Consider the following 56,497-nt stretch of genomic DNA (forward strand, 5'->3'; position numbering starts at 1 on the left):
ACCCAGTGATCTTCGACGCGGCCCTGCCCGTCGAGGTTGAGATTCTGCGTCACCGTGCCGTCCGGCAGATCGCTGACGTGCTGGCTGGAGACGGTGTGCAGCCAGGTCTTGCGCTCCGCACCGGTGAGCGCCAGCACCGCGCGATGAGAACGGTCGACCACGATCGCGCCGTGGCCGGCCGCTCGCTGCTCGCCCAGCGGATCGCCGTAATGCCAGACCGCGCCGGCGTCGGGCCCGTTCTCGGGCGCAGGGACCGCGGAGGAGTGCACAGACATGGCTCAATGCTACGAGCCGGCCTGATCCGGGCGCGGCTACGCTGATGCCCCATGGCCGGACTCAGCGTGGTGGTCTCCCTCGACAGCGGCGTCTGCGATCCGGCTGCGCCGCTGCTGTACGCCGACGACCTCGCCGCCGTGCGCGGCGACGGGATCTTCGAGACGCTGCTGATCCGTGACGGCAGACCCTGCCTGCTCGAGGCGCACCTGGCGCGGCTGGCGCATTCGGCGCAGCTGATGGACCTGCCCGCGCCCGACCTGCAGGCGTGGCGATCCGCGATCGACCAGGCCGTCGCCCGGTGGCTGGCCGACGGTGGCGACGAGGGCGTGCTGCGGCTGGTGTACAGCCGAGGCCGGGAAAGCGATCCGAGCGGCACCGCCTACGCGACCATCGGCCCGATGGCCGCCCGTGTCGCCGAGGCGCGCCGCGCCGGGGTTGCCGCGCTGACGCTCGACCGCGGCCTCGCCTCGAGCGCCGACGAGAACATGCCGTGGCTGGTGGCGGGCGCCAAGACACTGTCCTACGCCGTCAACATGGCCGCCCTGCGTCACGCCGAGCGGAACGGCGCCGGCGACGTCATCTTCGTCAGCACCGACGGCCACATCCTCGAAGGCCCCCGCTCCACCGTCGTCATCGCCACCACCTCCGACGACGGACGGCCGTGCCTGCTGACGCCGCCGCCCTGGTATCCGATCCTGCGGGGCACGACCCAGCGGGCGCTCTTCGAGGTGGCGCGCACCGCCGGTTACGACTGCGACTACCAGGCGCTGCGGCCCGCCGACCTGCTGAGCGCGCAGGGGGTGTGGCTGGTGTCGAGCATCACGCTGGCGGCGCGGGTGCACACTCTCGACGGCACCACGCTGGCGCCGGCACCGATCGCCGCCGACATCGCCGCGCTTGTCGACACCGCCATCCTCAGTGATCGCTGAGAGATTAATTCCCTTGTCGCCCAGCCGGAGCGCGAGTACCTTCGCCTGTACACAGGGAAGGAGGTGGTCCGACAAATTGAGTGACTTATGGACATGTGAGGTGGCTGCGAGCTAGCAGCGCCGGGGAGCGCTTGACGCCTACTGCGCGCGCTGGCGAATTCCCCGCAGCCACCCGGCCCCCGAGCCCCTTGGTTGAGTCCGACCGAGGATCACGGCTCGGGGGCTGCTCCGCATCTAGGGCTGAGCAGTATCTAGGGCTGTGCCGGCGCGTCCGGGCCGGGCGCCAGCGACGAACACTCGTGCATCGCGGCCTCCCACGCGGCCGGATCGACGCCCGCGGGTGGGCCCGTCATCGGCCCGGGCGGGCTCGGCATTCCATGCTGACCCAGGCAATAGGCGAGCGAGCCATGGCCGACACTGGGAGACACCGTGCTCGACGGTGCGGGGGCCTGAGGTGGGGGCGAGGAACACGCCGCCGAGGACGCCATGGCCATGCTCGCCGCACACACCGCCGCGGCCGCTGCGCGCCGCACTAACCGACGAACCTGGCCAGGCGCGCGGACAGGTGCGGAACCAGACCACCGTCGGCGTCGACCCGCTCTTCGACATAGGCGAGATCGCCGCCGTCGACGATCCCGTAGAGCCGCTTCGCGCCCCCGACGAGGACCCCGGACTTGCTCCGCGCCAACGCGTCGGTGACCAGCTCCCACGACGCCTGGTTCAACGGCCGCCCGTAGAACAACTCCACGTAGCCGGCCGAATGCGCCAACAACAACTCGATGGCCTGGGATTCACCGGGATCGCCGGGATCGTTGACGAAGCGCCAGAAACCCGTCTCACGCAACGTCTGGCCGTCGTAGCCGCCGTCGTCGGTCAGCCGCCAGGAGCGCGCTTCCCAATTGAGATAGTCGGCCCCGTCATGCGAGACCACGATCTGCTGGCCGAACCGGTAGTCACCGTGGGAGCCACGCCCCTCGCCCTCGCCGCGCCACACCCCGACCAGCGGCAACAGGGCCAGCAGTCGATCGTCGAGATCGGCGCCTTCACGCAGATTGGCCGTGTCGGCGGGCACGGGGAGATCCCCGAATGCCGGGATGTTGCGCGCGGCGGTCTGCCGGGCGCGTTCGGCAGCAGCGGCGACCGCCTCGTCGCCAGAGGTCACGACTCGTCGGTGATCAGCCGGTACAGCGCATAGAGCGCGAACCACGTGATGACCACGACGGCCGCGACGAGCAGGAGTTCGTAGAACAGCACCACGAGGAAGAGTCTAACTCCCGCTCAGCGGGGAGTTGAGATCAGCTGACCTTGCTCTCGTACTCGGGGCAGAAGGCGCCGGTGGCCGCGCCGACGAAGTACCCGGCCTGATAGTCCGACCAGTCGGTGACACTGGTCAGATCGGCGACCTCCTGCTCGAAGCTGGCGCCGTTCTCCCAGTCCTGGCAGACCGCACGGCCGGTGTCGAGCACCTGCTGGGTCTTGTCCGAGGGCCAGGTGATGCCGCCTTTGCCGATCACCGTGAGGAAATCGCCCTCGGGATCCGCGAGAGCAGCGGGTGCGCTGACCAAACCGACCGCGGCGAACGCCGCGGCTGCAGCAAAGGCGAAGGTGATCTTCATAGTCGGGTCCTCGACAGGTGTGGCCCACGCGGGTGCGCGGGCAGTGCACTCATCGTCGCCGACGACAGCGCAACGCGCAGCATTTTCACAGCAAGATCGAAGCGGTCAAGCGAGGAGCCGCGCCCAGTGGCGCGACTCCTCGGCTTCGTCACCCGCTACCTGATGGCGCGACTCCTCGGCGGCTCGGCCCTCGCCGCCTTCGTCGTCACGCGCTACTTGATGGCGCGACTCCTCGGCGGCTCGTCCCTCGCCGCCTTCGTCGTCACGCGACCTTGACGTCGACCTCGTGGATCCCTGCGCCCGACGGCGCCACGCTGGCATCGCCGTTGCCGGCCGGCGACAGCGCCCGCAGCTTCCAGCTGCCCGGCGCGGCGAAGAACCGGAAGTCACCGGTGGCCGACGCGACGACCTCGGCGGTGAACTCGTCAGAGCTGTCGAGCAGGCGCACGAACGCCCCACCGACGGCCTGACCCGAGCCGTCCACGACACGGCCGGTGATGACCGTTTCCTTCTCCAGGTCGACGCTCGCGGGCAACGTCAGTCCTTGCTTCGGTGCAGAGCACATATCAACTTCCCAACTCGATCGGGGCGCCCACCAGGGAGCCGTATTCCGTCCAACTGCCGTCGTAGTTCTTGACGTTCTCGTGTCCCAGCAGCTCCTGCAGCACGAACCAGGTGTGCGACGAGCGCTCCCCGATGCGGCAGTAGGCGATGGTCTCCTTCTCGCCGTCCAGCCCGGCGTCGGCGTAGAGCTTGGCCAGGTCCTCGTCGGACTTGAAGGTGCCGTCCTCGTTGGCCGCCTTGCTCCACGGCACGTTGATGGCCGACGGGATGTGACCGGCGCGCTGGCTCTGCTCCTGCGGCAGGTGCGCCGGGGCCAGGATCTTGCCGGAGAACTCGTCGGGGGAGCGCACGTCGACCAGGTTCTTCGTGCCGATGGCCGCGATGACTTCGTCGCGGAACGCGCGGATGCTGGTGTCGGGCGACTTGGCGCTGTAGCTGGTCTCGGGACGCGTCACCGCGTCCTTGGACAGGGGCCGCGCGTCGAGTTCCCACTTCTTGCGGCCGCCGTCGAGCAGCTTGACGTCCTCGTGGCCGTACAGCTTGAAGTACCAGTAGGCGTATGCGGCGAACCAGTTGTTGTTGCCGCCGTAGAGCACCACGGTGTCGTCGTTGGCGATGCCCTTGTCCGACAGCAGCTTCGAGAACTGCTGCTGGTCGACGAAGTCGCGCTTCACCGGATCCTGCAGATCGGTCTTCCAGTCGAGCCGGATCGCACCGGGGATGTGCCCGGTGTCGTATGCGCTGGTGTCTTCGTCGACCTCGACGAAGACGGTGTTCGGCGCATCGAGATTGCTCTCGGCCCAGTCTGCTGTGACCAGGACGTCGGAGCGTGCCATGGAGGAGATCCTTTCGACTACGAGTGAGTGGGTTTGAGGCGGAGGAACAACGGATAGAGCTGGCAGCCCAGGCAGATGCCGAAGGCTGCGTTCAGAAATGCGGCTGCCAGCGCGAAGCCGGTGGCCACCAGCCCGAGCGTCGGCACCCCTGCGACGAAGGCTGCGACGCCCACGACGGCGAACACCAGGCCGACCGCTTGGGCGAACTTCAGGGGAGCGATCGGCTCGCGTTCGGTGGCCGGGCCCAGCCGCGGAGCGACGAGAGCTGCGAACAGCACGCCGTAGGGGTGGCGGCGCGGGCCGAGCGTGGCGCCGACGGCGAACACGACCGCCTGGGCCGCGAGAAGTGCGGCGGCGTAGGCGCTGCTGACCGTCGACACCAGCACGGTGGCGACCAGTACAGCGGTGGTGACCCAGGCGACGAACCGCGGCCCGCGGACGTCGACCTCGGCCGATGAGCGATTCTGCGTGGTGTGCGACACCTGCGACATGGACATGCTCCTGTTGTTTCGGGACTGGCTGATGCGGCTCGCGACGAGACCGCCGGAGAGCGCGGCGCCGATGGCGCGGCTACTCAGCAGCTACAACAACAACAGCAACAACCCGCGACGCGGCACAGATCCACTGCGCGGCGCTTGGTGAGCCTGAGCTCGACACGGGTTGGCACGGCGACAGCTTACCCAACGACAGGGTGATCAAGCCAACAGCGGCCGCAGTGCGGACCGCAGGTCAGCGGCTGTCGGCACGCCGGACGCCCGATACTGCTGCCGTCCCTCGGCGTCGAAGATGAAGGTCGTCGGCAGCGACAGCACGGAAAGGCGCCGGGCGGCATCGGGATTGGCATCCATGTCGATTTCCACGTGGGCCACGGCGGGCAGCTCGGCACACACCTGGTCGACGACGCGGCGGACGCCCGCACACGGCCCGCACCACACCGCCCCGAAATGCACGACGGTCGGCCCCGTACCGGATAGACCCAGCTCACTGGTGTCGACGGCGGGCGAGTTCGACACATCGCCGGCCGGCGTCAACCGGCCCGCACGCGCGGTCAACACTCGGCCGACGACGAAGGCGAGGCCGAATGCGGCGATCAGCACCGCGATCACGACGATCCACGACGAGCTCATGACAATCTGAACCCGTCCAGGGGCACGGTTACTCCCTCGGCGATGCCCTCGATGATCAGGTCGGAGCCGCGGGCGCCCTCGCTGGTGGGGGCGATCCCGAACGGGAGCTTCTGACCTGGCATTTCGGTGGAGAAGGCGGCGAGCACTGCGGGCAGCTTGTCGGCGGGCACGTCCTGATCGGCTGTGCCGGGACCTGTCAACACCCCGGTCGCGGTCATCTTCAGCGTGGTCTGGGCCGGGCCGGTCACCGAGAGGTCGACCGCGATGCTGACACGCTCGTCGACCCCGGCCTGGCGCGGTGTGCCGGTGAACACCACGCCTTTGTTGCTGGAAATGCCCGATTCGGTCGTGCCGCCGGTGGAATCGTTGGTCTCGCGGGTGGGTGCCTCCACCAGCAGGTCGGGAATGCCCATGAAGCGGCCGACGTGCGTCGAGTCGATGATGATGCGGCTCTCCAGCTTGCCGACGGTCAGCGTGGCGTCCGGGGCGATCAGCCACGAATCACCCGTATCCACCGAATGAAGGGTCGCTTCCAACGAGGCCTTGCCGACCACGGCGTGATCAACGCCACTGGCCTTGATCTCCACTTCCCGGTAGTGGTGCTCGGCGGCCTGCGTCAGAAACGGGAAGCCGAGGATTCCCACGGACGGGTCCCATTGCAGGTCCGCGGCTGCGCGCACGCTCCTGGCCAGGCGATATTCGGCATAGATCGCTGAGCCGAAGTCGACCCCGAGCGCGCCGAGGAGGACTACGACCACCGTCGCGATGGCACCGATGACGAACCTGCGCACGCGGACATTGTTGCCCACTGCGTCGGCATCGTTCGTTCGGCGCGGCTTAAGGGCAGGTGGCACGCTATCGTTAGGAAGCCATCGGCTGAGTAACGGCCGTATGTCATGCATGAATCTGGGAAGTCACCGCGCGACAAAGACGTACCGGCGAGGTCTCGGATGACTCCACGGCTGCTGGAGGGGACAGTTGGACCTACTGCTACTGACTGTTGACCCGCACCCCGAATCCGTCCTGCCTTCGTTGTCGCTGCTGGCGCACAACGTGCGGACCGCGCCGACCGAAGTGTCGTCTTTGCTGGAAGCCGGATCTGCGGATGTGGCGATCGTCGACGCCCGCACCGACCTGGCCGCCGCGCGCGGCCTGTGTCGCCTCCTCGGCACCACCGGAACCGCAGTTCCCGTCGTCGCCGTCGTCAACGAGGGCGGTCTCGTCGCCGTCAACACGGAATGGGGCTTGGACGAGATCCTGCTGCCCAGCACCGGCCCGGCCGAGATCGACGCCCGGCTGCGACTGCTCGTCGGCCGCCGCGGCGGGATGGCCAACCAGGAGAACGTGGGCAAGATCAGCCTCGGCGAACTGGTCATCGACGAGGGCACCTACACGGCTCGTTTACGCGGACGGCCGCTCGACCTCACCTACAAGGAATTCGAGCTGCTCAAGTACCTGGCGCAGCACGCGGGCAGGGTGTTCACTCGCGCGCAGCTGCTGCAGGAAGTGTGGGGCTACGACTTCTTCGGCGGCACCCGCACCGTCGACGTTCACGTCCGACGGCTGCGCGCCAAGCTCGGCACCGAATACGAATCGTTGATCGGCACCGTGCGCAACGTCGGCTACAAGGCAGTGCGCCCCGCCCGGGGACGGCCACCGGCCGCCGATGCCGATCTGGGCGAGGACATGGACGACGACCCCTACGACGACGACGTCACCGAGATGTTGGATGACGACGTGGCCGGGGCGCCTGCCGACGCTCTGCGCAGAACGTGACGGCGATCGGCTGGCACGAACGGCTGACCGAGCACCAGCAGCACCTCGTTCGGGAGCTGATCGCCGCGGCGACGCAGTCCGACGGCATCGCGCCGGTGGGTGACCAGGTCCTGCGTGAACTCGCCCATGACCGCACCCGGCATCTGCTCGCCGAAGACGGTGACAGCGTGCTCGGTTACCTCAATCTCGCGCCCGAGGGTGACGACGCCCCGGCGATGGCCGAACTCGTCGTCCACCCCGAGGCGCGCCGGCGCGGGATCGGCGCGTCGATGATCGGCACCGGCCTCCCCGCCGGTGGGCCGGACACCCGCGTCTGGGCGCACGGCAACCTCGCGCCTGCCCGAGCCACTGCTGAGGCGCTGGACCTCGCGGTGGTGCGCGAGCTGTGGCAGATGCGGCGGAGCCTCACCGACTTGCCGGCCACCCCGGCACCGGGCGAGGTGCGCATCACCACCTACTCCGGCCCCACCGACGACGCGGAGCTGCTGCGGGTGAACAACGCCGCGTTCGCCTGGCATCCCGAGCAGGGCGGCTGGACCGCGGCCGACATCGCAGAACGACGCGCCGAATCGTGGTTCGACCCGGCGGGATTGTTCCTCGCCCGCGACGAGACCACGGGCGATCTCCTCGGATTCCACTGGACCAAGACACATTCGGACACCCTCGGCGAGGTGTACGTGGTGGGGGTCGATCCGTCCGCGCAGGGCCGCGGTCTGGGCGCCGCGCTGACGCTCACCGGACTGCACCACCTCGCGGACCGGTTGAGCGTCGATGGGCGCGACGCCGAGGTGATGCTGTACGTCGAATCGGACAACACCGCCGCGGTGAAGACCTACCGCCGATTGGGTTTCGAGGTCGCGACCGTCGACGCCGCCTACAGCCGCCGCACCGGCGATCACCTGTGAGATCGCTGGACCTGTTCACCTGCCGTTCACTCGTCATCCGCAGTGCGTCAATTACCGCCGCATAGCTTGCCGGGTGAGCTCGGAGCCGCACCGGCAGCCGACACACGTGGATGACGAAAGTGGGAGCAGTGAAGCGCAAGAGCATCGGCAAGACGTTCGGCACGACGGTCTCGGTTGCGGCGGTCGCCGCGATCACCCTCGCCGGCTGCGGCAGCGACAACAACACGGCGTCCAGCGGCAGCAGCAGCTCCGCCGCGTCGGGCAGCAGCTCCGCCCCCGCCGATTGCGGTGGCAAGAACGCGCTGACCGCCGAGGGCTCGACCGCCCAGCAGAACGCCGTCGCCCTGTTCAACCAGGTCTGGGGCCAGAAGTGCCAGGGCAAGAACCTGTCCTACAACCCGACCGGATCCGGTGCGGGCCGTGAGCAGTTCATCGCCAAGACCGTCGATTTCGCCGGCTCGGACTCCGCGCTCTCGGGCGATCAGGTGGCCGCCGCCGCGCAGCGCTGCGGTGGCAACCCGGCCTGGAACCTCCCGCTGGTGTTCGGGCCCATCACCATGGCCTACAACCTCGACGGCGTCGACAAGCTGGTGCTCAACGGCGACACCCTGGCCAAGATCTTCCAGGGGCAGATCACCAAGTGGAACGACCCGGCGATCGCTGCGCTGAACAGCGGCACCACCCTGCCGGACACCGCGATCACCCCGATCTACCGCTCCGACTCCTCGGGCACCACCGACAACTTCCAGAAGTACCTGAAGGCCGCCGCGCCGCAGACGTGGACCAAGGACGCCGGCAGCGAGTTCAACGGCGGCGCCGGTGAAGGCGCGTCGAAGTCGGCCGGCGTCACGCAGGCCGTGCAGGCCACCCCGGGCTCGATCGGCTACGTCGAGAAGGGCTTCGCTCAGCAGGCCGGTCTCAAGTACGCCCAGATCGACACCGGCGCCGGCGCGGTGGAGCTGACCGACGAGACCGCGGGCAAGGCGATCGACGCCGCGAAGTTCGCCGCCGAGGGCAACGACCTGACCCTCGACCTGAACTCGCTGTACGGGACCAAGGAAGCCGGCGCCTACCCGCTGGTGCTGGCCACCTACGAGATCGTCTGCTCGGCCGGCTATGACGCCGACACCTCCGCTGCCGTCAAGTCGTTCCTGACGGTGGCGGCCAACGACGGTCAGGGTGGACTGTCGAGCGCCGGCTACGTGCCGCTGCCCGACACGTTCAAGGAGCGTCTGCTGACCTCCATCGACGCGATCAAGTAACCGGACTGATCGCTGGCGCGGTAGCAGGTTCGAGGCGAGGATGGGTGCCAGACACCGATGACGTTCAACAGTATCGAGAAGGGTTCTGACGGAACTTCTGTGACTATCCCCGATCCGACGGGCGCGGGGTCGGGTGAGGCCTTGGCCGCACCCCACCCCGAGCCGACGCCGCTGTCCACGGACCCCTCGCGTCACGGCGTCGTGCGCGTGGGCGACCGCATCTTCCGCGGATTGGCCGAGAGCTCAGGCGTTTTCATCGTCGCGCTCATCGCCGCGATCGGGATCTTCCTGCTCTGGCGGGCGATCCCCGCCTTGGCGCGCAACGAGCAGAATTTCTTCCTCTACGGCGGGAACTGGATCACCACCGACACCTCGGCGATGCAGTTCGGCATTTTGGATCTGCTGCAGGTCACGGTGTTCGTGTCGGTGTTCGCGCTGCTGCTCGCCATGCCGATCGCGCTGGGAATCGCGATCTACCTCACCAACTACGCACCCAAGCGGGTGGTCGGTCCGCTGGCCTACATGGTGGATCTTCTCGCCGCGGTGCCGTCGATCATCTACGGCGTGTGGGGCCTCTACGTGCTCGCACCGGTGATCAGACCGGTGGCGTTGTGGCTCAACGAAACTCTCGGAAGCTGGTTCTTCCTGTTCGGAACCGGCAACGCATCGGTCGCGGGCGGCGGCACGATCTTCACCGCCGGCATCGTGTTGGCGGTGATGATCCTTCCGATCATCACCGCGGTCACCCGCGAGGTGTTCGTGCAGACCCCGCGCGGCCAGATCGAAGCCGCACTGGCGCTCGGCGCGACGCGCTGGGAAGTGGTCCGCACGACGGTGCTGCCGTTCGGGATGTCCGGCTACATCAGCGGCGCGATGCTCGGCCTCGGCCGCGCGCTGGGTGAGACGATCGCCCTGCTGATCATCCTGCGCGGCACCCAGACCGCGTTCGGCTGGACGCTGTTCGATGCCGGCTACACGTTCGCGAGCAAGATCGCCGCGGCCGCATCGGAATTCAACGATCAGTACAAGGCGGGCGCCTACATCGCGGCCGGGCTGGTGCTGTTCATCCTGACCTTCGTGGTGAACTCGCTGGCCCGCGCCGCGGTCTCCGGAAAGGACCGGTCTGCATCATGAGTTCTCCGACACTGGACCGCCCCGTCAAGGCTCCGACATTCCAAGGCGTCAGCACACGCCGGAAGATCACGAACAATGCGGCGACCGTCCTGGTGACCACGTCGGTGATCATCGCGTTGGTGCCGCTGCTGTGGGTGCTCTACACCGTGGTGTCCAAGGGGATCGGCGTGATCACGTCGAGCACCTGGTGGCTGAACTCCCAGGCGGGTATGACAGCGTTCGCCGCCGGTGGCGGCGCCTACCACGCGATCGTCGGCAGCCTCCTGCAGGCCGCGGTGTGCGCGGTGATCTCCATTCCGATCGGCGTCTTCGTCGGCATCTACCTGGTCGAGTACGGCGGCGGCACACGGTTGGGCAAGCTGACCACGTTCATGGTCGACATCCTCACGGGTGTGCCGTCGATCGTCGCGGCGCTGTTCATCTACGCGCTCTGGGTGGCGACGTTCGGGTTCGAGAGGTCGGGCATCGCCGTGTCCCTGGCGTTGGTGCTGCTGATGATCCCGGTGATCGTCCGGTCCACCGAGGAGATGCTGCGCATCGTCCCGATGGACCTGCGGGAGGCGAGTTACGCACTGGGCGTGCCGAAGTGGAAGACCATCGCGGCGATCGTCATCCCGACCGCGCTGTCGGGAATCGTCACCGGCATCCTGCTGTCCCTGGCCCGCGTGATGGGGGAGACGGCACCGCTGCTGATCCTGGTGGGCTACTCGCAGGCCATCAACTTCGACATGTTCAGCGGGTTCATGGGCTCGCTGCCGGGCATGATGTACGACCAGACGTCCGCCGGGGCCGGTGCCAATCCGGTGCCCACCGACCGGATGTGGGGTGCCGCACTGACGTTGATCATCGTCATCGCGCTGCTCAACGTCGGTGCCCGATTCATCGCCAAATTCTTTGCGCCCAAGAAGGTCTAGGAGAAAACCAGTGGCCAAGCGACTCGATCTCAAAGACGTCAACATCTACTACGGCAACTTCCACGCCGTCGCCGATGTGTCCATGTCGGTGCCGCCGCGCAGCGTCACCGCGTTCATCGGACCGTCGGGGTGCGGCAAGTCCACCGTGCTGCGCACGCTGAACCGGATGCACGAGGTCATCCCCGGCGCCCGCGTCGAAGGCTCGGTGCTGCTCGACGGTGACGACATCTACGGTGCCGGCGTCGATCCGGTCGGTGTGCGCAAGACCATCGGCATGGTGTTCCAGCGACCGAATCCGTTCCCCACCATGTCGATTCGCGACAACGTGGTGGCCGGGCTGAAGCTCCAGGGCGTGCGCAACAAGAAGACCCTCGACGAGGTGGCCGAGCGCTCACTCAAGGGTGCGAACCTGTGGACAGAGGTCAAGGACCGGTTGGACAAGCCCGGCGGCGGGCTCTCCGGCGGTCAGCAGCAGCGACTCTGCATCGCCCGGGCGATCGCCGTGCAGCCCGACGTGCTGCTGATGGACGAGCCGTGCTCGGCGCTGGACCCGATCTCGACGCTGGCGATCGAGGATCTGATCGCCGAGCTGAAGCAGGACTTCACGATCGTGATCGTCACGCACAACATGCAGCAGGCTGCCCGCGTGAGCGATCAGACGGCGTTCTTCAACCTCGAGGCGACCGGCAAGCCGGGCCGGTTGATCGAGATCGACGACACCGAGAAGATCTTCTCGAACCCGACGCAGAAGGCGACCGAGGACTACATCTCGGGCCGCTTCGGCTGACAGGCCATTCCGGCAACAAGTGAGCCCCCCGGAGGAGATGTCCCGGGGGGCTTTCTTGTTGCTGCTGTCGTCAGCGAGAGAGCGGCAGGCCCTCTTCTTCGGGGGCGTGCCCGGTCACCTGGAAGATCACCCGGCGTGCGATTTCCACGGCGTGATCGGCGAAACGCTCGTAGAACCGGCCCAGCAGTGTCACGTCGACCGCAGCTGCCACCCCGTGCCGCCACTCGCGGTCCATCAGCACCGAGAACAGATGCCGGTGCAGATCGTCCATCGCGTCGTCCTCGTCGCGGATCCGGGCGGCCTTCTCCGGATCGCGGGTGAGCAGCACCTCACGGGCGCTCTGGCCGAGTTCGACGGCGACGCGGCCCATCTCGGCGAAGTAACCGTTGACCTCTTCGGGCAGCGCGTGCTGGGGGTGCCGGCGACGCGCGATCTTGGCCACGTGCAGTGCCAGCGCGCCCATCCGGTCGACGTCGGCGACGATCTGGATCGAGCTGACGATCGCACGCAGATCCCCGGCCACGGGTGCCTGCAGCGCTAGGAGGACGAAAGCGGTCTCCTCGGCCCGGACGCTCATCGCGGAGATCTGCTCGTGGTCGGTGATCACCTGTTCGGCCAGCGCGAGATCGGCCTGGAGCAGCGCCTGTGTCGCCCGCTCCATCGCCGTGCCCGCCAGCCCGCACATGTCACCGAGCTGGGTCGTCAGAGATTCCAGCTGCTCGTGGTACGCGGTACGCATGATCAAAAGCCTACGTGCTACCTGCACAGATCGTCACGAGCCGGGCGGTGAACGCCAGGTGAATGCCGCCCGTTATTCGCAGGACGTGTCGGCGGCGTTGGTGACCGTCAGATCCTCGGGCAGCGCGCTCGAGGTGTTCTTCGATCCGCGCAGCACGTGCACCTTGACGGTCGAACCGCTCGGCATCGGCGTGCCGACCGCGGAGAAGTCCTTGCCCAGGACGACTTGCACGACGTCGCCGAGGCCGCTCGACCGCTCGATCGTCGGGTCGGGGAACGACGAGGCCACCGTCGCGGCCGCTTCCTCGTTGCCGGGGGAGAAGAACACCGTGGTGTGGTCCAGCGGGCCGGGGTAGTCGTCGGGGTCGGTGATGGAGAAGCCGTGGGTCTGGAGTGCTTCGGCCGCGTTGGACGCCAGCCCGCTCTCGGAGGTCGAGTTGGACACCCGCACGGTCACGTCGGCGGGATTGGTGGCGACGGCCTCGATGACCTCGCCGTCCGGCGCCGGGGCCGGGGCGCCGTTGGTCGGCGCCGCAGGGGTGCCGGGGACGGGGGTGTTGTCGGCGTTGCGTTCCTCGGGCAGCGGATCGTCGTTGATGATCGCGTCGAACAGTGCTCGCATGTCGTCGGTGCGGGGGATCTCGTTGCCGTACTCGTCGGGATAGCCGACGGTCGGCACCGTGATGAAGGTGATCCGGCCCGCGTTGACGCCCTGCACCGACTGGCCGAGGTCGACGAGATCCTTGGTGTCGAGGTTGTCGACGTAGCTGTCGTTGATGAACATGTTCACGACGTTGTTGAGCTTCGACAGCGAGAAGAACGTGTCCTTCGAGATCAACGACCGCAGCAGTGACGACAGGAACCGCTGCTGGCGTTTGATGCGCCCGTAGTCGCCGTTGGTTTCGGTGGTCACCTGCCGGGCGCGCACATAGTTGAGCGCTGTGTGTCCGTCGACGACCTGGCGGCCGGAGTTGGCCAGGACGGTGCCCAGCTCGTAGTCCTCGATCGGCGTCGTGCTGCAGACCTCGACGCCGCCGAGGGCGTCGACCATCTTGGAGAAGCCGGCGAAGTCGACGGCCATGAATCGGTTGACGTGCAGGCCCGACAGCTTCTGAATGACCTTGACCAGGCATTTGGGGCCGCCAACGGCGAAAGCCGAGTTCAGCTTGTATTCCGTGTAGGCCTCTTCGGGCCCCCAGGATTCGGTGTCCTCGTCATAGATCGGGCCGTACTGGCGGGTCTCTGGATTCCAGACCTCGCACTTCATCGGTTCGATTTTCAGGTCGCGGGGAAACGACACCGCGACCACGCGCTTACGGTTCGCCGGGATGTTGACCAGCATCACCGTGTCCGACCGGGCGCCCGCAGCGTCCTCGGTGGTGCCGGCGCCCATTTCGCTGTTGTCCCCGATGCGGGTGTCGGTGCCGACGATCAGGAAGTTCTCGTCGCCGAACTGGGCGTTGGGGTCGACGATGTCGCGGGAGTCGGGGTCGAGCGCCGAGACGCGGTTGAGCAGGTTGTTCTTCGAGGACTGCCACTGCCATGCACCGCCGGTCAGGACCAGTGCCAGCACGGCGACCAGAGCCGCGACGACCCGTCCGACGATGACGCTGCGGTGATGCCGTGGACGCTCGGGCGTCGGCGCCTCGGGCACCGCGGTGGCTGTCAGGTCCGGCAGCTCCGAAGGGTGTGCGTGCACCGCCGGCAGGATCGTCGTGTCGAACTCGTCGGCGGGGTACGGCTCGGGCTCAGGCGGGGAGTCGGGCTCTAGCTCGAAGTCGGGCTCTGGCTCGGATACGGGCTCGGGTTCGGGCTCCGCACGGTGCCGGGTGGGCCGCTCGGGGATCGGTGCTTCGCCGTGGATCTTCGCGATGAGGTCGGCGACAGTGATCGGCGCGGATTCGTCGTCGTCCCGGCGCGGGGCCGGCGCTGCAGCGGCGGTGTCTGCGTCGGTGTCGGAATCGGGGTCTGTCGCGGCATTCCGGCGCTCCCACGGCGCGGCGCCTGGTGTCGGCCGCGTCGATCGGGTAAGCCATTCGTTGTCGCGGTCTGGCTCGCTGGGGTCCGGGCGGCCGGGAGTGGCGTGATCACCGTCACTCATCGTCTACCGGCCTTTCAGCTCCTACGGCTCCGCTGGCGCCTCGTCGGCGCCGACGCGCACCTCGGGTGTGCGCCATCTCCAACTCGATACGCGCTGATCCCGCCCCCGTGTTCGGGGCCGGGCACCTCAGCATTTTCGCTGGGGTCTCATCGTACTGAGACATCCTGAGAGAGAGCTACCCGACGGCTGCCGTCAGCCGAGGATCGATATGCACTCGAGACACATGTCAAGCAGGCGGTCAGCCGCCGGAATGCATCACATCGGCGCCGACCGGCACGGCGCAGTCGTCAGGGTCGTCGAGCCAGTTCTCCGGTAGGGAGACCGATGCGGCGGAACCCTGGCGTCCGCGCGGTCCGTTGGCGGCGTCCGGGAAGGGCACGTCGGCATCGAGTTCGCCGAGCAGCTCGTCGAGCTCGGAGATCGTCTTCACCAGCGCCAATGACCGCCGCAGATCCGCCCCAGCCGGGAAGCCGTGCAGGTACCAGGCCACGTGTTTGCGCATGTCGCGCATCCCTTTGTCCTCTCCGAAGTGCGCAGCGAGCAGCTCGCCGTGTCGACGAATGATGGACGCGACCTCACCCAGGGTGGGTGGGGTGGCCGGTGCCTCGCCGCTGAAGGCGGCGGACAGTTCGGCGAACAGCCACGGCCGCCCCAGGCAGCCCCGGCCGATCACGACGCCGTCGCAGCCCGTCGCGGCCATCATGGCCAGCGCGTCTCGAGCGTCGAAGATATCACCGTTTCCGAGCACCGGAATCCCGCTGACGTGCGCCTTGAGCGCCGCGATCTGCTCCCAGTCGGCGGTGCCCGAGTACCGCTGCGCGGCTGTGCGCGCGTGCAGTGCGACCGCGGCGGCGCCTTCCTCGGCGGCGATCCGACCGGCGTCGAGGTGGGTGTGGTGCTCGTCGTCGATGCCGATGCGGAACTTGACGGTGACCGGGATGTCGGTGCCCTCGGTCGCTCTGACCGCGGCGGCGACGATCTGCCCGAACAGGCGACGCTTGTAGGGCAGGGCGGCGCCGCCGCCCCGACGTGTCACCTTCGGTACGGGACAACCGAAGTTCATGTCGATGTGGTCGGCCAGGTTCTCGTCGACGATCATCTTGGCCGCCGCATAGGTGTTGACGGGGTCGACGGTGTAGAGCTGCAGCGATCGCAGCGATTCTTCGGGCGCGAACGTGGTCATGTGCATCGTGACCGGATGCCGCTCGACCAATGCGCGCGCGGTCACCATCTCGCAGACGTAGAGGCCGCTGACGGTGCCCGCGCGGGCGAGTTCGAGTTCGCGGCACAGCGTGCGGAAGGCGACGTTGGTCACCCCGGCCATCGGGGCGAGGACGACGGGACTGCGCAACAGAATCGACCCGATCCGCAACTCGGATCGGGTCGATTCGGTGTCGTGGTTTACGAGGTCGATGTTCCCACCAGCTGGTTCTTGGCGGCCTTCTTCTCCGCCATCTGGCGCAGCCGCTCCTCACGACGCTGCTTGGCGACCTCGAACTTGTCGACGGCCTCCTGCAGTTCCTCGACCAGCAGGCCGAGGTCGTCGCGCATCTTGGCGCTCTCGCCGTTGAAGTCCTCGCGCTCGAAGATCCGCCACTTCTTCAGCACCGGCATCACGATGTCCTCGAGGTGGATGCGCGGATCGTAGACACCGCCGGAGGCGATGGTGACCGCACGCCGCCGGAAGTCGGGGATCGTGTATCCGGGCATCTTGAAGTTGCGCAGCACCTTGTGCAGCGACTTCATCGCCTGGTCGGGTGCGATCTCGAAGCCGGCTTCGGACACGTCCCGGTAGAAGATCATGTGCAGGTTCTCGTCGGCCGAGACGCGCTGCAGCAGCTGATCGGCGATCGGGTCGTCACACGCCTTGCCGGTATTGCGGTGCGAGACGCGGGTGGCGAGCTCCTGGAACGTCACGTAGATGACCGAGTCGAACAGGCTCTCCGCGAACAGTTCGAGGCCGCCCTGCTGGTTCTGGCCGGGGGAGAAGCCGCGGGTCATCTGCTCGACACGCAGCATCTCCAGCTCGACGGGGTCGACGTTGCGGGTGACGACGAGGTAGTCGCGCAGCGCGATGCCGTGCCGGTTCTCCTCGGCGGTCCACCGGTTGACCCAGAAGCCCCACGGGCCGTCCATGCTGAAGTTCATCGCGATCTCGCGGTGGTAGGACGGCAGGTTGTCCTCGGTCAGCAGGTTCGTCAGCATCGCGACCCGCGCCACCTCGGAGAGCTTCGACTGCTCGATGTCCCAGTCCTGGCCGCCGAGGGCGTAGTAGTTCTTACCGTCGGACCACGGGATGAAGTCGTGGGGGTTCCAGTCCTTCTTCATCTTCATGTGCCGATTGACCAGGGGCTCGACGACGGGCTCCAGTTCGGTCAGAAGCTGCAGATCAGTCAGATCCTTGGCCATGACACCTCCGATATCTGTACCTCGTAGTTGCAGTCAATATATCTGTGTATGCCGGTGACATTCAAGTAGCCGCGCCGGATGTCACACCCTCTCGGCTGTGCCGATTCAGCGAGAAGCGCCGTGCAGCAGCAGCTCGGCGCAGTGGTCGATGAACTGCTCGCGGGTGGCGGAGAGCCGGCCGTCCAGGTACGCGGTGAACAGTGCAGTGAGTGCCCCGATGAGCCCGGTGGCAACCATGGCCTGGGTGGTGGGGTCGGTGATGCGGGTCAGGTTGTGCTGCAGCAACTCGATGAAATTCGGCATCCAGCGTGCTCCCGAGCGGGCCAGCACCGGCTCGGCCTCGGGCGCGAGCAGCAGCAGACGGCCGCGCGCAGGATCGTCGACCATCATCGCGACGAACCGCTCGACCGCATCGCGCATGCTCTCCGACTTCGCCAGTGACGCCATCGCGGCACTGCCCACCTCGTCGTAGATCGCGGCCACGTAGTCGTCGCGGTCGGTGAAGCTCTCGTAGAAATAGCGCTCGGTCAGACCCGCGGCGCGGCATGCGGCACGCACCGTGAGGTTAGGGCCGCCCGGGCTGCCGAGCAGCTCGATCCCGGCGATGATCAGATCGTCGCGGCGCAGGGCTGGGCGGTCCCGCACGGGGACGCCGGACCACCTGCCCCGTCGTTGACCGGACGACACAGTCCTCCTAGACTCCGTTTTGACAACGTATGTAGTCAGAATTGGGGTAGCGCGAACAGTGACTCAAGATACGTCCGCCACATGCCCGGTGACCAGCGAGTCCGGCGCCGACACCGCGGTCGGCGCCGGCTGTCCGGTGACCGACGGCTACGACGATGTGCCCGCCGCGCTGGGTCCCGACTCGCTGACGTGGAAGTACTTCGGACAGTGGACCGGCATGCTGCAGGGCCCGTGGGCGGGTTCGATGCAGAACATGCACCCGCAGCTCGGCGCCGCGGTGCAGCAGCATTCGATCTTCTTCCTCGAGCGGATGCCCCGGCTGTTCCGGTCGGTCTATCCCATCGGCGGAGTGGTGTTCGACGGCGACCGGGCGCCGCGCACCGGAGCGCAGGTCCGCGACTATCACATCGGCATCAAGGGCGTCGACGACCAGGGCCGGCGGTACAGCGCGCTGAATCCCGACGTCTTCTACTGGGCGCACGCCACCTTCTTCAAATCCACTCTGCTGGCGGCCGAATGGGTCGGCGGCGGACTGACCGACGCGCAGAAGCGCCAACTGTTCGACGAGCACCTCACGTGGTACCGCATGTACGGGATGAGCATGCGGCCGGTACCCGCCACCTGGGAGGACTTCGAGCGGTACTGGGATCACATGTGCCGCAACGTACTCGAGGACAACTGGGCCGCGCGCGAGGTCATGGACCTTTCCACGATGCCGAAACACCCGTCGCTCGACTGGCTTCCGGACTGGTTGTGGCAGCTCAACATCGCCGTGATGCAGCGCTTCTTCAACTTCGCCACCGTCGGTCTCTACGACCCGCCGGTGCGTGAGCTCATGGGCTATTCGTGGTCGCCCCGGCAGGAGCGGTTACACGCGCTCTTCGGTCAGGCGGTGTACCTGACCACCCGCCTGATGCCCCGGCGGATGCTGATGCATCCGCGCAAACGTTCGGCATGGGACCGGACGCACGGCCGCCTGCCTGCCGACGCGCCGCTGGTGGAGACCCCGGCGCGCAACCTTCCGCCGGTCGAATACCGCGACGACCCGCACTTCTACTGTCCGAAGGTCTGACACGCGTAGGTTCGACTCTGTGCTGGGCAAACTGGCCGTCGCGCCACTGCTGATGATCCTCGCGGCCGGCGCCACCGGCAGCGCCGCCGCCGAACCCGGGGGCGACGCGTCGGCGCAACGCATCGTGGTCAGTGCGCCGGAGCCGGATTCGCCGGTCGGCGAACTCACGACCTACGAACGCGTCGACGGCCGCTGGCAGATGGTGCTGGGCCCGACCCCGGCAGATCTCGGCCGGCTCGGGGTGGGCGCCCCGGCCGACGACGTGTTCCGGACCCCGGTGGGCACGTTCCCGCTGGGGCAGGCGTTCGGACGCAGCGACAACCCCGGCACCCGCATGCCGTATTTCGTCGCGACCGACGAGGACTGGTGGGACGAGGACGTGGATTCGCCGACGTACAACACCCACGTGCACGCCGCGGAGATCGACTCCGAGGACGCGGAGAACCTCTACGACTCCGGGGAGATCTACGACTACGCGGTGCTGATCGACCACAATCCGGAGCGGGTGCCGGGCCGCTCAGCGGGGATCTTCCTGCACGTGACCGACGGCGAACCGACGTGGGGATGCGTTGCGATCGGGCGCGATCAGATGCGGTCGGTGCTGCAGTGGCTCGATCCGGCGCAGCACCCGGAGATCACCATCGGGGTCGGGCTGGCGGGGCCTGCGTGACACAGGCGCCGACGGACCAGGCGGCGGGTGGGAAGCGGCCGTAGATGCCGTGCGGATCGCCCGCCAACGTCAGCTGGTGTTCGTAGTCGGCGCGGGCGCGTAGTCCGGCGTCGCGGATGACGGCTGCCCGTCTGCGCCGGCGGATCGTGAGGGCGACGGCCGCTGCGGTGACGAGGATCACCGCCGGGTACCAGCCGAGCCACAACCACCAGAGCGCCACCGCGGCAGCCGTCGCCGCAAGGACGGGATGGCGCCGGTACCAGTGACGTCGCTGCGATCGTGAGCTTTGCATCGACGACGATCCTACGAGGGGCTCGCCGCGGCCGCGTCAGGTTTGCAACGGGGCCGTTGCGGATAGCTTGGAGAGCATGCACGCGCCGGAGGTTCTGGGCGGTCGCTACGAGCTACGAGGCATTCTCGGCCGTGGTGGCATGGCCGAGGTGCGTGACGCCTGGGACTTGCGGCTCGGCCGGCCCGTGGCGGTCAAACTGCTCTATCCGTCGGTGAGCGAGCAGCCCGACACCCGCCGCCGCTTCGCCACCGAGGCGCGCGCCGCCGCAGTCGTGGCGCACCCCCACGTCGTCGCGGTGCATGACACCGGAATTCACCGCGGCAGGCATTACATCGTGCTCGAACGCCTTCCGGGCCGCAATGTGGCCGACGCGCTGGCGCGTGGTGGCCCGATGCCGGCGCAGCACGTGCGGGGCGTGCTGCGCGACGTGCTGGACGCGCTGGGCGCCGCCCACGCCCGCGGCGTCCTGCATCGCGACATCAAGCCGGCCAACCTGCTCTACACGTGGTTCGGCACCGTGAAGGTCGCCGACTTCGGGGTGGCCAAGAGCGCTGACAGTCCACAGACGCTGACGAACCGCGTCTTCGGGACGATGGCCTACCTGCCGGCCGACCGAATCGCCGGCCGGCCCGCGGTGCCGAGTGACGATCTCTACGCGCTCGGCGTGGTGGCCTACGAGGCACTGACCGGCCGCCGGGCCTATCCCCAGGAGAGCCTGACCGGATTGGCCGATGCGATCGCGGCCGGCGCGGTGACACCGCTGTCGGTGCTGCGACCCGACCTCGATCCGGCGCTGGTGGCCACCGTGGAGCGCGCGATGTCACCGGATCCCCGGTGGCGCTTCGCGACGGCCGAGCAGATGCGGGCGTGTCTGGACGGGCAGGCTATCGGGATGAGCGGGGCGCCGCAGCGCGCGGTCGCGGTGCTGGCCGGGGTGGCGGCGGTGCTCGCCGTGCTGGTCGCGGCCATCGTGATTATCACGCTGTGAGCTGCGAGTTCGTACTGGTGCCCCCACCAGGGCTCGAACCTGGGACCTGCGGATTAAAAGTCCGTAGCTCTACCGACTGAGCTATAGGGGCGTGGCTTGTGTGCCTGCAAAAGGATACTGCGGGGGTGGCCGTTTGAGGATTCGGGTGTCGGTACCCTAAGCTATCGAAGCTCCCAACGAACGTTGTTGCGAGTGCCCCGGAGGAATTCGGACTTGGCCCCCATCGTCTAGTGGCCTAGGACGCCGCCCTTTCACGGCGGTAGCACGGGTTCGAATCCCGTTGGGGGTACACGCAACGCGGCTTGTCGGGTTGCACACAGTAAGGCCCTGTGGCGCAGTTGGTTAGCGCGCCGCCCTGTCACGGCGGAGGTCGCGGGTTCGAGTCCCGTCAGGGTCGCCGTATTGGCGAGGTTCGTCGGCGTGAGTCGGTGGCCTTCCGGCCAGGTAGCTCAGTTGGTACGAGCGTCCGCCTGAAAAGCGGAAGGTCGCCGGTTCGATCCCGGCCCTGGCCACCATGAACATCCGTGGTGCAGTCGCAGCGGTCGCCGCCGGTCTGGCGGTGACCCTCGTCCCTGGCATCCCGCCTGTCGCGTCGGCGCAACCCACCTACACCGTGACCGATCTCGTCGACGCCGCGGTGCGCCGCCTGCAGATCGCCGAGCCGGTCGCGGCCAACAAGTTCCACACCCGCACCCCGATCGTCGATGCCGCACGCGAGCAGCAGGTGCTCGACGCGGTCGCCGGTCAGGCCCGTGACTTCCAGATCGATCCGGCCTACGTGCAGACCGCTTTCCGCGACCAGCTCGACGCCACCGTGGGCATCGAGTACCAGCGGCTGGCGCAGTGGACGTTCGATCCGGCCGCCGCACCGGCCGATGCGCCCGACCTGGCCTCGTCGCGCGACATCATCGACGCGCTCAACCGCGAGATGGTGACGCTGATGGCCGAGGAGTGGCCAAAGCTGCACTCCCCGCAATGCCCCGCCGAGCTCGATGCCGCGAAGTCATCGGTGGCGACGTCGCGTGGCCTCGATCCGCTGTACCGGCAGGCGCTGGATCTCGCCACCCGCAACTACTGCCGCTGACATGAGCGACTTCCGCCAGCGCCTGCTCGACGGCCTGGAAGCCTCGATCGCCGAGCAGGGCTACGCCAAGACCACGGTCGCCGAGATCGTGCGTAGGGCCCGGACGTCGCGGCGCACGTTCTACGAGCATTTCACCAGCCGCGACGAGTGCTTCGTCGCGCTGCTCACCGAGGCCAACGCTGATCAGATACGGCAGATCCGCGCGGCCGTCGATCCCGCAGCGCCATGGCAGAAGCAGGTCCGCCAGGCCATCGAGGCGTGGATCGCCTCCGCTGAGGCGCGATCGGCGTTGATGCTGAGCTGGATTCGTGACGTACCGGCGTTGGGCCCCGCAGCACGGGGGTTGCAGCGTGACGCGCTGGACCACTTCATCGACATGGTCGACGCGCTGAGTGACAGCGCCGAATTCCGTTCGGCCGGTATCGGTCCCGTGCCCCGGCGGCGCATCGTCATGCTGCTCGGCGGGCTGAGGGAATTGACCGCGATCACCGTCGAAGAGGGCGGGCGGCTCAGCGATGTCACCGACGAGGCAGTGGAGGCGTCCATCGCCCTGGTGGGCTTCCGGGATCAGCGCGACGCTCTGGCCCGCTCGTAGAGCGTCGGATCGTGCGAGCACACGATCATCAGGTCGGGTTCGTTGCGGCGGTGTAGTTCGACGAGCCGGGAGTGGTTGTCCACCACCTGTTTCCAATTTCCCGCAACAGCTCGCTCGAACGCCGTCAGCGCAGGTACCCGCGGGTTCTCGTCGAGCGTGCCGGACTGGAAGAACGCATCTCCGGCGTGGAGTATCCACCGGTCGCCGGCGTCGACAGCGACGCACGCATGCCCGCGAGTGTGGCCGGGCAGGGAGATGAACACGAATCCGGGGCCGATCGCCGTGAGCTCCCTGGCGGCGGCGAACCCCCGCCACGCCTCACCCGTGATGTCGTACTGGACCAGGTGAGGGCCGTGTGCCCACTGCTCGGCGCGGTATCGGATCCGGTCGGGCAGCGCGGGCGAGCTCATCGCCTGAGCCACCTCAGCCGCGGTGACGTGAATCTGGGCGTCGGGGAAGTCGGCCAGCCCGCCGATGTGATCGGCGTCGAAATGCGTGGTGATGATGTGCCGCACGTCGGAGCGGTGGAAGCCGAGCGCCTCGACCTGACGCACAGCTGATTCGGCCACGTCGAAGGACGGCCGGAAGAAGTATCGCCGAAAAGGGCCGAAGCGGGCCGGGCTCATGCAGTCCTGCGTGCCGAACCCCGTGTCGACGAGCACCAGCCCGTTGTCCGCCTCGACCAGCAGCACATGACACACGAGACTGCCCGCACCCCAGGGCCGCATCGTGCCGCAGTTCAGATGATGGACCTTCACCAGCCGTCGCCCCCGCGTCGTCAGCAATGTCAAATTTTCACACTGTCGTGACACCCTAACCTCTACGCACCACTGGGCAGTGGCAGCAGTTGTGGTCGGGCTGCGGCGGGTCGCGGGTGCGGTACGTTACCGAGATGGTCCGCCCTGCCCAGACGGCGCGCAGCGAGCGCACCCGGGAGGCGCTCCGCCAGGCCGCGGCCGTCCGTTTCCTGGCCCAGGGAGTCGAGGAGACGTCGGCCGAGCAGATCGCCGCCGATGCGGGTGTTTCGTTGCGGACGTTCTACCGGCACTTCTCGTCGAAACACGATCTGCTCTTCGCCGACTACGACGCGGGCCTGCACTGGTTCCGTGCGGCGCTGTCCGCGCGATCCCCGGACGAGCCGATCATCGAGTCGGTGCAATGCGCGATTTCGGCTGCCCCGTACGATGATTCGGCTGTCACCCGGATCGCTGCGATGCGCAGCCAGGACCTCGACCCCGGTCGGATCGTGCGGCACATCCGGCAGGTGGAGGCGGATTTCGCCGAGGCCATCGAGGAGCGGATGGCTGCCAAGGATCCGCCCGCGCCCGGCACCGAGGAGCGGATGCGCATCACGGTGACGGCGCGCTGCATCGCTGCGGCGGTGTTCGGCGCGATGGAGGTCTGGATGTTGGGGGAGGACCGTTCGCTGCCCGAGTTGGACAGGCTGTGCCGCCAGGCGTTGACGCTGCTTCAGGACGGGGTCGGCAACCCCAGCTGAACCCAGGTTTCGTCAATATTGACAAAACCTGACGGTGCGTGTCAGCCTCGGGCGATGACGGATTTCGACGCGATCGTCGTCGGCGCGGGCCACAACGGGCTGACTGCCGCCGCCCTGCTGCAACGCGCCGGCCTGCGCACACTGTGTGTGGAAGCCAAGCTCTACCCCGGCGGCATGGCCTCGACAGTCGAGCTCTTCGACGGCTTCCGCTTCGAGATCGCCGGTTCGGTGCAGGTGCCCACCTCGGCCGTGGTCAGTGAGGCGCTGGGGCTCGATGCCCTGCCCACGGTCGACCTGGATGTGATGAGCGTGCAACTGCGGGGCATCGGCGACGACCCGGTCATCTACTACACCGATCCGATGAAATTGCTGACCCACCTCAACGAGGTGCACGGCGCCGAGGCCGTCAACGGTATGGCCGGCCTGATGGCGTGGTGCCAGGCGCCGATGCGCGCCCTGGGTCGTTTCGACGCAGCCCGCCCGCCGAAGACGCTCGACGAGATGTCCGCCTGTGCGACAAACGAATTCGAGCGCCAGGCGATCAGCGACATCCTGTTCGGCTCGGTCAGCGACGTGCTGGACCGCCACCTGCCCGACCGGGAGAAGCACGGTGCGTTGCGCGGCATGCTTGCCTTCCTGGCCGTCAACACCACTTTTCGCGGTCCCGAGACACCCGGCAGCGCCGCCGCTCTGGCGTTCGGGCTGGCGGTACCCGACGAGAATGCCACGCTGATCAAGAAATTCCGGGGTGGCATGGGCGCGGTCACCGACCATCTGCTGACCTTGTTCACCGATGCGGGCGGTGAACTGCGGTTGCGCAGCAAGGTCGCCGAGGTGCTCACCGCCGACGGCCGCGTGGGCGGGGTCCGGCTGGAGGACGGCTCGACATTCACCGCTCCGGTCGTCGTCTCCACCCTGGCCCCCGACCTGACGGTCAACGGTCTGCTGGACCACGCTGCGGTACCCGCCGACATCAAAGAGCGCTACGCCCGCATCGACCACCGTGGCAGTTATCTGCAGATGCATTTCGCCCTCGACGGACCGCTGACGTTCGCGGCTCCCTACGGGCAGCTCGACGATCCCGAATACCAGTCGGCCATCGGCATTTTCAGCACCCCCGAGGAACTGCAGCGGCAGTGGGAGGACGCGAAACGGGGGATCGTGCCCGCGGATCCGGCGATGGCACTGCAGGTCCCCTCGGCCAACGATCCGAGCCTGGCGCCGCCGGGCAAGCATGCGGTGTCAGCGTTCTCGCTGTGGTTCCCGCTCGGAGACGAGACCGCGAGCTACGGCGACCGCAAGGCAGAGATGGGGCGGCGAGTGATCGAGAAGATCACGCGACTGGTTCCCGATTTCGAGAAGCTGATCCTCCGCCATACGACGTTCACCCCCAAACACATGGGCACGATGTTCGGCGCGCCAGGCGGGGACTACTGCCACGGACTGATCCACCCGGAACAGATGGGCCCGAACCGGCCAGGACCCAAAGGTCATGTCGGTCAACCGCTTCCGGTCGACGGCCTCTACCTCGCCGGGGCCGGCTGCCATGGCGGGCCCGGTATCACCTTCATCCCGGGTTACAACGCCGCCCAAGAGGTGCTTGCTCGGGACTGACCTACGTCGCCGGTGCCGGACCTCCCGACGTCGCACCGCCCTCGTCGGACCAGTCGGCCCGGTCGTCGGAACCCTTGGACGGATCGCTCATCACGTCGTCGTCGGCATTGTCTGCGCCGGAATCGGTGTCAGTGGTGCGGGGATCTGTGCTCACCAGTCAGGACTACCCGGCTGCGGGAATTCCATTCACCCGCGACGCGCCTGCAGCTGAGCCATCCAGTCCGCGGGCACGCGCCCCCGCGGACCCGGCACCGTCTCGTCGACCGGCCGGCTCTGCGGCGCGGCGAGCTCCGGTCCGTCGTAGTACGCCTCGGTCGAATAGTCCCAGAACCAGTCCTCGCCCGGCTCGAACGAGCGGATGATCGGGTGGCCGCTCGCGCGCCAGTGGGCGGCTGCATGCCGCTGCGGCGAGTCGTCACAGCAGCCGATGTGACCGCATGCGGCGCACCGGCGCAGATGCACCCACCAGCCGCCCGCGGCATCGCACTCGACGCAACCGGTACCGCTCGGAGGCGCCGCGGGGTCGATGTCACTGCTCACATCGACGAGCCTACGGGCCTCCTCGGAGGATCTCGATACGAACGGGACCTCCCGTGCTCTATGGTTCCGCCATGGCCACGAAGGATTCTCGCGAAGTCGTCATCGAAGCAACGCCGGAACAGATCCTCGACGTCATCGCCGATGTCGAGGCGACCCCGACGTGGTCGCCGCAGTACGAGAAGGCCGAGGTGTTGGAGCGGTTCGACAACGGCAGGCCCAAGCAGGTCAAGATGACCGTCAAGGCCGCCGGACTGACCGACGAGCAGGTCATCGAATACTCCTGGGACGAGCGAAAAGTCAGCTGGACGCTGGTGAAGGCCGGCCAGATCAAGGCGCAGGACGCCAGCTACACGCTGACCCCGGAGGGCGACAAGACCCGCGTGCGTTTCGACATCGCACTCGACCTGTCTGTGCCGCTGCCCGGCTTCATCGTGAAGCGCACCATCAAGGGCGGCGTCGAAACGGCCACCGAGGGCCTGCGCAAGCAGGTGCTCAAAGTCATCAGAGGTTAGGCGAGCCGGTCGAGCGCATCGGGCTCGGCGATCGTCAGCACGGCGTCGACGATGTTCGGCTCGGCTTGCAACCTGTTCTCCAGGTCGCGCAGGGTATCGGCGATCCGCGACTCCACGGCATCACCCACGAGGTCGACGCTGGCCACCAGGAACAGCTGCTTGGGCCCGACGAACACCAGCCGGATGAAGCGCACGGAGGCCACCTCCGGCATCCGCTCCAGCTGGGCGATCGCAGCCTGCCGCAGTTGTGGGCTGGCTGATTCGCCGACCAGGAATCGTCGATTGCGGTCGATCAGGATCACCGCGACCACGCCGAGCAGCAGGCCCACCAGGATGGAGCCGATCGCGTCCCAGATCGCATCGCCGGTGAGCTGGTGCAGGCCGATGCCGAGTAGCGCTATCACGATCCCGATCAGTGCCGCGGTGTCCTCGGCGAACACCGCGCGGGTGGTGGGGTCGGAGGTGTCGAGCACGTGGGAGAGCAGTTCCCGGTCGTATTCGTCGGCCTCGGAGCGCAGTTGCCGGAATGCCTGCAGCAGTGAGGAACCCTCGAGGACGAACGCGACACCGAGCACGATGTAGGCCACCAGATAGTTCTCCGGGCCAGACTCGCCGTGGATGATCTCGGTGATGCCGTGCCAGACCGACACCGTTCCGCCGACGACGAAGAGCCCCACCGCGGCGAGCAGCGACCAGACGTAGGCTTCGCGGCCGTAGCCCAGTGGCCGCTCGCTGTCCGGCGGACGGGCACTGCGCCGATTGGCGACGATCAAGAAGCACTGGTTCGCGGTGTCGGCCCAGGAGTGAGTGGCCTCGGCCGTCATCGACGCCGATCCGGAGATGACGGCGGCGACGGTCTTGGCGACGGCGACGGCGAAGTTCGCGGCGAGCGCGACGACCACCGTCAGCGTGCTCTCCCCACCGCTGGGCGAGTCGAGCTGTGCCTCGGAGGACGCAGGGTCGGGCCCAGAGATGGACGCAGCGCTCATGGCTGCGTTACTTCCCCGCCGCCGAAGTGCACAAACGTGGCGGTCCGCGCCAAATTAAGAACCGTCACAAAATTAGCTGGGCATTACCCTGCGTCTGTTCGGAACCACCGTTATCCTTTGCCGCATGGCTGTCCGTGCTTCCAGTGAGGTGGTGATCGAGGCGCCGCCGGAGGTAATCCTCGACGCGCTGGCCGACATCGAGGCGGTCGCATCCTGGTCGTCGTTGCACAAGGCCGCCGAGGTCGTCGACCGCCACCCCGATGGCCGGCCGCACCACGTCAAGGCGACGGTCAAGATCATGGGGATGAGCGACAAGGAGCTCCTGGAGTACCACTGGGGCGACGACTGGGTGGTGTGGGACGCCCAACGCACGTCACGGCAGCGCTGCCAGCACGGCGAGTACAACCTGGTGCAGGAGGGGGAGGAGCGCACCCGGGTCCGCTTCGACCTGATCCTCGATCTCGCCGCGCCCTACCCGGCATTTCTGGTCAAACGCGCCAAGCGGATGGTCCTCGACGTCGCGCTGGAGAACCTGCGGCAGCGGGTGATGGCCGGCACTCGCTGAGCCGCAACCTCTAGCGTCACGGTGAGTTGTTCGGAGCCGGTTGGAATCGGTGGGCCTGCGCGCTGGTTGCTCGCCATGTGACCACTGGAGTAGTGCTGTTCGCGCGGGCCGAGACGAGCAACGCTGTGGACGACATCGTCGACCAAGCGCGCCGCGCCCATCAACTCGGCACACGGGGCGTCTGGGTCGCCCAGCAGTTCGACCACGACGCCATCGCGCTGTCCGGCCTCGTCGGTGCCGCGGTCCCCGGGCTCGGGGTGGGCACCTCTGTGGTGCCGTTCAACCCTCGCCATCCCCTGACAGTGGCCTCCCAGGCGCAGACCGCACAGGCCGCCGCGCACGGCAACTTCAGTCTCGGACTCGGTCTCGGCGCGCACGAACCCGAGCGGATCGCCTACGGCACGTCGTGGCCCGACACCATCGCCCGGTTGCGCGAGTACCTCACGATTCTGCGATCCGTCTTCCACGCCGGCGGCGTCGACTTCCACGGCGAGCAGTACACGGCGGCCCCGGAGTGGCCGACCACGCTGGCGGGCGGCACCCCGGTGCCCGTCTACGTGGCGGCGATGGGCCCGAAGGCTCTGACGGCAACGGGTGAACTCGCCGACGGCACCCTGCCGTATCTGGCCGGTCCCCGGACCATCGCGGAGTTCATCGAGCCGACGATCGCCCGGGTCGCCGCGAAAGCCGGACGCTCACGGCCGCGCATCATCGCGTTCGTGCCGGCGCAGGTCACCTCGGGCGTCGACGCCGCCCGGGACGCAGCCGACGAGCAGCTCGCCTTCTACGCGGCCATCCCGTCGTACCAGAAAGTGATCGCACGTGAAGGCATTGCCAATCTGTCGGAGCTCGCCGCTATCGGCGACGAGGAAACGGTGCTGCGGTCGTTGCGGCGCTACCTCGACGCAGGTGCCACCGACGTGGTGCTCAGCCCGTTGAACCGGGACCAGCCCGACGAGAGGCTGTGGGAGCTAGCCGCGTCGCTCTAACGTCCCGAGTCTGCGGATCGCCTCGTCCAGGGTCTGCTCCCGTTTGCAGAATGCGAAGCGCACCAGCGGATTCCAGTCCCCGGCGTGCGATGCCGCGGGGTCGCAGAACGCCGACATCGGAATGGCCGCCACCCCCACCTGCTCGATCAACTGGGTGCAGAACGCCCGTCCGTCGTCGAATCCGAGGGGGCGCGGGTCGGCGGTCAGGAAGTAGGTTCCGACGCTGTCGTACACGTCGAAGCCGATGTCGCGCAGCGCGGCGGCCAGCCGGTCACGCCGTGATTCGAACGAACGGCACAGTGCGTCCACCCACTCGTCACCGGTGTCGAGCGCCGCGGCGACAGCAGGCTGGAACGGCGCCCCGCCCACGTAGGTCAGGTACTGCTTGGCCGCCCGCAGCCCCGCGATCAGGTGGCGCGGCCCGCAGGCCCAGCCGATCTTCCAGCCCGTGACGTTGAACATCTTGCCGGCGCTGGAAATCGTGATCGTGCGCTCGGCCATGCCCGGGTAGCCGGCCAGCGGTCGGTGCCGATGCCCGTCGAAGGTGAGGTGTTCGTACACCTCATCGGTGATCACCAGCAGGTCGGCCGCGACGGCGAATTCGGCGAGGGCCCGCAGTTCGTCGTCGCCGGCCACCGAACCGGTCGGGTTGTGCGGCGAATTCACGATGATGGCAGCGGTTTTCGGGGTGACGGCCGCGCGGAGCGCCGCCACGTCGATGGTGAAGCGCCCGCCGTCGCGGCGCATCGGCACCGCCCGCCGGTGGCATCCGGCCATCGCGACGACGGGGGAGTAGGAGTCGTAGAACGGTTCGATGAGCAGGATCTCCGAGCCGGGCTCGACGAGCCCGAGTACCGCGGCGGCGATCGCCTCCGTGGCGCCGGCGGTCACCAGGACCTCGGTGTCGGGGTCGTAGGAGATTCCGTACCGGCGTTCGCGCTGCGCGGCGATCGCCTGGCGCAGCGGCGCGATGCCCAGGCCGGGCGGGTACTGGTTCACGCCATCGGCGATCGCCTGCTGGGCGGTCGCGAGCATGTCCGGCGGACCGGCCTCGTCCGGGAAACCCTGACCGAGGTTGACCGCGTCGAGTTCGGCGGCACGCGCGGACATCTCGGCGAAGATCGTCACCGCGTAGGGGCGCAGCCGGCCAACAGTCATGACCCCGAGGCTAGTTGCCGCCCCCCGCGACTGTGCGAACTCATCCGCTTCGCTCGGCCAGTCGCGGATGACATCGCACAGTCGCGAGCGCCGTCAGAGGTGTTTCGGCGGGCGTACCGGCTGCTCGGGCCACGCGGCGAGGTCGGCCGCTGCGGCGGCTGTCGCGTCGAGGAATCGGCGCAGCAGCCCGTCGGGATCGTCCGATGTCCGGACAGTGCGGTAGGGCAGCACGAACTCGCCGAGTCCGGTGTCGAAGGATGCGCCCTCGACGCCGAGATCGGACGTGTCGTAGCCGTCAGGCTGCGGGTAGGCGTAGGCGTAGAAGATGCCTTCCTCTGCGCCGCCCGGCCAGTAGCCGGCGCTGGCGACCTCGGCGTTGTACGCCTCGGTCATCACCCAGTCCGGGCAGTTCGGCACGCCACCCGGGTGCGGCGGCGCCTGTCGGCCCGAGAAGCGCGTCACGGCCAGGTCGAAGGCACCCCAGAAGAAGTGCACGGGGCTGCTCTTGCCGGTGAAGTCCGCGCGGTAGTCGGTCATCACACGGTCGGCGCTGACCAGTGAGGTGAAGAAGTCGGTCACCGCCGCCGCGTCGTAGCTGGCGTGCTCGGTGTCCTCGGCGAACGGGGTGGCGTGCTGCAGCTCCACAGGAGTCGGGCTGATCGGCACGTCGATGCCCAGGTCGTCGAGATGGGCGCGGAACTCGGCGTGGAAGTCGGCCACGCTGCGCGGCTGCAGCGCCATGGTGCGCGACCTGCCGTCGGTCACCCGGATGCGCAGCACATGCTCGACGAAGTCGAAGCTGACATCGAAAGCCGTTCCCTGCCAACGCATCAGCGAGGTGGTCAAGCCTCGGGCGTCGACGTAGAACACCGAGTTCCACCAGTGGTTGACCGTCGGCGTGGCCGCCAACTTCACCTTGCCGACGATCTGGGTCCACAGATGGACCGTGTCTCGAGTGTCCTGCCAGTCCGCCACCACCAGTGCCGGCCAGCCGTTCGCATGTGTCATGTGACCATCATCGTCGACAGTGGGCGGGAATGGATCCGACTCCGCTCGCGCTGTAGAGCAGCATGACGTTCACTCTCGGCGCGGACGCGGCGCTGCGCAAGCCCCTTCAGATCGGTGCCCTCTCGACCGAGAACCGGCTCTTCATGGCGCCGCTGACCAGGTCGCGGGCCGATGCAGACGGCACGCCGTCAGCGCTGGCTGCGGAGTATTACGCGCAGCGGGCGCAGGCCGGCCTGATCATCAGCGAGGCCACTGCGGTCTGCGAGCAGGCCAACGGCGCGTACATGAACACGCCGGGCATCTACACCGATCGCCAGCAGGACCGCTGGGCCGACATCGCGTCGGCGGTGCACCGCGCGGGCGGCAAGATGTTCGTGCAGCTCTGGCATGTGGGCCGGATGGCGCATCCGGAGATCAGCGGCTTCGAAGCGGTGGCGCCGTCGCCGATCGCGGCCGACATGGTGACGCACACGCCGACCGGCAAGAAGCCGCTGCCCGTGCCGCGGGCGCTCACGGCGGACGAGATCACCTCCATCGTCGGGCAATTCCGCTTCGCTGCTCGCCGGGCTGTCGACGCCGGCATGGACGGGGTCGAAATCCATTCCGCCAACGGATATCTGCTGCACGAGTTCCTCTCCGACGTCGTCAATGCGCGCACCGATGCCTACGGCGGCTCCCCGCAGAATCGGGCCCGCTTCGCCGCTGAGGTCGTCGAGGCCGTCGCGGACGAGATCGGTGCCGAGCGCGTCGGGCTGCGCATCTCTCCCGGGAACACCGCCGGCGACATGTCGGAGGTCGACCAGGTCAGCGCCTATGAGGCGCTGTTGTGCCGGATCAAGTCGCTCCACATCGGTTACCTGCACATCGTCGCCGAGCCGTCGTCCGAGTCCTTCGCGGAGCTGCGCACCCAGTGGGAGGGCACCCTGGTGCTGAACACTCCGCGCACGGTGGACAGCGACATCGAGACGCTGGAGAACCTGGCCAAGTGGGGCGTGATCAGTGCCGCCGCCGTCGGGCGGGCGTTCCTCGCCAATCCCGATCTGGTGACGCGCCTGGAATCGGGTGCCGAGCTGAACGAGCCCGACGTGGCGACGTTCTACGCACCCGGACCCGCGGGGTACATCGACTACCCGACGTTGGATGAACTGGCTGCGGCGCAGCCGGCGTGATTCGCGGTCGCGGGCAACCTAGGTGGCGAACAGCCGGGCCGTCCGAGCTTCGTGGCGCATACCGCTGATCTCCATGGTGGGCGCGGTGCTCCAGACGTCGTCGATATCGCGTAGGCACGCCTGCTCGACGAGATCGGCGATGAGGGGGACGCTGCGGGCCTGAATCCGTTGACTGGCCAACGGTCCGAGCCGTCCCAGCCGGACCGCCGCGCTCAACATGGAGGCCAGCTGAGTTCTCAGCGAGCCCATCACCGAGGTGCCCTGCGCAACGCCGAGCTGTGCCTGGAGAGCTCCTTCGACGACGGCGTTGTGGGCCGGCGTCGTGCCCGTCAGCACCGCGTCGAGGTAGTCGGACCCGGTGGCCAAGCCCGTGGCGTGTGCTGCCGCGGCCAGCTGTCTTCCCGTCGACGTCGACGCGGTGCGCGCGTTGTCGGACAACTTGTAGGAGTCGAGGAGCCGATCCAAGGCGAGGAGCCGCCGATCGATCGCGTGGGCGCGCCACGCCGCTGCGGCGAACGTCGCGTCCAGCGGCGCATAACTGTCGGCGAGGTAGCTCAGTACCGCGTCGGCGATGTCGTCGGGTCCGGCATCGGGCCGCTCGGTCAGCCATTCCTCCAGTCCGTGACTGTGTACCATGCGGCCCGCCGGAAATGCGCTGTCGTGCAGCTGCATCCAGAGTGCAAGCGCAATCGAGGACTCAGTGATGATGGCCGGCACGGGTGCTCGATGACGTCCGTGACCACCCGAGGGCGGCCAACGGGACAGGTGCGACGGTACCGATGATCCCGAGCTCGGCAAGGAGTTCGACCGCGGCCTTCTCGCTGGTGAACAGGGGGGCTGCGACGCTGCTTCCGGAGACGTCGATCGGAGCGTGCTGGTTTCCCAGGAGATAACCCAGCAAGAGCATCCGGCGCGCGCCGTCGGAGTCGGCGTGGTCGTCGAACCGGGCGGTGACGGCCGGTTCGGCGGGCCGGCGCACCACCACGATGGATGTCCCGTCATCGGCGATCACGGCGCCGTCTCGCAGGAAGGACCCCCGCGGCAATGTGATTCGGACCTGCAGCCCGGTGTCGGTGGTCGCCACCTGGCGGTGCTTGCCGGCATCCCCCCACCCGATGTCGACGTGGTGGCGCACGCGGCCGTCGAACCGGGCGTCGTCGGCATCGCCGAGGTCGGTCACCGCGTTCACGCCGCCCGCCTGGGCGTCGATGCGGGTGACCTCGACCAGGCCCGGCACGCAGCGAACAGCCGCTCACGGACACCGGTCAGCGCCGGGGCGTGCGGTGTCCCCACGCGCGCGACGACTCCGATATCGCCGGGCAGAGCGCTCGCGCCGCCGCGGCAGTCGCCGAGCGCCCGTCTGATGTCCTGCAACAGCGTGCCGGCCGGACGGCCCGGAGCCACAGCGACGAACGTTGCGAGATAGTCGTCCTCGATCAACGGTCCGCCCCTGCCGTCGAGCGGCTCTACGACCTGCCTGTCGCGGGCGACTGGGCTGCCGTCGACGCTGATGACGAACGCACTGTCGTAGCGCGCGAAGCCGAACCGCTCGCCGTGGGCGATCCGTCCGGCAGCGACGGCCTCCCATCCGAGATAGAGACCACCGGTGGCGACGTCGACCCGGAGCTGTTGGGAGAACGTGGAATCGGCGTGCGGGATCACCGTACCGGGGCGGTACTCCAGGTGCGCCTCGGCCTCGACGGTGAACGTCAGGCGGTGCTGTGCGCCCGGTCCGTCACCGGCGAAGACCTGGGTGGCCGCCTGGGTGATCAGGTGCAGTTCGGTACCGGTGTCGCACCGCACCGCGGTCGCCAGTTCGTCGTCGGAGAAGGTTCCGCCGCTGGGGCTTTGCACGCACAATGTCGCTGCTCCCGGTCGGTCCGGATCGCAGTTCAGTGGTGTGGTGACCCGCTGCGGATACCGCTGATGCAGTCGTCGTGCGCGGGTTCGTCCGGCGGTGTCGGCGACGACGTGCACGTCGAGGGTGCCGGGGCGGATCGTCGTCATCTCATCCCCGCGGTCAGCATCGCGCCCTCGATGACGTGCTCGGTCAGCTGGGCGAGTCCCTGACCGGAGTGCAGATCGGTGAACACGGTGGGCTTGACGGGGCGGGCCACGGCGCAGTCCCGCCGCATCGAGTCCAGGTCGGCGCCGACCCGCGGCGCCAGATCGATCTTGTTGACGACCAGGAGGTCCGCCTGCAGCAGACCGATGCCCTTCTTGCGCGGGATGTCATCGCCGCCCGCGGTGTCGATCACGAAGATCCAGTAGTCCACCAGGTCCGAGGTGAACGTCGCGGCCAGGTTGTCGCCGCCCGATTCGATCAAGATGACGTCGAGGTCGTCGAACATACGGCATAGTCGTTGTGCCGCAGCCAGATTAGCGGATGGGTCCTCACGGATCGCCGTGTGCGGGCACGCGCCGGTCTCGACCGCCAGAACACGTTCGGGATCGATGACACCGCTGCGCCGCACCCTCTGGGCGTCCTCATCGGTGACGAGGTCATTGGTGATGACCGCGACGCTGAGACCGGCGCGGATCAGTTCCGGCACCAGGGACTCGACAAGGCGGGTCTTGCCCGATCCGACCGGTCCGCCGATACCGAGGCGTACAACATCGGCCACGTCTGAGCTCCTTGTCACTTGAGGGTGTACCGGCGGCCCAACGGCACCCGGGTCATCGGTTCGCTCACACATGGCTGACCGTCCACGATCACGCGGTAGGTGTCGGGCTCGATGGTGATGTCGGGTAGGTAATCGTTGTGCAGCAGATCCGCTTTGGTCAGAGCACGGGCACCACGGCACGCCACGAGCCGGGTGGCCAGGCCCAGACGCTCGGCCAACCCGCCCTCTGCAGCGGCGCCGGCGACGAAGTTCACCGAGACATCCGCGGGAGCGCGGCCGAACGCCGCCCACTGAGGCCGGTAGCGCAGCGGTTCGCACGTCATCAGCGATGCGTTGGCCTCGCCCATCACCGACCACGCCGGGAAGCCGCCTTTGAACACCACTTCGGGCCTGATGCCGAAGAACTTCGGTTCCCACAGCACGATGTCGGCGAGCTTGCCCGGCTCGAGGGAACCGATCTCGTGGTCGATGCCGAACAGCCGGGCCGGGTTGATGGTCAGCTTGGCGATGTAACGGAGGATGCGCGCGTTGTCGGCGCCGGTGCCCTCATCGCCGGCCAGTGTCCCGCGGGTGGCCTTCATATGGGAGGCGAGTTGCCACGTGCGGGCGACCGTCTCGCCGATGCGGCCCATGCCCTGAGAGTCCGAACCCATCGCGGAGATCGCACCGAGATCGTGCAGGACGTCTTCGGCGGCGATGGTCTCCCGGCGGATGCGCGATTCGGCGAACGCGACGTCCTCGGGGATCCGGGGGTTCAGGTGATGGCAGACCATCACCATGTCGAGGTGTTCGTCGAACGTGTTCAGTGTGTAGGGGTTCGTCGGATTGGTCGATGAGGGAAGGCAATACGGCTCTCCCACGACCCGCATGATGTCGGGAGCGTGGCCACCGCCGGCACCCTCTGCGTGGTAGGTGTGGATCGGGCGGCCACCGATCGCCGCCATGGTGTCCTCGAAGAATCCCGACTCGTTGAGGGTGTCGGTGTGGATCTGCACCTGGAGGTCGAGTTCGTCGCCGGCGTCGAGTGAGGCGCGGATCGCCGCGGGTGTTGCGCCCCAGTCCTCGTGGATCTTGAAGCCGATCGCTCCGGCCAGCCCTTGCTCGATCAGCGGCGCGGTGCTCGACGCACTACCGTTGCCGATGAATCCGAAGTTCATCGGGAATCCCTCGGCCGCACGCAACATCCGGGCGAGGTTGTTCGGTCCCGACGAGGTGATGCCGACCGTGACCGGCCCCAGTCCACCGCCGATCATCGTGGTCACACCGCTGGAGATGGCCTCGTCGACCAGACCCGCGCTGTCGAAGTGAACGTGCACGTCGATGGCGCCGGCCGTCGCGATCATGCCCTCGCCCGCGCGGATATCGGTTCCGGCGCCGATCACCAGGTTGGGATCGACGCCGTCCATCGTCCTCGGGTTCCCGGATTTGCCGATCCCGGCGATACGACCGTTGCGAATACCGATGTCGGCCTTACGTATTCCCAGAACTGCGTCGATGATCAGCACGTTGGTGATCACGAAATCCAACGCACCGTCTTCATTGGTGATGTCGCCGTGCACGGCCATGCCTTCGCGCATCGTCTTGCCGCCGCCGAACACGGATTCGTCACCGTAGACGGTGGCATCGTGTTCGACCTTGGCGAGCAGCTCGGTATCGGCGAGGCGGACTCGGTCGCCCGTCGTGGGTCCGTAGAGCTCGGCGTAATGGCTGCGGCTGATCCGGTGGCCCACCTCAGACCTCCCGGGGGGCGTCGAGGAATCCCAGGTCGCGCATGCGCACCATGAGATCGGCTGCGGGAGCCTCAGCGGTCGATGCGTTGGTCACGTCGTTCTGACCGATCACCACGCGCTCCCCGCCATAAGTGGTCAGCGACACCTCCTGGTCCTCCCCAGGCTCGAAACGCACAGCGGTGCCCGACGGGATGTCGAGGCGCATTCCGAACGCCGCAGCCCGGTCGAAGCGCAGGGCGCGGTTCACTTCGAAGAAGTGAAAGTGTGATCCCACCTGCACGGGTCGGTCTCCGGTGTTCCCCACGACGAGGGTGATCCCGGAGCGTCCCGCGTTGAGTTCCAATTCCCCTGCGCAGGGCAGGATTTCGCCGGGTACGACGCCGACCTCGGAGGGCGACCTGTGGCCTGGGCCGATGGCATCGTGCACCGTCACCAGTTTCTGGCCGTCTGCGAAGAACGCCTCGACCTGGACTGAGCCGAGCAGAGTGGGCACCCCGGCCATGACATCGTCGTCGGTCAGCACCGCCGCACCGTGCGCGGCGGCCTCGGCGACGGATGCACCGGCGCGTGCCGCTTCGACCACCTCGTCGGCGATCAGGGCACGTGCCTCGGCGTAGCTGAGGAGCAAGCCGGCCGAGCGGTGCTTGCGTGCCAGTTCGGCGGCCAGGAACAGCAGCAGCCGATCCTCGTCTTTCGGAGTCAGATGCATGGTGTCAGCCCGTGATTCCCGCGGCCCACGGGTAGCCCTTCAGGTAGGGATCGGGTTGGATCGGGTTCGGCGACGCCCACACCTGATAGATCAGGCCGTCCGCACCGACACGGCCGATCCGCGCGGTCTTGGTGACATGGTGGTTCTCGCCGTCGACGGTCATCGTGCCTTCGGGGGCGTCGATCGTCACACCGCCTGCAGCCGTGCGGATGTCATCGACGGCGAATGACTTTGCTTTTTCCACCGATGCCTTCCACAAATAGACGGCGGCATATGCGGACTCCATCGGATCGGAGGTGACCCGGTCGGCGCCGAAGCGCTTCTTGAAGTCCGCGACGAACTTCGCATTCTGGGGCGTGTCGAGGGTCTGGTAGTAGTTCCACGACGAGAGCTGACCTTCGAGGGTGCGTGCGCCGATGCTGCGGACTTCTTCCTCGCCCACGCACATCGACATGACCGGCATGGCTTCCGGGGTCAGGCCGGAGTTCTGATACTCGCGAAAGAAGGCGACGAGGGAATCGCCGACGACGACGTTGAACACCGCGTCGGCGTCCGCGGTGCGGATCTTGTTGACGATGGTCGAGAAGTCGGTGGAGCCCAGCGGCGTGTAGTCCTCACCCTTAATCTCGATGCCGTTGGCCTTGGCATAGGCCTTGACGATGGCATTCGAGGTGCGCGGGAACACATAATCGCTGCCCACCAGGTAGAGCGATTTGACGCCCTGCTCCTTGAGATAGTCGAGCGACGGGATGATCTGCTGGTTGGTGGTCGCGCCGGTGTAGAAGATGTTGGGCGAGCTCTCCAGCCCCTCGTACTGCTGTCCGTAGTACAGCAGCGCGTTGTCGTCTTCGAAGACCGGCAGCATCGCCTTGCGGCTGGCGGAGGTGTACCCACCGAAAACGGCTGCAACACAGTCGGATTGAACGAGCTTCTGAGCCTTCTCCGCGAATGTGGTTGGCTCCGATGCGCCGTCTTCGCCGATGAGCTGCAGTTGTTTGCCCAGCACCCCGCCCGAGGCGTTGACTTGTTCGACCGCCAGCACGATCGCATCGCGGATCACCGACTCGCTGACCGCGAGGCCGCCGGACAGGGAGTTGATCGCGCCGACTTTGACGACGTCGCCGGAGGTGTCGGCACAGCCTGCCTTCGCCTCCGAGGCATTCTCGTCACCGGCTCTGCTGCCGCATCCGGCGAGCACGGTCGCTGCGGCCGCGAGCACCGCGACGGTGCAACGGATTCTGTTCATGGGGTTCGTCCCTCGGTGATGAGTTGATGTCCGCACCGCGCTGTGGGACGAGAGTTGGGTGCCGACCAGCCTAGGAACGGCGCCGTGCACCGACCATGGGAGAAATCTCCCAAATCGGCGCACCGTTTCCGGGCTGCCTCGCACCGGAAACCTTCCGGAAACACCGGCTGCCCATGATGGCGTGACGGACCGGGGTGACGGCGAGGGAAGCGCGTGGGTATGGCTGGGATCTACGGCGACGTCCTCGGCAGTGCGATGAGCATGGAGACTCGCGCCCACGATGTGCTCGACGCGCTGGGCTCGCGCGCAGCCTCGTCGGCGTCGGCGATCTGTCTGTGGGATCCGATCCAGCGCCGTCACGTGGGGATCGCCAACCGCGACTATCCCGACCAGGTGATGGAGCACTTCAATTCGTGGTTCGTCGACAACGATCCACTGTTCGACGCGATGCGTGTCCACGGCCTCGGGGCGCTGCGCTGGCGCGATTTCCCCGATTACCGCGACGGCTACTCGGTCAACAAGGTGTTCAGGCCGGCAGGATTCGACGAAGGCTTGTCCGCTCGGCTGGTGACCGCCGACGGCACCTACGTCGGCACGATCCACGTCAACTGTGACGACCCGCGGTATCCGAGCGACGCCGATGTGGCGGAGATCAACGCGTTGCGTGCGCAGATGGCCGAGCAACTCGATTTCTCGGTGCGTCCGAGGATGGTGGCCGAGCTGGTGGCGCCGCAGGCGCAGGCGTGGGCTGTCGACGACCACGGCCGCGTGCACCTGTTGCGGCGCGGGGACACGACGACCGAGGAGCTGGCTCCGGGTGTCATCGGCGATCTCGCGCGCACGTTTCGCACCGCCGCCGCGTTCGCCGTGGACGGACTGAGGTTTCACGACGGCGCCTCGTGGCTGCACGTTCGGCGCATCGGCACCTCGCCGCGATTCCGCGGCGACAGCCTGGGCGCGGTTCTGCTGGTGACGCGAGCGGCGTTGCCGCTGGGAATCACGGCGCGCGAACTGGATGCGCTGACCCTGGCCGTGTGCGGCCTGACCAATACACAGATTGCGGCGCACCTCTTCATCAGCGCTCGCACGGCGGGCCACCATCTGGAGAGCGTGTCGGCGAAGATGGGCGCGCCGAATCGCGCGGCGTGCGCCTCGCAGGCCGTGGCACTCGGCCTGTTGTCGGCCCACGTTCTGCGAGGTCTGGACGGCCGGCGATCCGTGGCGGTCTGACGTCAGACTCTTCGAGGTGTGTGACTCCCGATGCGGGGGAACACCCCTCGCATGGCTACCTACCGTGTGCTCAATCCCCAGGGTGACGTCGTGGACACCAAAGACATCGAGAGCGCCGAGGACGCGCACGCATGGTTCGTGGACCAGAAGGCGGACAACTCCGAGCTGGGCTGGCGCATGGAAGTCGAACATGACGGCGAGTGGTCGTTCTTCGACGACACCGAGGGCTCACCCGACTAGCCCCTTTTCCCGCGAGCAGACAGGGACTCGAGCTATCTGGCCTCAGATAGCTCGAGTTCTCGTCTGCTCGTCCAATGACTCCAGGGCCCAACCAAGCGGTTGGGCGAGGCTGCTAGCATGCCGCTAGAGGAGCAGCCTCCCCGCGACGTCCGGCATGGACGCACCGCGGAATCCGATCTGAACAGGACCTGGAGATCACATGTCCGAAGAAGCCTTCATCTATGAGGCAATCCGTACGCCACGCGGTAAGCAGCGCGGCGGTTCGCTGAACGAGATCAAGCCCGTCAACCTGGTCGTCGGCCTGGTCGACGAGATCCGCGCTCGCTACCCCGACCTGGACGAGAACCTGATCAGCGACGTGATCCTGGGTGTCGTGTCCCCGGTCGGCGATCAGGGCGGCGACATCGCCCGCACCGCGGTGCTGGTGGCGGGTCTGCCGGAGACCACCGGCGGCTTCCAGCTCAACCGGTTCTGCGCATCGGGCCTGGAGGCCGTCAACCTGGGTGCCCAGAAGGTCGCCTCGGGTTGGGACGACCTGGTGCTCGCCGGCGGTGTCGAGTCGATGAGCCGCGTGCCGATGGGTTCTGACGGTGGCGCCTGGGCCGGCGATCCCGAGACCAACTACCGCGTCGGCTTCGTGCCGCAGGGCATCGGTGCCGATCTGATCGCCACCATCGAGGGTTTCTCCCGCGAGGACGTCGACGCCTATGCAGCACGCTCGCAGGAGCGCGCCGCGGCGGCCTGGTCGGGCGGCTACTTCGCCAAGTCCGTGGTCCCGGTGAAGGATCAGAACGGCCTCGTCGTGCTCGACCACGACGAGCACATGCGTCCCGGCACCACCGTGGAAAGCCTGGGCAAGCTCAAGTCCGCTTTCGAGGGGTTGGGTGCGATGGGCGGCTTCGACGATGTGGCGCTGCAGAAGTACCACTACGTGGAGAAGATCAACCACGTCCACACCGGCGGTAACAGCTCGGGCATCGTCGACGGCGCCGCGCTGGTGCTGATCGGCAGTGAAAAGGCCGGCCAGTCACAGGGGCTGACCCCACGCGCCCGCATCGTCGCCACCGCGACGTCCGGAGCGGACCCGGTGATCATGCTGACCGGCCCGACGCCGGCCACCAAGAAGGTGCTCGAGCGCGCCGGGTTGACGGTCGACGACATCGACCTGTTCGAGCTGAACGAGGCGTTCGCCTCGGTGGTGATGAAGTTCCAGAAGGACCTGAACATCCCGGACGAGAAGCTCAACGTCAACGGTGGTGCCATCGCGATGGGCCACCCGCTGGGCGCCACCGGCGCCATGATCACCGGAACCATGGTCGACGAGCTCGAGCGTCGCGGTGCCAAGCGTGCGCTGATCACGCTGTGCGTCGGCGGCGGCATGGGCGTGGCCACCATCATCGAGCGCGTCTAGGAGATATGACCATGGCAGAGAACACGATTCAGTGGGACAAGGATGCCGACGGCATCGTCACCCTGACGCTGGATGACCCCACCGGGTCGGCCAACGTGATGAACGAGCACTACAAGGAGTCCATGCACAACGCCGTCGAGCGGCTTGAGCAGGAAAAGGATTCGATCACCGGCGTGGTGATCGCGAGCGCGAAGAAGACGTTCTTCGCCGGCGGTGACCTCAAGGGCATGATGAAGGTCGGCCCGGAGAACGCCGCGGAGTCCTTCGCCGAGGTGGAGTTCATCAAGGCCGACCTGCGCAAGCTCGAGACCCTTGGCGTGCCCGTGGTCGCCGCCATCAACGGTGCCGCCCTCGGCGGTGGCCTCGAGATCGCGCTGGCCTGTCACCACCGCATCGCCGCCGACACGAAGGGTGTCGTCATCGGCCTGCCGGAAGTCACCCTGGGCTTGCTGCCCGGCGGCGGCGGTGTCGCGCGCACCGTGCGGATGTTCGGTGTGCAGAAGGCGTTCATGGAGGTCCTGTCGCAGGGCACGCGTTTCAAGCCGGGTAAGGCCAAGGACGTCGGCCTTGTCGACGAATTGGTCGGCAGCGTCGAGGAACTGGTACCCGCCGCCAAGGCATGGATCAAGGCCAATCCCGAAGCCCACACGCAGCCGTGGGATCAGAAGGGCTACAAGATGCCCGGCGGGACACCGTCGCATCCGGCTCTCGCGGCGATCCTGCCGTCGTTCCCGGCGCTGCTGAAGAAGCAGCTCAAGGGTGCGCCGATGCCGGCTCCGCGCGCCATCCTCGACGCCGCCGTCGAGGGTGCGCAGGTCGACTTCGACACCGCCACCCGCATCGAGAGCCGCTACTTCACCTCGCTGGTCACCGGCCAGACCGCCAAGAACATGATCCAGGCGTTCTTCCTGGACCTGCAGGCGATCAACGGTGGCGCATCGCGGCCCGAAGGTATCGCCAAGCAGGAGATCCGAAAGATCGGTGTGCTGGGCGCGGGCATGATGGGCGCAGGCATCGCCTACGTCTCGGCCAAGGCCGGCTACGACGTTGTGCTCAAGGACGTCTCGCAGGAAGCCGCCGACAAGGGCAAGGGCTACTCCGAGAAGATCGAAGCCAAGGCGCTGGAGCGCGGTCGCACCACCGAGGAGAAGTCCACGGCGCTGCTGGGCCGGATTCATCCGACCGCCGATCCGCAGGATCTCAAGGGCGTGGACTTCGTGATCGAAGCTGTCTTCGAGAACCAGGACCTCAAGCACAAGGTGTTCCAGGAAATCGAAGACATCGTCGAGCCCAACGCGCTGCTGGGGTCCAACACCTCCACGCTGCCGATCACCGGTCTCGCGACTGGCGTGAAGCGCCAGGAAGACTTCATCGGCATTCACTTCTTCTCTCCGGTCGACAAGATGCCGCTGGTGGAGATCATCAAGGGCGAGAAGACTTCTGACGAGGCGCTGGCCCGGGTGTTCGACTACACGTTGGCGATCGGCAAGACGCCGATCGTGGTCAACGACAGCCGCGGCTTCTTCACCTCTCGCGTCATCGGCACGTTCGTCAACGAGGCGCTGGCGATGCTGGGCGAGGGTGTGCCCGCGGCCAGCATCGAGCAGGCCGGTGCCCAGGCCGGCTACCCGGCGGCGCCGCTGCAGCTCTCCGACGAGCTCAATCTGGAGCTGATGCAGAAGATCGCGAACGAGACCCGCAAGGCAACCGAGTCCGCCGGCGGCAGCTACGAGCCGCACCCCGGCGAGGCTGTGGTGAACAAGATGATCGAGATCGGTCGTCCGTCGCGGCTCAAGGGTGCCGGCTTCTATGAGTACGTCGACGGCAAGCGCGTCGGCCTGTGGGAGGGCCTGGCGGAGACCTTCGGCGCGGGGAACACCGAGATGCCGTTGCAGGACATGATCGATCGGATGCTGTTCGCCGAGGCGCTCGAGACGCAGAAGTGTCTCGACGAAGGCGTGCTGACCTCGACCGCCGATGCGAACATCGGCTCGATCATGGGCATCGGCTACCCGCCCTACACCGGTGGGTCGGCGCAGTTCATCGTCGGCTACCAGGGCGCCGGCGGCGTGGGCAAGGATGCCTTCGTCGCGCGGGCGAAGGAATTGGCGGCCAAGTACGGCGAGCGGTTCACCCCGCCGGCGTCGCTGACCAGCTAAGCATCATCAGTCGAATCCCGCGGAGCCACAACGGTTCCGGGGGATTCGTCATATGCGAGCGCGGCCGAGGTGGCCGGCGGGGTGACGCCGTGCGCCACGCCGTGGCCGGCGTGGACGCCTGCGACGAATTCGCGGAGCACGCCGAAGAATCGATGGTCGGTGATGCGGGGCGGTCGTTTGTAGAACATGACTCGATCATGCGGGGGCTACCGTCGCACGAACAGTGGCCCTGAGGCCACTGTTCGTTAGGATAGTGCCATGCATACCGTGGCGATCTTGGCCTATGACGGGATGACGGGTTTCGAGACGGGCCTCGCCGCCGAGATCTTCGGCATCACCGAGCTCAACGAGAAGTTCTCGGCCGGCATCACCGCACCCTGGTATTCGGTGCAACTGTGCGCCGAGGTCCCCGAGGTTCGCCTCCTCGGTGGCGCGACCGTGCGGACGTCCTACGGTCTGGCCGAGCTCGCCGACGCCGACACGGTGGTGATTCCCAGCGTGCGTGATATCGACGAGCCTGTCTCGCCCGCGCTCGTCGACGCGCTGAAGGCTGCTGATCGCCGCGGCGCGCGCCTGGTCTCCATCTGTTCCGGGGCGTTCGCGCTGGCCGAAGCGGGAGTGCTGGACGGACGATCGGCGACCACGCACTGGCTCTACGCAGATGCCATGCAGCGTCGGTACCCCGATGTCCAGATCGATCGCGCGCCGCTGTACGTCGACAACGGCAGGGTGCTCACGAGTGCAGGGTGCGCGGCCGGTCTCGACTTGTGCCTGCACATCGTGCGCTGCGATCACGGTGTGGCCGTGGCCAATGACGTCGCGCGACGGCTGGTGATTGCGCCCCACCGTGCCGGCGGGCAGGCGCAGTACATCGAGACACCGGTCCCCGAGCCGGCGGCCGATGGCCGGATCGCTGCGGGCATGGCGTGGGCATTGGAGCATCTCGACACCCCGATCACGCTGGACGATCTGGCCGCTCAGTGCGCGATGTCGCGGCGCAGTTTCCTCCGCCAGTTCGCCAAGGCCACCGGAAGCACCCCGATCAAATGGCTGATCGAACAGCGCGTGCTCGCCAGCTTGCCGCTGCTGGAATCGTCCATGCTGTCGGTCGAGCAGGTCAGCGCGCGTGTCGGTTTCGAGTCACCGGTGACGTTCCGCTACCACTTCGTGCGCCAGATGCACACCACGCCGAGCGAATATCGCAGTTGCTTCGCTGGTGCGGTCGCGCCGTAGCCGGATGCGCTTAGAGTCGGGAGATGCGCTTCGGACTCTTCATCCCGCAAGGCTGGCGACTCGATCTGGTCGGCATCGATCCCAGCGATCAGTGGCAGGTGATGCGCGACCTCGCCACCTACGTCGACAGTGGCGACAGCTGGGACTCCCTGTGGGTGTACGACCACTTCCACACCGTGCCGGTGCCCACCGCTGAAGCGACCCACGAGGCGTGGTCACTGATGGCTGCGTACGCGGCCAGCACCTCGCGGGTCAAGCTGGGGCAGATGTGCACCGCGATGAGCTACCGAAACCCGGCGTATCTGGCCAAAGTTGCAGCCACCTGCGACGTCATCTCCGGCGGCCGAATCCAGATGGGTATCGGTGGAGGCTGGTACGAACACGAATGGCGCGCCTACGGTTACGGATTCCCCTCCGCGGGTGCGCGACTCGCGCGTCTCGACGAGGGTGTGCAGATCATGGCGGACGCGTGGCGCGAAGGGGTGGTCAGCTTCACTGGCGAGCACTATCGCGTCGACGGTGCCATTGTCGCGCCGAAGCCGTTGCAGTACGGGGGGATTCCGCTGTGGATCGCAGGCGGCGGAGAAAAGGTCACGCTGCGCATCGCGGCCAAGTACGCCCAGTACACGAACTTCACCTCCGAACCGGAGGGGTTCGCGCACAAGTCGAATGTGCTTGCCGCACATTGCCGAGACGTGGGCACCGACTTCGACGCGATCGTCCGGTCTGCGAACCTGAACATGATCGTCGGCGCCACCGAGGCCGAGGTCGACGATCGTCGCGAGAGGGTGCGCGCCCGTATCGCCGCCCTGGCGGGCGACCCGGCCGCCGATGCGATGGTCGACTCGATGCGCACCCCGCAGTCGGGAAGCGGCACGCCCGAGCAGATCGTGGACGCGCTGCAGAATCTCCGCGACCTCGGCTGCGAGTACGTCATCTGCTACTTCCCCGAGGCGGCCTACGACCGCTCGGGAATCGAGCTGTTCGAGCGCGAGGTCATGCCCGCGCTCGCCTGAACGTTAGCGCGGGGGCAAACTCGCGGTCGGCCGAGCAGTACCTGGACTCCACGGGGCGCGACTCGCGGGGAAGGGGCCGTCTGTTGCGCTCCCTTCGGCTACGCGGTGGCGGCCAGATGTGTGCGCAGGGTGCGGGCCCCGCTGCGGTGGATGAAAATCGAGCAACGTCGATGCGTGGCGCCGTGCGGTGAGGCCCGTGGCTGAGGGGTCTGTCGACATCCGCTTGATCGGTATCCGCTGAGTCTTCTGGCGGTCAGTCGCTGGACAACAAGTTAGCGGCCTGATGTCGGCGACCGCCGCAGCATGTGAGTGATCTTGATTGCACCTTACACGGTCACAGCTATTCCAAGAGCCACTCGGTGACAAAATTATCGCTGGCAACAATTTTGCTAAATATTACGGATCTTCTCCCGCCGTTGACTTAATCTCTTCCTTGGTTGCGCGTTCATTGCCGGACTCGAGCGAGCGCTCAGCTAATACTTCTGGCTCAGATGATTGTCGGGGGCGGCAATGAGGTTGCATAGCGTCGCGTGCGCTCGAGGTGGGTTGACCCGATCGAGAGTCTCGCTTGTGATCGCGGGTGCAGCGCTGCAGATTCTGAGTCCAGCGTCAGGGGGGAACAGCATGCAGCAAATGGAGGACACCCATGTGTGCAGCTCCCCGCCATCGCGCTACCCGTTCCGAGGACGCGCGGCCTGATCAGGACTTCTGGTCGGCAAGGCTGCTCTTGGTCGAGAGCGGCGATTCGGGCGCGACCAGGCACGCTCGCCGCGCCGCCCCGAGGTACGCCCTGCCTGTCGGCAGGATAGGGGCCCTCGCGGTCTCGCTCGGGGTGGGTTTCGCCGTGGCGAACTTCGCCGGCCTCGCACACGCGGACACCGAGACATCGGCCACGTCGCCAGGCCCGAAGTTCCACAAGGCCGACGCGCGCCCGCACAAACTGTCTCCTCGCGTCACTGCAACCTCTGAGAATGCCGGTGGCGCCACCGCCACCGCCCCCGTCGCGGACACTGCCGACGCGGACGCTGCCGACGCGGGCGGGGAAGGCACTGGCGACCCGGGCGATCCTGATGTCGCGGCCGAGACCACCGACGAGGAGGGCGTCGATGCTGGGGTCGAAAGTGGCTCAGAAGAAGTCGCTCAACCGGAGGTGGATTCAGTCCCTTCGGTGAGTGGCTCCGGCCTGGAAGACGACGCTGAGGAGCCGGCTGCAGCCCCGTCCGAGGATCGAGGCGGCAACTCGGCTGAAAAGGAACCATCGCCCTCTCCGCACGCCGACACCTCACAGGAAGAGGCCGCAGGCGGAACCGACGTTGACGCGATGCCCGGTGCCGGTGGCGCGGATGGGGACGCCGAGCAGCCTAGCCAGGAGCCGGTCGCCCGGCCGCTGCGGGCGAATTTCACACGTAATAAGGACCATGTGAGCGCTGCGGCGGTGTCCGCACCGCCCGTGGAACAAGAAGTCGTGGCGGTCCAGGTGATGACCGCACTGGTGTCTGGCGCCATCTCCCCGCTCCTCGACCCGCACGCGCCCGCCACCGCCCCGTGGTTCGACGGGCTGCTTGCGTGGGTCCGCAGGCAGATCCAACACACATTCTTCAACGAGTCACCCGTCTATGGCCCGATCGAGAGCCATCAGATCGTCACGGGACAGGTGCTCGTCGATCTCCACGCCTATGACCCCAACGGCGACCCGTTGACGTACACGATCGTGCAGCCGGCTCACGGTCGCGTCACGCGAGATCCGCTCACGGGTCAGTTCATCTACACACCGACGTCTGTCGTGACCGGGAACCCTGTGCAGGACAGCTTCAAAGTCGTCATCAGCGACGGTAGTGAGGATCTACGCGGTCCGTTCAAGCTCATGCGGTTGGTCTTCCACACCCTCGCCAGGGCGATTGGTATCGCAGAACGGGACGACGTGACGGTCACTGTTCCGGTGACCGTCAACCCGATCGTCTCGGTGCCACCCGTTGTGGTGACGACAGGCGCGGGAACCTACGTGGTGGGCGCGAATCCCGTGAAGCTGTTGTCGGGCGCAATCATCACAGACGCCGACTCGACGAAACTGATGTCGGCAACTGTGTCGCTGACCAATGGCCGAAGCGGAGACCTACTGACTTACACCGCGCCGCCCGGAAATCCAGTGACAGCGCAATGGAACGCCACCACGAAGATCCTCACCTTGTCCGGGGCGGCGACGCTTGCGCAATACGAGGCTGCGCTACAGGCGATTTCGTTCTCGACGACGCAGGGAGGCGCTCCGCGGATCGCCTCGATCACTGTCAAGGACGATAGCGGCCTACAAAGTCTGGTCGGTGGAGTCGCCTCGGTCATCGTGGTGGCCACTCCGCCGTTGCTTGTCGTCACGCCGGTGGCGGTTGGCACGTCCGGAACTGGGATACGTGTGTCACCGGTGGTCTCTATCACCGATCTGGATTCGCAGAAGTTGTCATCGGCGACTGTCACCGTGCAGAACGCCGCAGCGGGCGACGTACTCGGATATGGAACGCTACCCACCGGCGTGACGGCGACGGTCACCGGTGGGTCGGTGACGTTCGTCGGCGCCGCTACCGTGGCGGCATATCAGCAATTGCTGCAGTCGGTCACGCTGACATCGGCCGACGCAGGCATCAAGACCGTGACGTTCGCAGTCACTGACGACCAATCCGAGAGCAGCGTTCCGGTGAGCACCGTGGTCACCGTCGTTGGCTTGCCGGTCAATGCGCCGCCGTTGGTGGTGGTCGCCCCGGTGGCGGCGGGTACCGCCGGTAGTGCGGTGACGGTGTCGCCGGTTGTCTCGATCACTGATGTGGATTCGACCCAGTTGGGTTCGGCGACGGTGACGGCGTCGAGCGGCACGATCGGCTACGGGACTCTGCCATCGGGTGTGGTGGCGACGCCGGGTGCGGGTTCGGTGACGTTCACCGGTGCGGCCAGTGTTGCCGCCTATCAGGATGTGCTGCAGTCGATCACGCTGACGTCTAACAGTGCCGCGATCGTCACGGTGACGTTCACGGTGGTCGATGATCAGGGTAAGGCGAGTGTGCCGGCCACATCAGTGGTGACGGTGGTGGGTCTGCCGGTGGCCGCGCCGCCGTTGGTGGTGGTCGCCCCGGTGGCGGGAGGTACCGCCGGCAGTCCGGTGACGGTATCGCCGATTGTTTCGATCACCGACATTGATTCGACCCAGTTCGCGTCGGCGACGGTGACCGCTTCGGGTGGCACCATCGGCTACGGCACCCTGCCGAGCGGGGTGACTGCGACGCAGGGTGCGGGTTCGGTGACGTTCACCGGTGCAGCCAGTGTTGCCGCGTATCAAGATCTGCTGCAGTCGATCACGCTGACCGCTAGCAGTGCGGGGATCGTGAGCGTGAGCTTCACCGTCATCGATGACCAAGGTAAGGCGAGTGTGCCGGCCACATCGGTGGTGACGGTGCTCGGTGTTCCGGTGGCCGCGCCGCCTCTGGTTGTGGTGGCGCCGGTGGCGGCGGGTACCGCCGGTAGTGCGGTGACGGTGAGCCCTGTCGTCGTGATCACCGATGTGGATTCGACGCAGTTGGGTTCGGCGACGGTGACCGCGTCGGGTGGCACCATCGGCTACGGCACCCTGCCCGGCGGGGTCACCGCGACACCGGGAATCAACTCGGTGACGTTCACCGGTGCGGCCAGTGTCGCTGCCTATCAACAACTTCTTCAGTCGATCACATTGACCAGCGGCACCGGGATTGTCACGGTGAGCTTTACCGTCATCGATGATCAGGGTAAGGCAAGTGTGCCGGCCACATCGGTGGTCACCGTGCTGGGTCTGCCGGTGGCTGCGCCGCCGTTGGTTGTGGTGGCGCCGGTGGCGGCGGGTACCGCCGGTAGTGCAGTCACCGTGAGCCCTGTCGTCGTGATCACCGATGTTGACTCGACCCAATTGGCATCGGCGACGGTGACGGCGTCGGGTGGCACCATTGGCTACGGCACCCTGCCCGGCGGGGTCACCGCGACACCGGGAACCAACTCGGTGACGTTCGCCGGTGCGGCCAGTGTCGCTGCCTATCAACAGCTTCTGCAGTCGATCACATTGACCAGCAGCACCGGGATTGTCACGGTGAGCTTTACCGTCATCGATGATCAGGGTGAGGCGAGTGCGCCGGCGTCGTCGGTGGTGACAGTGCTCGGTGTTCCGGTGGCTGCGCCGCCTCTGGTTGTGGTAGCGCCGGTGGCGGGAGGTACCGCCGGTAGTGCGGTGACGGTGTCGCCGATTGTTTCGATCACCGATATCGACTCGTCCCAATTGGCATCGGCGACGGTGACCGCTTCGGGTGGCACCATCGGCTACGGCACCCTGCCCGGCGGGGTCACCGCGACACCGGGAACCAACTCGGTGACGTTCACCGGTGCGGCCAGTGTCGCTGCCTATCAACAGCTTCTGCAGTCGATCACATTGACCAGCAGCACCGGGATTGTCACGGTGAGCTTTACCGTCATCGATGATCAGGGTGAGGCGAGTGCGCCGGCGTCGTCGGTGGTGACAGTGCTCGGTGTTCCGGTGGCTGCGCCGCCTCTGGTTGTGGTAGCGCCGGTGGCGGCGGGCACCGCCGGTAGTGCGGTGACGGTGTCGCCGATTGTTTCGATCAGCGACCTAGATTCGACACATTTGACATCAGCAACTGTCAAAGTCGCTGGATCAGCGGGAGCCGCACTGGGGTACGGCACCCTGCCACCCGGCGTTGTTGCAGCAGAAGGCTCGAATTCGGTGACTTTTACCGGTGCGGCATCGGTTGATGAGTATCAGCAATTGCTGCAATCGGTCACAGTGAGTTCGTCATCCGCTGGCCTGAGCGCAGTGTCGTTCGAGGTGACTGATGATCAGGGAAACACAAGCGCGCTCGCGACTACCATTGTGACTCTCCTTGGTCTCGCCTTAGCCGCAGCGCCGTTGGTTGTGACCGCACCGACCGCTGCGGGTGTCAAAGGCAGTGCGATCACAGTCAGTCCGACAGTTGTTATCTCGGACATTGACTCGACAAGTGTTACGGCAGCCACGGTGTCGGCTTCGGCGGGCTCGCTGGCATACGGAGCGCTACCCGTAGGTGTCACTGCGACGTCAGGTGCGGGTTCGGTGACGTTCACCGGTGCTGCCTCGGTCGATGCGTATGTGCAACTGTTGCAGTCGATCACGCTTACATCGAGCGACGCGGGGTTGTTGACTGTCAGTTTCTCTGTCACCGACGACCAAGGCCAGACGAGTGTGCCGGCCACAACTGTGGTCACAGTCCTCAGCGCTCCGGTGGCAGTAGCGCCGCTTCTCGTCACTGTGCCGACAGCCGCCGGCACAGTGGGCAACGCCACTACGGTGAGCCCGGTCGTGGTGATCACCGATATCGATTCGGCGCAGTTGGGTTCGGCGACGGTGACCACGACCGGCGGCACCTTGAGCTATGGCACCTTGCCAGAGGGTGTGGGTGCGATCACGGGCGCGGGCTCGGTGACGTTCACCGGTGCTGCGTCGGTGGATGCGTATGAGCAGCTTTTGCAGTCGATCACATTGACATCGGGCAGTACCGGCATTGTCGCGGTGACTTTCACGGTGGTTGATGATCAGGGCAAGTCGAGTGTGCCGGCGACGACGGCGGTGACTGTGTTGGGTGTTGCGGTCGCGGTGGCTCCGGTCCTCGTCACCGCGCCAATCGCGTCGGGTACCGCGGGCACGGCGGTCACGGTGAGCCCTGCCGTAGTGATCACTGATATCGATTCCGCGCAGTTGGCGTCGGCGACGGTGACGACATCGGGCGGCACCATCGGCTACGGAGCCCTCCCCAGCGGGGTGACTGCGACGCAGGGTGCGAACTCGGTGACGTTCACCGGTGCGGCCAGTGTTGCGGCTTATCAACAGTTGCTGCAGTCGATCACGCTCACTTCGGGCGCTGCTGGGATCGTCACCGTGAGCTTCACGGTGGTTGATGGTCAGGTTAAGTCGAGTGTGCCGGCGACGACGGCGGTGACTGTGTTGGGTGTTCCGGTGGCGGTAGCCCCGGTGGTGGTGGCCGCGCCGATCGCGTCCGGCACTTCCGGGACCGCGGTGACGGTGAGTCCCGTGGTGGTCATCACCGATGTTGACTCGACCCAGCTCGCGTCGGCGACGGTGACGGTGTCCGACGGGACCCTGAGTTACGGAACGCTCCCCAGCGGGGTGACTGCGACGCAGGGTGCGAACTCGGTGACGTTCACCGGTGCGGCCAGTGTTGCCGCGTACCAGGAACTGCTGCAGTCCATCACCCTCACCGCCAGCAGCATCGGCATCGTGAGCGTGAGCTTCACCGTGGTTGATGATCAGGGCAAGCCGAGCGTGCCCACCACGACGGCGGTCACCGTGTTGGGTGTTCCGGTAGCGATCGCCCCGGTCGTGGTTACCGCCCCGACCGCCGCCGGGACGACCGGCTCGCCGGTCTCCGTCAGCCCGGTGGTCGTCATCACTGACATCGATTCGACTCAACTCGGGTCGGCGACGGTGACGACATCGGGTGGCACGCTGAACTACGGGACCCTGCCGAGCGGGGTGACTGCAACTCCGGGCGCGAACTCGGTGACGTTCACCGGTGCGGCCAGTGTTGCCGCGTATCAGGAACTGTTGCAGTCGATCACGTTGACCGCTGGCAGTGCCGGCATTGTCACGGTCACCCTCACCGTGGTTGATGATCAGGGCAAGTCGAGTGTGCCGGCCACGACGGCGGTCACTGTGTTGGGTGTTCCGGTGGCGATTGCTCCGGTGGTGGTGACCGCGCCCATCGCGTCCGGCACTTCCGGGACCGCGGTGACGGTGAGTCCCGTGGTGGTCATCACCGATGTTGATTCGACTCAGCTCGCGTCGGCGACGGTGACGGTGTCCGACGGAACCTTCAACTACGGGACCCTGCCCAGTGGGGTGACTGCGACGCCGGGCGCGAACTCGGTGACGTTCACCGGTGCGGCCAGTGTTGCCGCGTATCAGGAACTGTTGCAGTCGATCACTCTCACCTCGGGCAGTGCCGGCATTGTGACCGTGACTTTCACGGTCGTTGATGATCAGGGCAAGTCGAGTGTGCCGGCAACGACAGCGGTCACTGTCTTGGGTGTGCCGGTGGCGGTAGCCCCGGTGGTGGTGGCCGCGCCGATCGCGTCCGGCACTTCCGGGACCGCGATCACGGTGAGTCCCGTGGTGGTCATCACCGATGTTGACTCGACCCAGCTCGCGTCGGCGACGGTGACGACATCGGGTGGCACGCTGAATTACGGCACCCTGCCGAGCGGGGTGACTGCGACACCGGGAACCAACTCGGTGACGTTCACCGGTGCGGCCAGTCTTGCCGCGTATCAGGAACTGCTGCAGTCGATCACATTGACATCGGGCAGCGCGGGCATCGTGACGGTTACTTTCACGGTGGTTGATGATCAGGGCAAGTCGAGTGTGCCGGCGACGACGGCGGTGACTGTGTTGGGTGTGCCGGTGGCGGTAGCCCCGGTGGTGGTGGCCGCGCCGATCGCGTCCGGCACTTCCGGGACCGCGGTGACGGTGAGTCCCGTGGTGGTCATCACCGATGTTGACTCGACCCAGCTCGCGTCGGCGACGGTGACGGTGTCCGACGGGACCCTGAGTTACGGAACGCTCCCCAGCGGGGTGACTGCGACACCGGGAACCAACTCGGTGACGTTCACCGGTGCGGCCAGTGTTGCCGCGTATCAGGCACTGCTGCAATCGATCACATTGACATCGGGCAGCGCGGGAATCGTTTCCGTGACCTTTACCGTGGTCGATGATCAGGGCAAGCCGAGCGTGCCCACCACGACGGCGGTCACTGTGTTGGGTGTTCCGGTGGCGATTGCCCCGGTCGTGGTGACCGCCCCGACCGCCGCGGGGACCACCGGCAGTGCGGTCACCGTCAGCCCGGCGGTCGTCATCACCGACATCGACTCCACCCAACTGGCATCGGCGACGGTAAGCGCCACGGGTGGCACCCTGAATTACGGGACCCTGCCCAGTGGGGTGACTGCGACTCCGGGCACCAACTCGGTGACGTTCACCGGTGCCGCGTCGGTGGCCGCGTATCAGGAACTGTTGCAGTCCATCACCCTCACCGCCAGCAGCACCGGCATCGTGACGGTGAGCTTCACCGTCGTTGATGATCAGGGCAAGAGCAGCGTGCCGGCCACGACGGCGGTCACGGTGTTGGGTGTTCCGGTGGCAATTGCCCCTGTCGTGGTCACCGCCCCGACCGCCGCCGGCACCACCGGCGGCGTGGTCACCGTCAGCCCGGCGATCGTCATCACCGATGTTGACTCGACTCAACTCGCGTCGGCGACGGTAAGCGCCACGGGTGGCACCCTGAATTACGGAACCCTCCCCAGCGGGGTCACCGCGACACCGGGAACCAACTCGGTGACGTTCACCGGTGCGGCGAGTCTTGCCGCGTATCAAGAACTGCTGCAGTCGATCACCCTGACCGCTGGCAGTGCGGGGATCGTCACGGTCACCTTCACCGTGACCGACAACCAGGGCAAGTCGAGCGTCCCCGCCACGACGGCCGTCACCGTGGTGGCCGTACCTGTCGCAGCGGCGCCGGCATTGGTGACCTCAGTCGTCAGCGTGTCCTACACGGCCGGTGGTTCAGCGGTATCGGTTGATCCCAATGTCATTGTGCTGGATGCCGACTCGACGACGATGTCCGGTGCGGTGGTGTCGATAGTCGGCGGAGCGGCGGCAGGCGAGACGCTGGGCTTCGCCGCCCCTGCCGGAATCACCGGCAACTACAGCGGCGGCGTGCTCACATTCACAGGTACCGCATCACTGGCCGCCTATCAGCAGGCGCTGCGCTCGGTCACCTACGCGTCGAGCTCCTCGGCACCGGCTTCGATCGCCTCCATCTCCTTCGTGATCACTGACTCCACCGGCAAGGTCAGCGCACCGGCGCTGGTGGCCGTGACGGTGGTGGCGGCGCCCGTGAATGTCGCGCCGCTGGTGGTCACGTCGGTGACGAATGTGTCCTACAACGCCGGAAGTGCCGGCATCACTGTCGATCCCGGTGTCACGGTGCTCGATGTCGACTCAGCCGATCTCAGCGGCGCGATCGTCAAGATCACGGGAGCGTTGGCTGCCGGTGATGTCTTGACCTTCGTCCCGACAGGAAACATCAACGGCAATTACAACAACGCCACGGGCACACTGACTCTGACCGGTACGGGAACAATAGCCCAGTACCAGCAGGTGCTGCGCTCGGTAACCCTGGCGACCGCGGCCTCGGCGCCCGCCGCCATCAAGACGGTGACGTTCACGGTGTCCGATTCCCAGGGCGCGGCGAGCGCATCCAGCGCCGTGGCGATCACCGTCCTGGCCCCACCGGTCGACATCCCCCCGCTGCTGGTGACCTCGGTGACGAACGTGTCCTACACGGCCGGAAACGCCGGCGCCACAGTCGATTCCGGTATGGCAATTCTGGATCTGGACTCCTCGGCCATGGGAAGTGCCACCGTCAAGATCACGGGCAACTTCTCCACCGGCGACATCCTGACGTTCACGCCGCAATCGGGGATCGTCGGCAGCTACAACAACGCTACGGGCACGCTGACCTTCACCGGAACTGCGCCGTTGGCCGATTATCAACAGCTGCTCCGTTCCGTGAAACTCTCGACGAGCTCCTCGGCATTGGCCGCGATCAAAACGGTGACGTTCACCGTCATCGACAACCAAGGCAGCGCAAGCCTTCCGGCACCGGTGACCGTCACGGTCCTGGCCGCGCCGATCAACATCGCTCCTCTGGTCGCGACTCTGCCCGGGCCGACCTACACCGCCGGCAACACCGCCGTGCAGGTCAACCCGTTGGTCACCGTCACCGATCTGGACTCGGCCAACATGGCGAGCGCGACGGTCACGATCACCGGATTCGCCGCGGGGGACACGCTCGGCTTCACAACCGTAGGGAACATCGTCGGTACCTACAGCAACGGCATCCTGCAATTGTCAGGGACCGCAACGGCGGCCCAGTACCAGCAGGTGTTGCAATCGATCACGTTCTCGAGCAGCGGATCCGCTTCGGCAGCAATCAAAACGGTCGCCTACACGGTCACGGA

Annotated in this window: 55 protein-coding genes and 4 tRNA genes (2 of these 59 cut by a window edge); 29 read left to right on the plus strand and 30 right to left on the minus strand. The window is 67.0% G+C overall.

The features are described from left to right. A protein-coding gene (ygfZ, locus tag DMB80_RS01645) for a CAF17-like 4Fe-4S cluster assembly/insertion protein YgfZ (RefSeq protein WP_111508256.1) crosses the window boundary here: on the minus strand, positions 1–275 show its start. It extends 811 nt beyond the left edge of the window; the window shows 275 of its 1,086 coding nt (coding positions 1–275); the start codon lies at positions 273–275; the stop codon falls past the left edge of the window. A 51-nt stretch (positions 276–326) separates the two neighbouring features. Between ygfZ and DMB80_RS01650 the strand changes: the two genes are divergently transcribed. Then, positions 327–1,205 carry an aminodeoxychorismate lyase gene (locus DMB80_RS01650; protein ID WP_111508257.1) on the plus strand — a complete coding sequence of 293 codons (879 nt, stop codon included), beginning with the start codon at positions 327–329 and terminating at the stop codon, positions 1,203–1,205. 532 nt (positions 1,206–1,737) lie between these two features. On the opposite strand, the gene DMB80_RS01660 is transcribed toward DMB80_RS01650, so the two are convergent. Together DMB80_RS01660 and DMB80_RS01670 are read right to left on the minus strand one after the other, a co-directional pair. Next, a complete protein-coding gene (locus tag DMB80_RS01660) occupies positions 1,738–2,367 on the minus strand; it encodes a heme-binding beta-barrel domain-containing protein (protein WP_111508259.1) in 630 nt (209 codons plus the stop codon). 133 nt (positions 2,368–2,500) lie between these two features. Further along, on the minus strand, positions 2,501–2,821 hold the full coding sequence (locus DMB80_RS01670; protein ID WP_046362268.1) for a DUF732 domain-containing protein: 321 nt from the start codon (positions 2,819–2,821) through the stop codon (positions 2,501–2,503). 126 nt (positions 2,822–2,947) lie between these two features. On the opposite strand from DMB80_RS01670, the gene DMB80_RS27955 reads away from it, so the two are divergent. After that, positions 2,948–3,097 (plus strand): hypothetical protein, encoded by a 150-nt coding sequence (locus DMB80_RS27955; RefSeq protein WP_162938369.1) that lies wholly within the window; start codon positions 2,948–2,950, stop codon positions 3,095–3,097. Here the strand turns inward: DMB80_RS27955 and DMB80_RS01675 are convergent. The 6 genes from DMB80_RS01675 to lmeA all read right to left on the minus strand — a co-directional run bounded on the left by DMB80_RS01675 (position 3,084) and on the right by lmeA (position 6,157). Next, positions 3,084–3,386: a DUF1416 domain-containing protein gene (locus DMB80_RS01675; RefSeq protein WP_111508260.1), complete on the minus strand. Its 303-nt coding sequence runs from the start codon at positions 3,384–3,386 to the stop codon at positions 3,084–3,086. The two genes, DMB80_RS27955 and DMB80_RS01675, sit on opposite strands and share 14 nt — an antisense overlap. Before the next feature lies 1 nt (position 3,387). Continuing rightward, on the minus strand, positions 3,388–4,221 hold the full coding sequence (locus DMB80_RS01680; RefSeq protein ID WP_111508261.1) for a sulfurtransferase: 834 nt from the start codon (positions 4,219–4,221) through the stop codon (positions 3,388–3,390). Positions 4,222–4,238: 17 nt separating this feature from the next. Then, positions 4,239–4,712, minus strand: a complete 474-nt coding sequence (locus DMB80_RS01685) for a DUF4395 domain-containing protein (RefSeq protein ID WP_205538457.1) — start codon at positions 4,710–4,712, stop codon at positions 4,239–4,241. Between the two features lie 83 nt (positions 4,713–4,795). Then, positions 4,796–4,888 (minus strand): Ms5788A family Cys-rich leader peptide, encoded by a 93-nt coding sequence (locus DMB80_RS28900; protein WP_353960636.1) that lies wholly within the window; start codon positions 4,886–4,888, stop codon positions 4,796–4,798. Positions 4,889–4,916: 28 nt separating this feature from the next. Next, positions 4,917–5,348 (minus strand): thioredoxin family protein, encoded by a 432-nt coding sequence (locus tag DMB80_RS01690; protein WP_111508262.1) that lies wholly within the window; start codon positions 5,346–5,348, stop codon positions 4,917–4,919. Beyond that, entirely contained in the window at positions 5,345–6,157 is an 813-nt protein-coding gene (lmeA, locus tag DMB80_RS01695; RefSeq protein WP_420812100.1) for a mannan chain length control protein LmeA, read from the minus strand. The genes DMB80_RS01690 and lmeA overlap by 4 nt, the downstream gene beginning before the upstream one ends. 169 nt (positions 6,158–6,326) lie before the next feature. On the opposite strand from lmeA, the gene DMB80_RS01700 reads away from it, so the two are divergent. From DMB80_RS01700 to pstB, 6 genes are all read left to right on the plus strand, one after another. Further along, positions 6,327–7,124, plus strand: a complete 798-nt coding sequence (locus tag DMB80_RS01700) for a winged helix-turn-helix transcriptional regulator (RefSeq protein ID WP_111508264.1) — start codon at positions 6,327–6,329, stop codon at positions 7,122–7,124. After that, positions 7,121–8,029 (plus strand): mycothiol synthase, encoded by a 909-nt coding sequence (mshD, locus tag DMB80_RS01705; RefSeq protein WP_111508265.1) that lies wholly within the window; start codon positions 7,121–7,123, stop codon positions 8,027–8,029. The genes DMB80_RS01700 and mshD overlap by 4 nt, the downstream gene beginning before the upstream one ends. 128 nt (positions 8,030–8,157) lie before the next feature. Beyond that, complete coding sequence (gene pstS, locus DMB80_RS01710; RefSeq protein WP_111508266.1) at positions 8,158–9,291, plus strand: phosphate ABC transporter substrate-binding protein PstS; 1,134 nt, start codon at positions 8,158–8,160, stop codon at positions 9,289–9,291. A gap of 57 nt (positions 9,292–9,348) precedes the next feature. Further along, entirely contained in the window at positions 9,349–10,425 is a 1,077-nt protein-coding gene (gene pstC / locus DMB80_RS01715) for a phosphate ABC transporter permease subunit PstC (protein ID WP_111508267.1), read from the plus strand. After that, positions 10,422–11,339: a phosphate ABC transporter permease PstA gene (gene pstA / locus DMB80_RS01720; RefSeq protein ID WP_046362276.1), complete on the plus strand. Its 918-nt coding sequence runs from the start codon at positions 10,422–10,424 to the stop codon at positions 11,337–11,339. Before pstC ends, pstA begins: the two co-directional genes overlap by 4 nt. A gap of 10 nt (positions 11,340–11,349) precedes the next feature. Then, positions 11,350–12,126, plus strand: a complete 777-nt coding sequence (pstB, locus tag DMB80_RS01725; protein WP_073683201.1) for a phosphate ABC transporter ATP-binding protein PstB — start codon at positions 11,350–11,352, stop codon at positions 12,124–12,126. Between the two features lie 70 nt (positions 12,127–12,196). Here pstB and phoU read toward each other — a convergent pair whose 3' ends face one another. The 5 genes from phoU to DMB80_RS01750 form a co-directional block, all read right to left on the minus strand. Next, positions 12,197–12,865: a phosphate signaling complex protein PhoU gene (gene phoU, locus DMB80_RS01730; protein ID WP_046362278.1), complete on the minus strand. Its 669-nt coding sequence runs from the start codon at positions 12,863–12,865 to the stop codon at positions 12,197–12,199. A gap of 72 nt (positions 12,866–12,937) precedes the next feature. Continuing rightward, positions 12,938–14,965 (minus strand): LCP family protein, encoded by a 2,028-nt coding sequence (locus DMB80_RS01735; protein ID WP_111508268.1) that lies wholly within the window; start codon positions 14,963–14,965, stop codon positions 12,938–12,940. Between the two features lie 238 nt (positions 14,966–15,203). After that, positions 15,204–16,337: a tRNA dihydrouridine synthase DusB gene (gene dusB / locus DMB80_RS01740; RefSeq protein WP_111508269.1), complete on the minus strand. Its 1,134-nt coding sequence runs from the start codon at positions 16,335–16,337 to the stop codon at positions 15,204–15,206. 29 nt (positions 16,338–16,366) lie between these two features. Next, positions 16,367–17,374, minus strand: coding sequence for an acyl-ACP desaturase (locus DMB80_RS01745; RefSeq protein WP_111508270.1), 1,008 nt, complete (start codon positions 17,372–17,374; stop codon positions 16,367–16,369). Between the two features lie 105 nt (positions 17,375–17,479). After that, entirely contained in the window at positions 17,480–18,061 is a 582-nt protein-coding gene (locus DMB80_RS01750) for a TetR/AcrR family transcriptional regulator (RefSeq protein WP_111508271.1), read from the minus strand. A 58-nt stretch (positions 18,062–18,119) separates the two neighbouring features. On the opposite strand from DMB80_RS01750, the gene DMB80_RS01755 reads away from it, so the two are divergent. Beyond that, positions 18,120–19,133, plus strand: a complete 1,014-nt coding sequence (locus tag DMB80_RS01755) for an oxygenase MpaB family protein (RefSeq protein WP_111508272.1) — start codon at positions 18,120–18,122, stop codon at positions 19,131–19,133. A gap of 19 nt (positions 19,134–19,152) precedes the next feature. Then, positions 19,153–19,803 (plus strand): L,D-transpeptidase family protein, encoded by a 651-nt coding sequence (locus tag DMB80_RS01760; RefSeq protein WP_111508273.1) that lies wholly within the window; start codon positions 19,153–19,155, stop codon positions 19,801–19,803. Here DMB80_RS01760 and DMB80_RS01765 read toward each other — a convergent pair. Then, positions 19,769–20,095: a hypothetical protein gene (locus tag DMB80_RS01765; RefSeq protein WP_162938371.1), complete on the minus strand. Its 327-nt coding sequence runs from the start codon at positions 20,093–20,095 to the stop codon at positions 19,769–19,771. The genes DMB80_RS01760 and DMB80_RS01765 overlap by 35 nt on opposite strands. A gap of 76 nt (positions 20,096–20,171) precedes the next feature. Here DMB80_RS01765 and DMB80_RS01770 point away from each other — a divergent pair, with 76 nt between their 5' ends. Continuing rightward, entirely contained in the window at positions 20,172–21,083 is a 912-nt protein-coding gene (locus DMB80_RS01770; protein ID WP_111508275.1) for a serine/threonine-protein kinase, read from the plus strand. Between the two features lie 15 nt (positions 21,084–21,098). Here DMB80_RS01770 and DMB80_RS01775 read toward each other — a convergent pair. Then, positions 21,099–21,174: transfer RNA gene (locus DMB80_RS01775), tRNA-Lys, on the minus strand. 125 nt (positions 21,175–21,299) lie between these two features. Here DMB80_RS01775 and DMB80_RS01780 point away from each other — a divergent pair. The 5 genes from DMB80_RS01780 to DMB80_RS01800 all read left to right on the plus strand — a co-directional run bounded on the left by DMB80_RS01780 (position 21,300) and on the right by DMB80_RS01800 (position 22,762). Then, positions 21,300–21,372, plus strand: a tRNA-Glu gene (locus tag DMB80_RS01780). Between the two features lie 34 nt (positions 21,373–21,406). Continuing rightward, a tRNA-Asp gene (locus tag DMB80_RS01785) sits at positions 21,407–21,480 on the plus strand. A gap of 41 nt (positions 21,481–21,521) precedes the next feature. After that, positions 21,522–21,598: transfer RNA gene (locus tag DMB80_RS01790), tRNA-Phe, on the plus strand. Beyond that, positions 21,598–22,167, plus strand: a complete 570-nt coding sequence (locus DMB80_RS01795; protein WP_111508276.1) for a chorismate mutase — start codon at positions 21,598–21,600, stop codon at positions 22,165–22,167. Before DMB80_RS01790 ends, DMB80_RS01795 begins: the two co-directional genes overlap by 1 nt. A 1-nt stretch (position 22,168) precedes the next feature. Continuing rightward, positions 22,169–22,762 (plus strand): TetR/AcrR family transcriptional regulator, encoded by a 594-nt coding sequence (locus DMB80_RS01800; protein WP_111508277.1) that lies wholly within the window; start codon positions 22,169–22,171, stop codon positions 22,760–22,762. Here DMB80_RS01800 and DMB80_RS01805 read toward each other — a convergent pair. Beyond that, positions 22,735–23,520, minus strand: coding sequence for an MBL fold metallo-hydrolase (locus DMB80_RS01805; RefSeq protein WP_111508278.1), 786 nt, complete (start codon positions 23,518–23,520; stop codon positions 22,735–22,737). The genes DMB80_RS01800 and DMB80_RS01805 overlap by 28 nt on opposite strands. A 134-nt stretch (positions 23,521–23,654) precedes the next feature. On the opposite strand from DMB80_RS01805, the gene DMB80_RS01810 reads away from it, so the two are divergent. Further along, entirely contained in the window at positions 23,655–24,260 is a 606-nt protein-coding gene (locus DMB80_RS01810) for a TetR/AcrR family transcriptional regulator (RefSeq protein WP_111508279.1), read from the plus strand. 54 nt (positions 24,261–24,314) lie between these two features. Then, the gene (locus DMB80_RS01815) at positions 24,315–25,874 is read left to right on the plus strand and encodes a phytoene desaturase family protein (RefSeq protein ID WP_111508280.1); all 1,560 of its coding nucleotides are present in this window, start codon (positions 24,315–24,317) and stop codon (positions 25,872–25,874) included. 1 nt (position 25,875) lies between these two features. Here DMB80_RS01815 and DMB80_RS27965 read toward each other — a convergent pair whose 3' ends face one another. Next, a complete protein-coding gene (locus DMB80_RS27965) occupies positions 25,876–26,028 on the minus strand; it encodes a hypothetical protein (protein WP_162938372.1) in 153 nt (50 codons plus the stop codon). Between the two features lie 32 nt (positions 26,029–26,060). Next, positions 26,061–26,414, minus strand: a complete 354-nt coding sequence (locus tag DMB80_RS01820) for a UBP-type zinc finger domain-containing protein (protein WP_111508281.1) — start codon at positions 26,412–26,414, stop codon at positions 26,061–26,063. A gap of 71 nt (positions 26,415–26,485) precedes the next feature. Here DMB80_RS01820 and DMB80_RS01825 point away from each other — a divergent pair, with 71 nt between their 5' ends. Beyond that, positions 26,486–26,926, plus strand: coding sequence for an SRPBCC family protein (locus DMB80_RS01825; protein WP_111508282.1), 441 nt, complete (start codon positions 26,486–26,488; stop codon positions 26,924–26,926). Here the strand turns inward: DMB80_RS01825 and DMB80_RS01830 are convergent. Then, positions 26,923–27,915 (minus strand): cation diffusion facilitator family transporter, encoded by a 993-nt coding sequence (locus DMB80_RS01830; RefSeq protein WP_111508283.1) that lies wholly within the window; start codon positions 27,913–27,915, stop codon positions 26,923–26,925. The two genes, DMB80_RS01825 and DMB80_RS01830, sit on opposite strands and share 4 nt — an antisense overlap. A gap of 124 nt (positions 27,916–28,039) precedes the next feature. Between DMB80_RS01830 and DMB80_RS01835 the strand changes: the two genes are divergently transcribed. Continuing rightward, positions 28,040–28,480, plus strand: a complete 441-nt coding sequence (locus DMB80_RS01835; protein WP_046362306.1) for an SRPBCC family protein — start codon at positions 28,040–28,042, stop codon at positions 28,478–28,480. 77 nt (positions 28,481–28,557) lie between these two features. After that, complete coding sequence (locus tag DMB80_RS01840) at positions 28,558–29,469, plus strand: TIGR03564 family F420-dependent LLM class oxidoreductase (protein WP_111508284.1); 912 nt, start codon at positions 28,558–28,560, stop codon at positions 29,467–29,469. On the opposite strand, the gene DMB80_RS01845 is transcribed toward DMB80_RS01840, so the two are convergent. Both DMB80_RS01845 and DMB80_RS01850 read right to left on the minus strand, forming a co-directional pair. Next, a complete protein-coding gene (locus tag DMB80_RS01845) occupies positions 29,452–30,627 on the minus strand; it encodes a pyridoxal phosphate-dependent aminotransferase (RefSeq protein WP_111508285.1) in 1,176 nt (391 codons plus the stop codon). The genes DMB80_RS01840 and DMB80_RS01845 overlap by 18 nt on opposite strands. 93 nt (positions 30,628–30,720) lie before the next feature. Further along, the gene (locus DMB80_RS01850) at positions 30,721–31,635 is read right to left on the minus strand and encodes a DUF5996 family protein (protein WP_111508286.1); all 915 of its coding nucleotides are present in this window, start codon (positions 31,633–31,635) and stop codon (positions 30,721–30,723) included. Positions 31,636–31,697: 62 nt separating this feature from the next. Between DMB80_RS01850 and DMB80_RS01855 the strand changes: the two genes are divergently transcribed. Then, on the plus strand, positions 31,698–32,804 hold the full coding sequence (locus tag DMB80_RS01855) for an alkene reductase (RefSeq protein ID WP_111508287.1): 1,107 nt from the start codon (positions 31,698–31,700) through the stop codon (positions 32,802–32,804). Between the two features lie 18 nt (positions 32,805–32,822). On the opposite strand, the gene DMB80_RS01860 is transcribed toward DMB80_RS01855, so the two are convergent. The 7 genes from DMB80_RS01860 to urtA are packed head-to-tail and all read right to left on the minus strand — an operon-like array spanning position 32,823 to position 39,113. Then, positions 32,823–33,521: an urease accessory protein UreF gene (locus DMB80_RS01860; RefSeq protein WP_111508288.1), complete on the minus strand. Its 699-nt coding sequence runs from the start codon at positions 33,519–33,521 to the stop codon at positions 32,823–32,825. Beyond that, positions 33,502–34,041, minus strand: coding sequence for an urease accessory protein UreE (locus DMB80_RS01865; protein ID WP_420812101.1), 540 nt, complete (start codon positions 34,039–34,041; stop codon positions 33,502–33,504). The genes DMB80_RS01860 and DMB80_RS01865 overlap by 20 nt, the downstream gene beginning before the upstream one ends. Further along, positions 33,990–34,811, minus strand: a complete 822-nt coding sequence (locus tag DMB80_RS01870) for an urease accessory protein UreD (protein ID WP_111508289.1) — start codon at positions 34,809–34,811, stop codon at positions 33,990–33,992. The genes DMB80_RS01865 and DMB80_RS01870 overlap by 52 nt, the downstream gene beginning before the upstream one ends. Continuing rightward, the gene (ureG, locus tag DMB80_RS01875) at positions 34,808–35,500 is read right to left on the minus strand and encodes an urease accessory protein UreG (RefSeq protein ID WP_420812102.1); all 693 of its coding nucleotides are present in this window, start codon (positions 35,498–35,500) and stop codon (positions 34,808–34,810) included. The genes DMB80_RS01870 and ureG overlap by 4 nt, the downstream gene beginning before the upstream one ends. Continuing rightward, a complete protein-coding gene (ureC, locus tag DMB80_RS01880; protein ID WP_111508291.1) occupies positions 35,443–37,158 on the minus strand; it encodes an urease subunit alpha in 1,716 nt (571 codons plus the stop codon). Before ureC ends, ureG begins: the two co-directional genes overlap by 58 nt. A gap of 1 nt (position 37,159) precedes the next feature. Then, entirely contained in the window at positions 37,160–37,867 is a 708-nt protein-coding gene (locus tag DMB80_RS01885; RefSeq protein WP_111508292.1) for an urease subunit beta, read from the minus strand. A 4-nt stretch (positions 37,868–37,871) separates the two neighbouring features. Beyond that, positions 37,872–39,113 carry an urea ABC transporter substrate-binding protein gene (gene urtA, locus DMB80_RS01890; protein WP_111508293.1) on the minus strand — a complete coding sequence of 414 codons (1,242 nt, stop codon included), beginning with the start codon at positions 39,111–39,113 and terminating at the stop codon, positions 37,872–37,874. Between the two features lie 219 nt (positions 39,114–39,332). Here urtA and DMB80_RS01895 point away from each other — a divergent pair, with 219 nt between their 5' ends. The 4 genes from DMB80_RS01895 to DMB80_RS01910 all read left to right on the plus strand — a co-directional run bounded on the left by DMB80_RS01895 (position 39,333) and on the right by DMB80_RS01910 (position 44,153). Beyond that, a complete protein-coding gene (locus DMB80_RS01895) occupies positions 39,333–40,343 on the plus strand; it encodes a helix-turn-helix transcriptional regulator (protein ID WP_111508294.1) in 1,011 nt (336 codons plus the stop codon). A gap of 51 nt (positions 40,344–40,394) precedes the next feature. Continuing rightward, positions 40,395–40,583: a hypothetical protein gene (locus DMB80_RS01900; protein ID WP_111508295.1), complete on the plus strand. Its 189-nt coding sequence runs from the start codon at positions 40,395–40,397 to the stop codon at positions 40,581–40,583. Between the two features lie 199 nt (positions 40,584–40,782). Further along, positions 40,783–41,994, plus strand: coding sequence for an acetyl-CoA C-acetyltransferase (locus DMB80_RS01905; RefSeq protein ID WP_073682119.1), 1,212 nt, complete (start codon positions 40,783–40,785; stop codon positions 41,992–41,994). 11 nt (positions 41,995–42,005) lie between these two features. After that, on the plus strand, positions 42,006–44,153 hold the full coding sequence (locus tag DMB80_RS01910) for a 3-hydroxyacyl-CoA dehydrogenase NAD-binding domain-containing protein (RefSeq protein WP_111508347.1): 2,148 nt from the start codon (positions 42,006–42,008) through the stop codon (positions 44,151–44,153). On the opposite strand, the gene DMB80_RS01915 is transcribed toward DMB80_RS01910, so the two are convergent. Continuing rightward, positions 44,150–44,341, minus strand: a complete 192-nt coding sequence (locus DMB80_RS01915; protein ID WP_111508296.1) for a hypothetical protein — start codon at positions 44,339–44,341, stop codon at positions 44,150–44,152. The genes DMB80_RS01910 and DMB80_RS01915 overlap by 4 nt on opposite strands. Positions 44,342–44,411: 70 nt before the next feature. On the opposite strand from DMB80_RS01915, the gene DMB80_RS01920 reads away from it, so the two are divergent. From DMB80_RS01920 to DMB80_RS01930, 3 genes are all read left to right on the plus strand, one after another. Further along, positions 44,412–45,386 (plus strand): helix-turn-helix domain-containing protein, encoded by a 975-nt coding sequence (locus DMB80_RS01920; protein ID WP_111508297.1) that lies wholly within the window; start codon positions 44,412–44,414, stop codon positions 45,384–45,386. Between the two features lie 23 nt (positions 45,387–45,409). After that, entirely contained in the window at positions 45,410–46,402 is a 993-nt protein-coding gene (locus tag DMB80_RS01925; protein WP_111508298.1) for an LLM class F420-dependent oxidoreductase, read from the plus strand. A gap of 844 nt (positions 46,403–47,246) precedes the next feature. Then, on the plus strand, positions 47,247–56,497 hold the 5' portion of the coding sequence (locus DMB80_RS01930) for an Ig-like domain-containing protein (protein WP_162938373.1). It continues 430 nt past the right edge of the window; only the first 9,251 of its 9,681 coding nucleotides appear in the window; the start codon lies at positions 47,247–47,249; its stop codon lies off the right edge, out of view.

The organism is Mycobacterium kyogaense, from assembly GCF_003254575.1.
Lineage (GTDB): Bacteria > Actinomycetota > Actinomycetes > Mycobacteriales > Mycobacteriaceae > Mycobacterium > Mycobacterium kyogaense.

What these genes read in the sequence shown, in the direction of transcription:
- DMB80_RS01885 (WP_111508292.1), bottom strand. Translation starts at nt 37,867, where the DNA reads ATGCATCTGACTCCGAAAGACGAGGATCGGCTGCTGCTGTTCCTGGCC.
- DMB80_RS01770 (WP_111508275.1), top strand. Translation starts at nt 20,172, where the DNA reads ATGCACGCGCCGGAGGTTCTGGGCGGTCGCTACGAGCTACGAGGCATT.
- pstA (WP_046362276.1), top strand. Translation starts at nt 10,422, where the DNA reads ATGAGTTCTCCGACACTGGACCGCCCCGTCAAGGCTCCGACATTCCAA.
- DMB80_RS01870 (WP_111508289.1), bottom strand. Translation starts at nt 34,811, where the DNA reads ATGACGACGATCCGCCCCGGCACCCTCGACGTGCACGTCGTCGCCGAC.
- DMB80_RS01920 (WP_111508297.1), top strand. Translation starts at nt 44,412, where the DNA reads ATGCATACCGTGGCGATCTTGGCCTATGACGGGATGACGGGTTTCGAG.
- DMB80_RS01850 (WP_111508286.1), bottom strand. Translation starts at nt 31,635, where the DNA reads ATGACACATGCGAACGGCTGGCCGGCACTGGTGGTGGCGGACTGGCAG.
- DMB80_RS01685 (WP_205538457.1), bottom strand. Translation starts at nt 4,712, where the DNA reads ATGTCGCAGGTGTCGCACACCACGCAGAATCGCTCATCGGCCGAGGTC.
- DMB80_RS01690 (WP_111508262.1), bottom strand. Translation starts at nt 5,348, where the DNA reads ATGAGCTCGTCGTGGATCGTCGTGATCGCGGTGCTGATCGCCGCATTC.
- DMB80_RS01845 (WP_111508285.1), bottom strand. Translation starts at nt 30,627, where the DNA reads ATGACTGTTGGCCGGCTGCGCCCCTACGCGGTGACGATCTTCGCCGAG.
- phoU (WP_046362278.1), bottom strand. Translation starts at nt 12,865, where the DNA reads ATGCGTACCGCGTACCACGAGCAGCTGGAATCTCTGACGACCCAGCTC.
- DMB80_RS01745 (WP_111508270.1), bottom strand. Translation starts at nt 17,374, where the DNA reads ATGGCCAAGGATCTGACTGATCTGCAGCTTCTGACCGAACTGGAGCCC.
- DMB80_RS01895 (WP_111508294.1), top strand. Translation starts at nt 39,333, where the DNA reads ATGGCTGGGATCTACGGCGACGTCCTCGGCAGTGCGATGAGCATGGAG.
- DMB80_RS01915 (WP_111508296.1), bottom strand. Translation starts at nt 44,341, where the DNA reads ATGTTCTACAAACGACCGCCCCGCATCACCGACCATCGATTCTTCGGC.
- DMB80_RS01835 (WP_046362306.1), top strand. Translation starts at nt 28,040, where the DNA reads ATGGCTGTCCGTGCTTCCAGTGAGGTGGTGATCGAGGCGCCGCCGGAG.
- DMB80_RS01650 (WP_111508257.1), top strand. Translation starts at nt 327, where the DNA reads ATGGCCGGACTCAGCGTGGTGGTCTCCCTCGACAGCGGCGTCTGCGAT.
- ureG (WP_420812102.1), bottom strand. Translation starts at nt 35,500, where the DNA reads ATGTGTGAGCGAACCGATGACCCGGGTGCCGTTGGGCCGCCGGTACAC.
- DMB80_RS01795 (WP_111508276.1), top strand. Translation starts at nt 21,598, where the DNA reads ATGAACATCCGTGGTGCAGTCGCAGCGGTCGCCGCCGGTCTGGCGGTG.
- DMB80_RS01735 (WP_111508268.1), bottom strand. Translation starts at nt 14,965, where the DNA reads ATGAGTGACGGTGATCACGCCACTCCCGGCCGCCCGGACCCCAGCGAG.
- urtA (WP_111508293.1), bottom strand. Translation starts at nt 39,113, where the DNA reads ATGAACAGAATCCGTTGCACCGTCGCGGTGCTCGCGGCCGCAGCGACC.
- DMB80_RS01800 (WP_111508277.1), top strand. Translation starts at nt 22,169, where the DNA reads ATGAGCGACTTCCGCCAGCGCCTGCTCGACGGCCTGGAAGCCTCGATC.
- DMB80_RS01825 (WP_111508282.1), top strand. Translation starts at nt 26,486, where the DNA reads ATGGCCACGAAGGATTCTCGCGAAGTCGTCATCGAAGCAACGCCGGAA.
- DMB80_RS01925 (WP_111508298.1), top strand. Translation starts at nt 45,410, where the DNA reads ATGCGCTTCGGACTCTTCATCCCGCAAGGCTGGCGACTCGATCTGGTC.
- DMB80_RS01900 (WP_111508295.1), top strand. Translation starts at nt 40,395, where the DNA reads ATGGCTACCTACCGTGTGCTCAATCCCCAGGGTGACGTCGTGGACACC.
- DMB80_RS01670 (WP_046362268.1), bottom strand. Translation starts at nt 2,821, where the DNA reads ATGAAGATCACCTTCGCCTTTGCTGCAGCCGCGGCGTTCGCCGCGGTC.
- DMB80_RS01830 (WP_111508283.1), bottom strand. Translation starts at nt 27,915, where the DNA reads ATGAGCGCTGCGTCCATCTCTGGGCCCGACCCTGCGTCCTCCGAGGCA.
- pstC (WP_111508267.1), top strand. Translation starts at nt 9,349, where the DNA reads ATGACGTTCAACAGTATCGAGAAGGGTTCTGACGGAACTTCTGTGACT.
- DMB80_RS01675 (WP_111508260.1), bottom strand. Translation starts at nt 3,386, where the DNA reads ATGTGCTCTGCACCGAAGCAAGGACTGACGTTGCCCGCGAGCGTCGAC.
- DMB80_RS01815 (WP_111508280.1), top strand. Translation starts at nt 24,315, where the DNA reads ATGACGGATTTCGACGCGATCGTCGTCGGCGCGGGCCACAACGGGCTG.
- DMB80_RS01855 (WP_111508287.1), top strand. Translation starts at nt 31,698, where the DNA reads ATGACGTTCACTCTCGGCGCGGACGCGGCGCTGCGCAAGCCCCTTCAG.
- DMB80_RS01680 (WP_111508261.1), bottom strand. Translation starts at nt 4,221, where the DNA reads ATGGCACGCTCCGACGTCCTGGTCACAGCAGACTGGGCCGAGAGCAAT.
- DMB80_RS01905 (WP_073682119.1), top strand. Translation starts at nt 40,783, where the DNA reads ATGTCCGAAGAAGCCTTCATCTATGAGGCAATCCGTACGCCACGCGGT.
- DMB80_RS01910 (WP_111508347.1), top strand. Translation starts at nt 42,006, where the DNA reads ATGGCAGAGAACACGATTCAGTGGGACAAGGATGCCGACGGCATCGTC.
- DMB80_RS01810 (WP_111508279.1), top strand. Translation starts at nt 23,655, where the DNA reads ATGGTCCGCCCTGCCCAGACGGCGCGCAGCGAGCGCACCCGGGAGGCG.
- DMB80_RS01765 (WP_162938371.1), bottom strand. Translation starts at nt 20,095, where the DNA reads ATGCAAAGCTCACGATCGCAGCGACGTCACTGGTACCGGCGCCATCCC.